General features: G+C 66.6%; 35 protein-coding genes and 2 pseudogenes. 19 read left to right on the top strand and 18 right to left on the bottom strand.

The genetic code is table 11. The annotated features are described in order from the left end of the window. On the bottom strand, nucleotides 1–441 hold a 441-nt coding region (locus tag ACE026_RS07300; RefSeq protein WP_486038548.1), incomplete at its 3' end, for a DUF1249 domain-containing protein. Between the two features lie 144 nt (nucleotides 442–585). Continuing rightward, nucleotides 586–1,407 (bottom strand): posphoenolpyruvate synthetase regulatory kinase/phosphorylase PpsR, encoded by an 822-nt coding sequence (gene ppsR / locus ACE026_RS07295; protein ID WP_019184148.1) that lies wholly within the window; start codon nucleotides 1,405–1,407, stop codon nucleotides 586–588. Nucleotides 1,408–1,550: 143 nt separating this feature from the next. Here ppsR and ppsA point away from each other — a divergent pair, with 143 nt between their 5' ends. Beyond that, nucleotides 1,551–3,929, top strand: coding sequence for a phosphoenolpyruvate synthase (gene ppsA, locus ACE026_RS07290; RefSeq protein WP_486038547.1), 2,379 nt, complete (start codon nucleotides 1,551–1,553; stop codon nucleotides 3,927–3,929). A gap of 145 nt (nucleotides 3,930–4,074) precedes the next feature. On the opposite strand, the gene ACE026_RS07285 is transcribed toward ppsA, so the two are convergent. From ACE026_RS07285 to ACE026_RS07240, 10 genes and pseudogenes are all read right to left on the bottom strand, one after another. After that, entirely contained in the window at nucleotides 4,075–5,196 is a 1,122-nt protein-coding gene (locus tag ACE026_RS07285; RefSeq protein ID WP_486038546.1) for an alkene reductase, read from the bottom strand. Nucleotides 5,197–5,314: 118 nt separating this feature from the next. Further along, complete coding sequence (locus ACE026_RS07280) at nucleotides 5,315–6,175, bottom strand: EcsC family protein (RefSeq protein ID WP_345784559.1); 861 nt, start codon at nucleotides 6,173–6,175, stop codon at nucleotides 5,315–5,317. Between the two features lie 114 nt (nucleotides 6,176–6,289). Next, nucleotides 6,290–6,859, bottom strand: coding sequence for an oligoribonuclease (orn, locus tag ACE026_RS07275; RefSeq protein WP_346480819.1), 570 nt, complete (start codon nucleotides 6,857–6,859; stop codon nucleotides 6,290–6,292). 100 nt (nucleotides 6,860–6,959) lie between these two features. Then, on the bottom strand, nucleotides 6,960–7,484 hold the full coding sequence (gene tadA, locus ACE026_RS07270; protein ID WP_313211138.1) for a tRNA adenosine(34) deaminase TadA: 525 nt from the start codon (nucleotides 7,482–7,484) through the stop codon (nucleotides 6,960–6,962). Then, nucleotides 7,477–7,935, bottom strand: coding sequence for a manganese-binding transcriptional regulator MntR (mntR, locus tag ACE026_RS07265; protein WP_088435394.1), 459 nt, complete (start codon nucleotides 7,933–7,935; stop codon nucleotides 7,477–7,479). The genes tadA and mntR overlap by 8 nt, the downstream gene beginning before the upstream one ends. Before the next feature lie 211 nt (nucleotides 7,936–8,146). Beyond that, nucleotides 8,147–9,265 carry a hybrid sensor histidine kinase/response regulator gene (locus ACE026_RS07260; protein WP_486038545.1) on the bottom strand — a complete coding sequence of 373 codons (1,119 nt, stop codon included), beginning with the start codon at nucleotides 9,263–9,265 and terminating at the stop codon, nucleotides 8,147–8,149. Continuing rightward, complete coding sequence (locus ACE026_RS07255; protein WP_486038544.1) at nucleotides 9,262–9,846, bottom strand: chemotaxis protein CheB; 585 nt, start codon at nucleotides 9,844–9,846, stop codon at nucleotides 9,262–9,264. The genes ACE026_RS07260 and ACE026_RS07255 overlap by 4 nt, the downstream gene beginning before the upstream one ends. Next, on the bottom strand, nucleotides 9,846–10,694 hold the full coding sequence (locus ACE026_RS07250; RefSeq protein ID WP_183073658.1) for a CheR family methyltransferase: 849 nt from the start codon (nucleotides 10,692–10,694) through the stop codon (nucleotides 9,846–9,848). The genes ACE026_RS07255 and ACE026_RS07250 overlap by 1 nt, the downstream gene beginning before the upstream one ends. Continuing rightward, nucleotides 10,667–11,935, bottom strand: a pseudogene (locus ACE026_RS07245) (response regulator); the annotation flags it as partial. The gene ACE026_RS07250 and the pseudogene ACE026_RS07245, both read right to left, overlap by 28 nt. Nucleotides 11,936–12,015: 80 nt before the next feature. Next, nucleotides 12,016–13,777 (bottom strand): annotated as a pseudogene (locus ACE026_RS07240) (sensor histidine kinase); the annotation flags it as partial. Between the two features lie 154 nt (nucleotides 13,778–13,931). Between ACE026_RS07240 and ACE026_RS07235 the strand changes: the two are divergent. From ACE026_RS07235 to ACE026_RS07220, 4 genes are all read left to right on the top strand, one after another. After that, nucleotides 13,932–15,089, top strand: a complete 1,158-nt coding sequence (locus ACE026_RS07235) for a two-component system sensor histidine kinase NtrB (RefSeq protein WP_486038543.1) — start codon at nucleotides 13,932–13,934, stop codon at nucleotides 15,087–15,089. Beyond that, on the top strand, nucleotides 15,082–15,450 hold the full coding sequence (locus tag ACE026_RS07230; RefSeq protein WP_121037386.1) for a response regulator: 369 nt from the start codon (nucleotides 15,082–15,084) through the stop codon (nucleotides 15,448–15,450). Before ACE026_RS07235 ends, ACE026_RS07230 begins: the two co-directional genes overlap by 8 nt. 140 nt (nucleotides 15,451–15,590) lie before the next feature. Beyond that, complete coding sequence (locus tag ACE026_RS07225) at nucleotides 15,591–17,345, top strand: putative bifunctional diguanylate cyclase/phosphodiesterase (RefSeq protein WP_486038542.1); 1,755 nt, start codon at nucleotides 15,591–15,593, stop codon at nucleotides 17,343–17,345. A gap of 64 nt (nucleotides 17,346–17,409) precedes the next feature. Beyond that, nucleotides 17,410–17,649, top strand: coding sequence for a DUF1653 domain-containing protein (locus ACE026_RS07220; RefSeq protein ID WP_486038541.1), 240 nt, complete (start codon nucleotides 17,410–17,412; stop codon nucleotides 17,647–17,649). Here the strand turns inward: ACE026_RS07220 and ACE026_RS07215 are convergent. Next, complete coding sequence (locus tag ACE026_RS07215) at nucleotides 17,646–18,173, bottom strand: hypothetical protein (RefSeq protein WP_486038540.1); 528 nt, start codon at nucleotides 18,171–18,173, stop codon at nucleotides 17,646–17,648. The two genes, ACE026_RS07220 and ACE026_RS07215, sit on opposite strands and share 4 nt — an antisense overlap. 95 nt (nucleotides 18,174–18,268) lie before the next feature. After that, nucleotides 18,269–19,264, bottom strand: coding sequence for a GAF domain-containing protein (locus ACE026_RS07210; protein ID WP_486038539.1), 996 nt, complete (start codon nucleotides 19,262–19,264; stop codon nucleotides 18,269–18,271). A gap of 143 nt (nucleotides 19,265–19,407) precedes the next feature. On the opposite strand from ACE026_RS07210, the gene ACE026_RS07205 reads away from it, so the two are divergent. The 3 genes from ACE026_RS07205 to ACE026_RS07195 all read left to right on the top strand — a co-directional run bounded on the left by ACE026_RS07205 (nucleotide 19,408) and on the right by ACE026_RS07195 (nucleotide 23,934). After that, nucleotides 19,408–19,719, top strand: a complete 312-nt coding sequence (locus tag ACE026_RS07205) for a hypothetical protein (protein ID WP_486038538.1) — start codon at nucleotides 19,408–19,410, stop codon at nucleotides 19,717–19,719. A 110-nt stretch (nucleotides 19,720–19,829) separates the two neighbouring features. Then, nucleotides 19,830–21,044 carry an MFS transporter gene (locus ACE026_RS07200; protein WP_486038537.1) on the top strand — a complete coding sequence of 405 codons (1,215 nt, stop codon included), beginning with the start codon at nucleotides 19,830–19,832 and terminating at the stop codon, nucleotides 21,042–21,044. Between the two features lie 145 nt (nucleotides 21,045–21,189). Then, nucleotides 21,190–23,934 carry a UvrD-helicase domain-containing protein gene (locus ACE026_RS07195; protein ID WP_486038536.1) on the top strand — a complete coding sequence of 915 codons (2,745 nt, stop codon included), beginning with the start codon at nucleotides 21,190–21,192 and terminating at the stop codon, nucleotides 23,932–23,934. A gap of 18 nt (nucleotides 23,935–23,952) precedes the next feature. Here the strand turns inward: ACE026_RS07195 and ACE026_RS07190 are convergent, their stop codons facing one another. The 3 genes from ACE026_RS07190 to ACE026_RS07180 all read right to left on the bottom strand — a co-directional run bounded on the left by ACE026_RS07190 (nucleotide 23,953) and on the right by ACE026_RS07180 (nucleotide 26,721). Beyond that, entirely contained in the window at nucleotides 23,953–24,669 is a 717-nt protein-coding gene (locus tag ACE026_RS07190) for a CHAD domain-containing protein (protein ID WP_486038535.1), read from the bottom strand. 274 nt (nucleotides 24,670–24,943) lie between these two features. After that, complete coding sequence (locus tag ACE026_RS07185) at nucleotides 24,944–25,996, bottom strand: hypothetical protein (protein WP_486038534.1); 1,053 nt, start codon at nucleotides 25,994–25,996, stop codon at nucleotides 24,944–24,946. Between the two features lie 116 nt (nucleotides 25,997–26,112). Further along, complete coding sequence (locus tag ACE026_RS07180) at nucleotides 26,113–26,721, bottom strand: hypothetical protein (RefSeq protein ID WP_486038533.1); 609 nt, start codon at nucleotides 26,719–26,721, stop codon at nucleotides 26,113–26,115. 373 nt (nucleotides 26,722–27,094) lie between these two features. Between ACE026_RS07180 and ACE026_RS07175 the strand changes: the two genes are divergently transcribed. From ACE026_RS07175 to ACE026_RS07130, 10 genes are all read left to right on the top strand, one after another. Further along, entirely contained in the window at nucleotides 27,095–28,444 is a 1,350-nt protein-coding gene (locus ACE026_RS07175) for a peroxiredoxin family protein (protein WP_486038532.1), read from the top strand. Nucleotides 28,445–28,558: 114 nt separating this feature from the next. Beyond that, the gene (locus ACE026_RS07170) at nucleotides 28,559–29,140 is read left to right on the top strand and encodes a YceI family protein (protein WP_486038531.1); all 582 of its coding nucleotides are present in this window, start codon (nucleotides 28,559–28,561) and stop codon (nucleotides 29,138–29,140) included. Beyond that, nucleotides 29,137–29,586, top strand: coding sequence for a protein-disulfide reductase DsbD domain-containing protein (locus ACE026_RS07165; protein ID WP_486038530.1), 450 nt, complete (start codon nucleotides 29,137–29,139; stop codon nucleotides 29,584–29,586). The genes ACE026_RS07170 and ACE026_RS07165 overlap by 4 nt, the downstream gene beginning before the upstream one ends. Nucleotides 29,587–29,599: 13 nt before the next feature. Next, complete coding sequence (locus tag ACE026_RS07160; protein WP_486038529.1) at nucleotides 29,600–30,601, top strand: cytochrome-c peroxidase; 1,002 nt, start codon at nucleotides 29,600–29,602, stop codon at nucleotides 30,599–30,601. After that, nucleotides 30,598–31,134 carry a TlpA family protein disulfide reductase gene (locus ACE026_RS07155; protein ID WP_486038528.1) on the top strand — a complete coding sequence of 179 codons (537 nt, stop codon included), beginning with the start codon at nucleotides 30,598–30,600 and terminating at the stop codon, nucleotides 31,132–31,134. The genes ACE026_RS07160 and ACE026_RS07155 overlap by 4 nt, the downstream gene beginning before the upstream one ends. 141 nt (nucleotides 31,135–31,275) lie before the next feature. Further along, a complete protein-coding gene (locus ACE026_RS07150; protein ID WP_486038527.1) occupies nucleotides 31,276–33,840 on the top strand; it encodes a TonB-dependent receptor plug domain-containing protein in 2,565 nt (854 codons plus the stop codon). A 176-nt stretch (nucleotides 33,841–34,016) separates the two neighbouring features. After that, nucleotides 34,017–36,254, top strand: a complete 2,238-nt coding sequence (locus ACE026_RS07145; RefSeq protein ID WP_486038526.1) for an ATP-binding protein — start codon at nucleotides 34,017–34,019, stop codon at nucleotides 36,252–36,254. Beyond that, complete coding sequence (locus tag ACE026_RS07140; protein WP_313212661.1) at nucleotides 36,251–36,724, top strand: response regulator; 474 nt, start codon at nucleotides 36,251–36,253, stop codon at nucleotides 36,722–36,724. The genes ACE026_RS07145 and ACE026_RS07140 overlap by 4 nt, the downstream gene beginning before the upstream one ends. Further along, a complete protein-coding gene (locus tag ACE026_RS07135; protein WP_486038525.1) occupies nucleotides 36,717–39,140 on the top strand; it encodes a hybrid sensor histidine kinase/response regulator in 2,424 nt (807 codons plus the stop codon). Before ACE026_RS07140 ends, ACE026_RS07135 begins: the two co-directional genes overlap by 8 nt. 144 nt (nucleotides 39,141–39,284) lie before the next feature. Then, nucleotides 39,285–39,665 (top strand): response regulator, encoded by a 381-nt coding sequence (locus ACE026_RS07130; RefSeq protein WP_486038524.1) that lies wholly within the window; start codon nucleotides 39,285–39,287, stop codon nucleotides 39,663–39,665. A gap of 15 nt (nucleotides 39,666–39,680) precedes the next feature. Here the strand turns inward: ACE026_RS07130 and ACE026_RS07125 are convergent, their stop codons facing one another. Continuing rightward, complete coding sequence (locus ACE026_RS07125) at nucleotides 39,681–42,560, bottom strand: hybrid sensor histidine kinase/response regulator (protein WP_486038523.1); 2,880 nt, start codon at nucleotides 42,558–42,560, stop codon at nucleotides 39,681–39,683. A gap of 282 nt (nucleotides 42,561–42,842) precedes the next feature. Here ACE026_RS07125 and ACE026_RS07120 point away from each other — a divergent pair, with 282 nt between their 5' ends. Then, nucleotides 42,843–43,802, top strand: coding sequence for a cation diffusion facilitator family transporter (locus ACE026_RS07120; RefSeq protein WP_486038522.1), 960 nt, complete (start codon nucleotides 42,843–42,845; stop codon nucleotides 43,800–43,802). Nucleotides 43,803–43,951: the final 149 nt, after the last annotated feature.

Here is a 43,951-nt window from a genome sequence, read left to right as displayed (position 1 = left end):
CGCCGTGGCCCCCCCCTCGGCCAGGTATTCCAGCCATTTGCCGAGGAAGGTGTTCATCCGCATGCGGTGGCTGATCAGTTGGGCCGGCGGCGGGTACATGCCCATCACGTCCTGCCAGCGGCGACCGACGTAGCAATGCGTGGTCTCGGCCTGGCGGGCGTCACGGTACAGGCGCACATAGGCCGAAGGATCCGGCTGCCCGGTGACCGGGTCGGCGAAGTCGTAGGTCAGGCGCAGCTCCACCGTATAGCGGTGGCACTCGATGACGTCCAGGCGCACATCCAGCCCATCGCCGATCGAGGAGAGGTAGCTGCCGGGGACGAGCTCGGCGGGGGCGAACAGGCGCACCAGGTGCTGGTAGTTCTCGGCGTACAGGCCCATCAGCCAGCTCAAGCGGCTGAGCCGGGGAATGCGTTCGATACGGGGCGATGCCTGGGCCATGGGTCGATCCTACACGTTGATCTCCCAACGTGGGGGCGGCAGCCGCCCGGCCAAAGGGGCGGCCCGCCACCGGTTCACGGACGCAGGGTAGTCCCGGCCCCGGACGAAGGAAGAGCCCCCTTGTTGTTCAAGGGGCGTGCCGGATCAATACATCTCGCGCTGCAGCCCCAGCGTGCCCAACACCTTGCTCGAGATCTCCTCGATCGAGGTGTGGGTGGTGCTCAACGTCGGGATCCGTTCCATCCGGAACATGGTCTCGGCCGCGGCGACCTCGCGGCGGCAGGTCTCCAGATTCGCGTAGCGCGAGTTCGGGCGGCGCTCCTGGCGGATCTGCTGCAGGCGGTCCGGGTCGATGGTCAGCCCAAACAGCTTCTTGCGGTACGGACGCAGCCGCGGCGGCAGGCGGTCCTGCTCCAGATCCTCATCCGTCAGCGGGTAATTGGCCGCGCGGACCCCGTAATGCAGGGCCAGGTAGATGCAGGTCGGGGTCTTCCCGGCCCGGGACACGGCCACCAGGATCACGTCGGCATCGTCGTAATTGATGGCGATGCCGTCGTCGTGGGTCAGCGCGAAGTTCATCGCGTTGATGCGCCGGTGGTAGGTCTCGAAGTCGACCATGCCGTGGGCCTGGCCGACCCGGGAATGCCGGTTGACCGCCAGTTCGCGCTCCAGCGGCTCGATGAAGGGGGCGAACACATCCAGCATCAACCCGCCGCTTTCGGCCAGGATGATGCTCAGCCCGCTGTCCACGCAGGAACTGACCACGATCGGCCGAACCTGGTAGCGCTCCCCCGCTGCACGGATCCTTTCACAGGCTTCCCGCGCTTTTTCCGGATCATCGATGAACGACATTCGGTCGGTGATGAAGCTGAACCCGGAGAACTGGGTCAGGAGGCTATGCCCAATGGTTTCAGCGGTGATACCGGTTCCATCGGACACGTAGAACACCGGACGGATCGTCGACATACGGCTTTTACCCCCTCCGAAGCTTAAAAAGGCTGTCGATACAAGCTTGTGCCGACAGCGGTCTGCCCGGCATCATATCGGCTTCTTCCTACGGACGTGGCCATCCAGCCCGCCTCGGGCGATGGCCAAACGGAGCATCGCGCTTGAACGAGAATATCCTGTGGTTGCACGAACTGCGCCTGGCCGATCTGGCCCGCGTAGGCGGCAAGAATTCGTCGCTTGGCGAAATGATCGGCAATCTTGCCGGTCTGGGGGTGTCTGTCCCCGGCGGTTACGCAACCACCTCTGAAGCCTTCAAGGACTTCATCGCCCACAACGATCTGTCCAAGCGCATCTTCGACAAGCTGGCCACGCTGGACGTGGAAGATGTCGGTGCCCTGACCGTGGCCGGCAAGGAAATCCGCGGCTGGGTGATCGATGCCCCGCTCCACCCGGCGCTGGACCAGGACATCCGCACCGCCTACGCCAAACTCTGCAGCGAAAACGGCGGCGGCGATGTCGCAGTCGCAGTGCGCTCTTCGGCCACCGCCGAAGATCTGCCCGATGCGTCCTTCGCCGGTCAGCAGGAGACCTTCCTCAACGTGACCGGCGCCGACGATGTCGTGCTCAAGGTCAAGGAAGTGTTCGCCTCGCTCTACAACGACCGCGCGATCGCCTACCGCGTCCACCACGGCTTCAAGCACGAGGACGTGTTCCTGTCCGCCGGCGTGCAGCTGATGGTGCGCTCGGGCGTGGGTTCTTCCGGCGTGCTGTTCACCCTGGACACCGAGTCCGGCTTCCGCGACGTGGTGTTCGTCACCTCCTCGTTCGGCCTGGGCGAAATGGTCGTGCAGGGTGCGGTCAACCCGGATGAGTTCTACGTCTACAAGCCCACCCTGAGCGCCGGCAAGCCGGCGATCCTGCGCCGCTCGCTCGGCAGCAAGGCGATCCGCATGGTGTATTCGGATGTCCCCGGTGAGCGCGTGCGCATCGAAGACACCCCGGCCGAGCTGCGCAACACCTTCTCCATCAGCGACGAGGACGTGCAGGAACTGTCCAAGCAGGCGCTGGTGATCGAAAAGCATTACGGCCGCCCGATGGATATCGAGTGGGCCAAGGACGGTGTCAGCGGCAAGCTGTTCATCGTGCAGGCGCGTCCGGAGACCGTGAAGTCGCGTGGCCATGCCACCCAGATCGAACGTTTCGCACTGAACCAGAAGGACGGCAAGGTGCTGGCCGAAGGCCGCGCCGTCGGTGCCAAGATCGGTGCCGGTACCGCCCGCGTGGTGCGCACCCTGGACGACATGGCCCGCGTGCAGCCCGGCGACGTGCTGATCGCCGACATGACCGACCCCGATTGGGAGCCGGTGATGAAGCGCGCCTCGGCCATCGTGACCAACCGTGGCGGCCGCACCTGCCACGCGGCGATCATCGCCCGTGAGCTGGGCGTGCCGGCCGTGGTCGGCTCGGGCAACGCCACCCAGCTGATCCAGGATGGCCAGGAAGTGACCGTCAGCTGCGCCGAGGGTGACACCGGCTTCATCTACGACGGCATCCTGGAGTTCGAGCGCACCACCACGGACCTGGGCAACATGCCGCCGGCGCCGCTGAAGATCATGATGAACGTGGCCAACCCGGAACGTGCCTTCGATTTCGGCCAGCTGCCGAACGCCGGCATCGGCCTGGCCCGTCTGGAAATGATCATCGCCAGCCACATCGGCATCCACCCGAACGCGCTGCTGGAGTACGACCGCCAGGACGCGGCGACCAAGAAGAAGATCGACGAGAAGATCGCCGGTTACGCTGATCCGGTCAGCTTCTACGTCGGTCGTCTGGCCGAAGGCATCGCCACGCTGACCGCCTCGGTCGCCCCGAACCCGGTGATCGTGCGCCTGTCGGACTTCAAGTCCAACGAGTACGCCAACCTGATCGGCGGCACCAACTACGAACCGCACGAAGAGAACCCGATGATCGGCTTCCGCGGCGCCAGCCGTTACGTCGATCCGAGCTTCTCGGCCGCCTTCGCCCTGGAATGCCAGGCGGTGCTGCGCGTGCGCAACGAGATGGGCCTGGACAACCTGTGGGTCATGATCCCGTTCGTGCGCACCCTGGAAGAAGGCCGCAAGGTCGTCGAGGTGCTGGAACAGAACGGCCTCAAGCAGGGCGAGAACGGCCTGAAGATCATCATGATGTGCGAAGTGCCGTCCAACGCACTGCTCGCCGATGAGTTCCTGGAGATCTTCGACGGCTTCTCGATCGGCTCCAACGACCTGACCCAGCTGACCCTGGGCCTGGACCGTGATTCCTCGATCGTCGCGCACCTGTTCGACGAGCGGAACCCGGCGGTGAAGAAGCTGCTGTCGATGGCGATCAAGTCTGCGCGCGCCAAGGGCAAGTACGTCGGCATCTGCGGCCAGGGCCCGTCCGACCACCCGGATCTGGCCGAATGGCTGATGCAGGAAGGGATCGAATCGGTGTCGCTGAACCCGGATACCGTGGTGGATACCTGGCTGCGTCTGGCCAAGCTCAAAGCCAAGGGTTGATCCTTTCGGCAATGAGATGAACAACAAAACCCCGCCCAGGCGGGGTTTTGTTGTTGAGGGTAGCGCCACGCCATGCGTGGCTGCCTTTCGTCGGGGGTCCAGATGCCGGAAGGTCCGCGTTGCCACGCATGGCGTGGCACTACCGTCAGGCTTCGGCGGGCTCGGCCAGCTCGGCCACCGGGTAGTCGGTAAACCCTTCCGCCCCGCCCCCGAAAAACGTCGCTTTGTCCGCCGGGTTCAACGGCAGGCCCTGCTGCAGGCGCTCGGGCAGGTCCGGGTTGGCGATGAACGGACGGCCGAAGGCGATCAGGTCGGCCCAGCCCTTCGCCAGCGCTTCTTCAGCGCGCTCCACCGTGTACTTGCCCGCGTAGATCAGCGTGCCACGGTAGATCATGCGCAGCGCTTCCTTGAAGGCGACCGGCATCACCGGGGCATCTTCCCAGTCGGCTTCGGCGATATGCAGGTAGCCCACGCCGATCTGATCGAGCAGATGCGCGGCGGCCAGGTAGGTCGCCTGCGGCGTGTCGTCCACCGCGCCCTGCAGCGTGGTCAGCGGCGCCAGACGCACGCCGACGCGCTCGGCACCGATCTCCTCGGCCACCGCTTCGGCTACCTCGCGCAGGAAGCGCAGGCGGTTCTGCAGCGCGCCACCGTAGGCATCGGTGCGCTGGTTGGCCTGGGAGTCGATGAACTGGTTGATCAGATAGCCATTCGCACCGTGCAGCTCGATGCCATCGAACCCTGCCGCGATGGCGTTGCGCGCGGCCGCCGCGTAGTCGCGCACGATCCCGGCGATCTCGTCGACGGCCAGTGCCCGCGGCATCGAGTGCTGCACCATCTCGCCGACGCCGCTCAGCGGGCCACGGCCCTCGGGATCGACGAACACCTTGACGCCCTCGGCCAGCAGCGCCGAGGAGGACACCGGGGCGGCGCCACCCGGCTGCAGGGCCACATGCGAGACGCGGCCGACGTGCCAGAGCTGGGCGACGATGCGGCCGCCGGCAGCGTGCACGGCATCGGTGACGCCGCGCCAGCCGGCAATCTGGGCCGCGTCGTGGATGCCCGGCGTCCAGGCGTAGCCCTGGCCCTGCTGGCTGATCTGGGTGCCTTCGCTGACGATCAGGCCGGCCGAGGCCCGCTGGGCGTAGTACTCGGCCATCAACGGTGTCGCGACATTGCCCTCGCCGGCCCGCGAGCGGGTCATCGGGGGCATCACGATACGGTTGGGCAGCGTCAGGGTGCCGCGGGTATAGGGGGAGAACAGCATGGGAAATCCTTGATCGGGAGCGCCGCCGCAGCGGGGATGCCGACAAGGATGGGGACAGTGCTGCCCGCTCAACAGACCTGCGGCGGCAAAACAGTTGTGCCGCCGATGCAACGATCGATCAGGTACGCTCGGCCGCCAGCATCGAGTAGGCTGCCCGCACGGTCTCGTACCCGTAGGTCCGCTCCAGCCGGCGCACGATGAAATGGCCGCGTGCCACGTCCTGGTAGTAGTCGGTGAACATCGTGTTGAGCGTCGCGCCGGCCACCGCCCCCACGATCGGCACCGCCTGCGCGGCGAACTTCTCGGTGACCACCACGCCGAAACGCGCGGCGACCTTCTCCACGAGCTTGGCCAGCCACTTGCCGGCTTCCTTCGGGGTCAGCCCGATCATCACCGGGCTGCCGCCGACCGCGCGGCCGGCCAACTCGGCCGACAGGTGACGCATCACCTCGGCAGTGAAGCCACGCGTGATGTAGTAGCCGGTTTCGCTGGCATCGTCCTTGCCGGAGTTGCCCCCCAAGGCAAAGACTTCCAGGCAGGCATGCCGGGTGCTCATCTCACGCAGGTCGAAGCCTTCGCTGCGGGCCACGTCGGCCACCGAGCGCATCATGATCGTGGTGGACACCGGCAGCTCGATGAACAGCGTGGTGAAACCGAAGGCGCCGCCGACCGCACCGGAGGTGGCCGCGGCCAGCTTGTGCCAGCGGGTGGACGCCGCTTTGCCCGGCGTGTTGTCCATCGTCCACAACGCCGCCTGGGCGGATTTGAACAGCGCCGCTTCGACCGCGCCGTGGATGCGGCGGGACACCGAATCGGGCAGGCGTTTGACCGCGAACTCCAGCGGCGAACCGATCAGGTTGGCCATCTTGGCGGTCAGCGTGGGCGATTCCAGCAGGTCCACCGCACGCTGCAGGTCGCGCCAGTCCTGCGAAGTAGGCAGGATCGAGGACTCCAACGGCGGCGGTTGTGGCGAGGTCATGGCGTTCATGGCCGCGATCATAGCGCCGCCGATGTATACCGCTCGTTGCCTCGCCTGCCGGTGGCTGAACGCCTGCGCACAGGCCGCGTTGCCGGGCGACGCCCGGCGTTCGGGTCAGGCCGGCAGGCCCGACAGCGCGCCCATGAACTGACGGTAATGGCGCAGCTCTTCGATGGAATCATGCACGTCGCTCAGCGCGGTATGGCTGGCGGTCTTGCCCACGCCGGCGGCCACGCCCGGGGCCCAGCGCCTGGCCAGTTCCTTGATCGTGGAAACGTCCAGGTTCCGGTAATGGAAGTACTTTTCCAGACGCGGCATTTCACGGTGCAGGAAGCGGCGGTCCTGGCAGATCGAGTTGCCGCACATCGGCGAGGCGCCCGCCTTGATCCATTGCTGCAGGAAGGCGATCGTCTGTGCTTCGGCCTGCCCCAGCGTGATGGTGCTCTCGACCACGCGCTGCCACAGGCCGGAACGACGATGCTGGTTGCGGTTCCACTCGTCCATCGCTTCCAGCCGCTCGACCGGATGATGGATCGCGAATTCCGGGCCTTCGGCCAGCACCTTCAACTGCGCATCGGTCACCACGGTGGCGATCTCGATGATCGCATCGTTGTCGGTGTCCAGACCGGTCATTTCCAGATCGATCCAGATCAGTCGCTCGCCTTCTGCGCCGTTGTCCGCCATGTGTTCGCCTTGTGCTGGGCCGCCGCTTGCGCCGCGACCGGGAATGGATAAGGCGCCCATGATACCGCCAACCCGTCATGACCCTGTCGCTGCGGGGGCCTTATTCCAGCAGCAGTGGCGGCTTGCCGCGCTTGGCGCGGAAGTAGTTGGTCAGCCGGGTGCTGGCGTCCTTGGCGAGCACGCCACCGTGGATCTCCACGCGGTGGTTGTGGCGCGCGTCGCCGATCAGGTCGAACACGCTGCCGCAGGCACCGGTCTTGGGGTCTGTGGCCGCATACACCAGCCGCGCCACGCGTGCGTGCACGATGGCCATGGCACACATCGCACACGGCTCCAGCGTCACGTACAGCGTGCTGCCGATCAGCCGGTGGTTGGTGATCGCCCTGCCCGCCTGCCGCATCGCCACGATCTCGGCATGCGCGCTGGGGTCATGGTCGGCGATGTTGAGGTTCCAGCCTTCGCCGAGCACGGTGCCATCGGCACCGACCAGCACCGCGCCGACCGGAATCTCATTGAATTCACGCTCGGCACGCTCCGCCAGGCCCAGCGCGTGGCGCATCCAATGCTCATCCTGGTCGTGCACCGGCACGCCCAGTGGTGGTGGCGGGGCGAGGCGCTCAACCATGGCCGTTGGCCTTGCGCACGAAGGCCTCGAATGCGGCCAGGGTGGCCTCGCTGACGTGGTGCTCGATCCCTTCGGCGTCGCGGCGCGCCGAATCGGCGTCCACGCCCAGCGCCAGCAGGAACTGCTCCACCGTCTGGTGGCGGGCGCGCATCTCCACCGCCAGCTGCTCGCCGGCCGGGGTCAGGAACACGCCGCGATACGGCCGCTGGATCGCCCAGCCCTCCTTGACCAGCCGCTTGAGCGCCTTGGCCACCGTGGGCTGCGCAACCCCGAGCCGGGTGGCGATATCCACCTGGCGGGCTTCGCGGCCATCGGCGATCAGGTCCGCGATCAGCTCCACGTAATCCTCGACCAGCTCGGACCGGCGCGCTTCACGCACCTGCACGAAGCCCTCGACATGCACCTGGGCATCGATCAGGGGCGAGGTGGCTTTACGGGTCGAGGACGGCATGGTGGCTCCAGCAATAGGCCGGTGGCGAAGGGCTGCGGCGCCCGGACAGTTTACCTCACGGGGGTTTGCGACTGATCCGGGCGGGCCTCACGTGGCCGGGGTGCGCCGGCCAGCAGCAGGCACTGCTGGTGAGCAAGGTCCAACACATCTCCAAGGCCGCTCACGGCCTTCCGGAAGGCGCCGGCGCAATGCCGGGACGGTTCTCTCGGCGTCAGCGGGGTCGACGCTGAAGCGCAGTCTCAAACAGCACGGTGCCTTCGCGATTCTGCGCCACCAGCGTGCCGCCATGCGCACGCGCGAACTCGCTGGCGATGAACAGGCCCAGCCCCAGCCCGCGGCTATCGTGGAAACTGGCCTTGAACGGCTCGAACAACCGCGGCAGCAACGCCTCGGGAATCTGCCCGGCATTGCGCACCTGCAACCGCAGCGGCGCGCTGCGCTCGCCCTCCAGGCGCACCACCACCGGCGCATCGCCACCGTGCAGCACGGCGTTGCCGATCAGGTTGGACAGCAGCTGCGCCAGGCGATCCGGATCGCCCTGCAGGTGGGCATCGCCCTGGACCTGCAGCTCGATCGTCGCCTGCGGATGCGCACGCCCGGTCTCGGCCACGACCGATGCAGCCACCTCCGCCAGATCGCATTCGGTGCTGTGCAGGCGCAGGCCACCGGTGCGGATCTTGGAGAAATCCAGCAGCTGATCCACCATTCGCGCCATCCGCTGCGCACTGTTCTCAAGGTGGCCAAGCGTGCGCTGCACCGCGCCATCGTCGGGCAGGTCCAGCGACAGCTTATCGGCGCACAGCAGGATCGAGGCCAGCGGCGTGCGCAGATCGTGCGTCAACACAGCCATCATCGTCTCGTTGAGCTTGAGCGCATGCTCCAGCGCCTCGTTGCGCGTCTTCAGCAGCTGCTTCTGCTGGTAAAGCTCGATGAACACATTGACCTTGCTCATGATCACCTGCGGCTCGATCGGCTTGTGCAGGAAATCCACGGCGCCGGATTCGTAGCCTTTGAAGGCACGCACGGGGTCGTTTGGTGAGGCGGTCAGGAAGATGATGGGGACATCGCGGCTGCGCTGCGAGCCACGCATCAGCTCGGCCAACGAGAACCCGTCGATTTCCGGCATGTGCACATCCAGCAGCGCGAGCGCGACTTCGTGCTCCAGCAGCAGCTCGAGTGCTTCGGCACCGGACAGCGCGCACAGTATCTCCAGGCCGGGGCGACGCAGCAGCGCCTCCATCGCGACCAGGTTCTGCGGGATGTCATCGACAATCAGCAGCTTCACGCAATCGGTGGTGGCAGTCGACCCGGCGGGTTCGATCAGGTTCATCGGGTAAGACCTTTCATACGCGTGCAGATGGAGGTGAGCGGCAGCACCGCATCGGCGCCGGCGTGTGCCAGGGCCGATGCGGGCATCATCGAGGAATAGGCCTCCTCAGGGCATTGGATCCAGGCGTCGCCGCCGGCCTGGCGGACAGCGGCGACGCCATCGCTGCCATCGGCGCTGGCGCCGGTCAGCAGGATCGCCAGCACGCCATCGCCGAACACATCGGCGGCGCTTTCAAACAGCGGATCGATGGCCGGACGCGAGAACAGCACCGGTGGGTCCACCGACAGCGCCAGCGTGGCACGGTCCTCGACCAGCAGATGGTAGTCCGGCGGCGCGAAGGTGACCGTACCCGGCTGCAGGGGCTGTTTGTCCTCGGCCTCGCGCACCGGCAGCGGGCAGCCGGCGTCGAGCAGGCCGGCAATGCGGCTCGGTCGATCACGTGGCAGATGCAGTACCACCAGCACGGGCAGCGCCAGCGTCGTCGGCAGCGATGACAGCAGCGCCTGCAGCGCGCTGACCCCACCGGCCGACGCGCCGATGACCACCAGATCGAACCGGCTGCGTTGCGACGTGCCGCTCATCAGGCCAGCTTCCGATACAGGCGCTGATCGCGCGCGCAGGCTTCGAACAGGTCGGCATGCGCGCCGAACTGCAGCGATTCCTTGCTGCCCAGCCCGAGGAAGCCGCGATGGACCAGCGCCTCGTGGAACAGGCCGATGGCACGGTCCTGCAGGGGCCGCTGGAAATAGATCAGCACGTTGCGGCAGGACACCAGGTGGACTTCGGAGAACACGGTATCGGTGGCCAGACTGTGGTCGGCGAACACGATGTTGCGCTTCAGGCGGCGATCGAACACCACGCTGCCGTAGCCGCTGCTGTAGTAATCCGAGAGCGAGCCGGTGCCACCGGCCGCCAGGTAGTTGCGGCTGAACTGCGCCAGCCGGTCCAGCGCGAACGCACCGGATTCGGCGGCCTGCAGCGCTTCGGGATTGATGTCGGTGGCGTAGATGATCGCCCGGTCGAGCAGGCCTTCCTCGTGCAGCAGGATCGCCAGCGACCACACTTCTTCGCCGGTACTGCAGCCGGCAATCCACAGCTTGATCGAGGGATAGGTGCGCAGCACCGGCACGGCATGCTCACGCAGCACCCGGAAATACGGCGGGTCGCGGAACATCTCCGAGACCTGCACGGTGAAGTACTGCATCGCCTGGGCGAAGGTCTCCGGCTCGTGCAGCAACCGGTGCTGCAGCGCCCCCATGGTCGGGCAGTCGAAGCGCGCCATGGCATGCCGCATGCGCCGCCGTAGCGATGCCAGCGCATAGTCACGGAAGTCGTAGTGGTAGCGCTGGTAGACCGCCTCCAGCAACAGCTTCAACTCCAGGTCGAACAGCTCCGTTTCATTCATCGGCGCGAGCACCACACCCGGCACAGCGAGACCAGCTTGTCCACGTCGATTGGCTTGGCGATGTAGTCATTGGCACCGGCCTGCAGGCAGTGCTCGCGGTCGTCCGGCATCGCCTTGGCGGTCAGCGCGATGATCGGCAGGTCGCGCCAGCGGTTGTCCGCCCGGATTTCGCGCATGGCGGTCAGCCCGTCCATCTCCGGCATCATGATGTCCATCAGCACCAGGTCGATCTCCGGGCGCAGCTTCTCCAGCGCCTCGCGACCATTGCGCGCGATTTCCAGGGTGACCCCCAGCGGCTCGAGCACGCTGGACAGCGCGAAGATGTTGCGCACATCGTCTTCGGCCAGCAGCACGATGCGGCCATCCAGCACCGCATCGCGGCGGCGGGCCTCGCGCAGCAGGCGCTGCTGGTCGGTCGGCAGGGAGGCCTCGACACTGTGCAGGAACAGGGTCACCTCATCGAGCAGGCGCTCGGGCGAACGCGCGCCCTTGATGATGATGCTCTTGGAATAGCGGCGCAGGCGCTGCTCTTCATCGCGGGTCAGTGCGCGGCCGGTATAGACGATCACCGGCGGGAACGCGACGGCATCATTGCCGGCCATGCGCTCGAGCAGGTCATAACCGGTGCCGTCGGGCAGCGCCAGGTCGGTGACCATGCAATCGAAGGTGGAGCCGGCCAGTTCGGCCATCGCCTCGGTGATGGTGCCGACCGCGGTGATCTCGAGTTGGTCGCGGCCCAGCAGCAACTGCAGATTGGAGCGCAGCTCGCTGTCGTCCTCGACGATCAGCAGGCGGCGCATGTCACGCTGGCTGGTGGCCTCCAACTGCTGGATCGCGCCGAGCAGGCGCTCGCGCGTGGCCGGCTTGATCACATAGCCGATCGCGCCCAGCTCCATCGCCACCTGCGAACGCTCCAGCCCGGACACCACGTGCACCGGGATGTGACGCGTGGCCGGGTCGCGCTTGAGGCGCTCCAGCACGCTCAGCCCGGAGACATCGGGCAGGCCGATATCGAGCAGGATGCCATTGGGGCGCAACTCGGCAGCCAGACTCAGCGCTTCCTCAGCGGTGCCGGCCACCACGCAATCAAAGTCCAGTTCGTGCGCCATCGAGACCAGCGCGCTGGCGAACGCCGTATCGTCCTCGACCACCAGGATCATCCGGCCCGCGCGGCTGCGGCGGCCCCGGTCATCCATCACCTTCGCCGCAGGCGCGGGTGCAGGGGTGGATTCGGCGTGGGCACGGCCCAGCGAAGCAGCGGCAGGCACGACCGGTGCTGCCACGGCGGCGGGACGTACGTCGTGCACGACGTTGTGAGCGGTGCCAGTACCACCACCGGCCAGCAGCGGCAGCTCCAGCGTGAAGCAACTGCCCCGCCCCGGCTCGCTGGAGACCGTGATGCTGCCGCCCATGCGCGCCGCCAGATCGCGTGAGATCGACAGCCCCAGCCCGGTACCCCCATAACGGCGGCGGGTGCTGCCATCGGCCTGGCGGAAGGCTTCGAAGATGACCGCGGTCTGTTCTTCGGGAATGCCGATGCCGGTATCGGACACGGCGAACTGGATCCGTCCTGCCCCGGCACTGCGCACCTTCAACGACACGCTGCCGTGTTCGGTGAACTTGACCGCATTGGCCAGCAGATTCTTCAGGATCTGCTGCAGGCGCTGGCTGTCGGCCAGCAGTTGGGCCGGCGCGTCCGGTGCGGCGCTGATCTCCAGGCTCAGGCCCTTCTGCACGGCCATCGGCTCGAAGGTTTCCTTCAGGCGCTGCAATACGCTGGACACCGCGAGATTCTCTTCGACCAGCTCGACATGGCCAGCCTCGATCCGCGACAGGTCCAGAATGTCGTTGATCAGCGCCAGCAGGTCGTTGTTGGAGGAATGGATCGCCTGGGCGTACTTGACCTGCTCGGCGGTCAGCGTGGCGTCCTTGTTGTCGGCCAGCAGCTTGGCCAGGATCAGCGAGCTGTTGAGCGGCGTGCGCAGCTCGTGGGACATGTTGGCCAGGAATTCGGATTTGTAGCGCGAACTGGCCTCCAGTTCGGCGCTGTTCTGGACCAGTTGCGCCTGGGCCAGCAGCAGGGCCTGCTGGCGCGACTCCAGCTCGTGGGTGCGCTCTTCGAGCTGCACATTGGTCTGTTCCAGCTCGGCCTGCTGCTGCTCCAGGTTGGCCTGGGAATGCAGCAGGCTGCGGCTCTGCTCTTCCAGTTCCTCGTTGGCCACGCGCAGCTCTTCCTGCTGCGTCTGCAGCTCTTCGCTCTGGCGCTGGGTCTCCTCCAGCAGTTCCACCAGCTGCGCATTGAGCAGCGCCGCGCGCAGCGCGATGCCGATCGGCTCGGCGCACTGCAGCAGCAGCGCCATCTCCAGGCCACGCGCAGGCGAGACGCCCGCCCGGCCCAGCTCGATCACGCCGATCACCACGCCGTCGGCGGTGATCGGGCCCAGCAGGCGCTGGTGCACCGTGGTGCGGCCCAGCGGGGTATCGATATCCAGCGGGCTGTCACTGTCCTCCAGCCGGCGCGCGCGGCCCTCGCGGATGATCTCGCCCCATTGGCCGGCATGCGCCGGCAGGGTCTCCGGCAGCTGCGAAGGCAGCGCGGCGCCACCGACCAGCACCAGCCGCTCGCCCTGCAGGCGATACATGGCGCCGACATCGGCATTGAGCTGCGCGCACAGCGCGCGCATGGCCGAATCGGCCAGTTCACGCGGGGTGGGATCGCCCTGCAGGCTGGTGCCCACCACGTTTTCGCCCGCCTGCAGCCAAAGCGCATCGGCCGCTTCCCGGCGCGCACCGATGGCCTTCATCACGGTCAGCGCCATCATCAGGAAAGCAACGCCGCCGATGCTGCGGTTGACGAAGGAGAACGCCGAGTTGCTGCTGGACGGGGCCACGTTGTAGCCCACCGCAAGCAGAATGCAGGACCCGATCGCCACCAGCAGAGGCACTTCCATCCGGCGCTGGAACAGCGTGATGCCGACCGCCATGAAGTAGGTCAACCAGACCGCGTAGCCCAGCGGCACCACCATCTCCGTGCCCAGCGTGGCGGCCATCAAGGCGACCGACGCAAGCCAGATCCAACGGTCACGGGAGGTGGGCGCAGAATTCATGCCGTGTTCCAGCTTAAAAGGGGCCTGATGGTACCCGAAGCGGTAAACGGGTGTTAAGCGCCAGAAGTCAGCGTGTTCGACGCACGTTCTTGACACTTTCTTCACATGGCCGCCCCTACGGTTCGGTCCCTTATCGGGGGAGTCGATAACCGTCGTGGTCCAGGCCGTATCCAGCGTTGCACCGCTCGCCGACGAAAGCCGGCAGCTGAAGCTGTTGATCGACAACGTGAGCGATCACGCGATCTATCTGCTCGATACGCAGGGCAGTATCTGCAGCTGGAACCGTGGCTGCGAACGGGTCAAGGGCTATGCCGCCGAGGCCGTCATCGGCAAGCACGTCAGCCTGTTCTACACCCCCGAAGACCAGCAGCTGGGCGTCCCGGAGCAGGCGCTGGCGTACGCGCGGGACCATGGCCGCTTCGTCGGTGAAGGCTGGCGGGTGCGCTGCAACGGCGAGCGGTTCCGCGCCGGCGAGGTGATCGAGCCTCTCCGCGAAGACGGCTGCCTGCTCGGTTTCGTCAAGGTCACCCAGGATGTCACCGAACGCTACCAGGCCCAGCGCCTGCTGCAGGATGCGCAGCGCGCGCACGTGCAACAGCGCCAACTGGACAATGTCGGCCGGCTGACCCGCGGCCTGGCCCATGAATTCAACAACCTGCTGACCACCATCGGCAACGCCCTGGACCTGATCGCCCTGCGCCCCGGCGCCGACGGGCGTACCCAGGAGCTGGTGGACCTGGCCCATGCCGCTGCCGACCGCGGCTCGCTGCTGACCCGCCAACTACTGGCGTTCTCCGCTGATCAGACGCTGGTGCGCGAGCCGGTCGTGGTGCAGGACTTCCTGCTCGATGCCCTGCCCGTACTGCGCCGCGCCTGCCCGACGGGCATCGAAGTGCGGCTGGATCTGACCTCGGATCTGCCCCCGATCGTCACCGATGGCGTACAGTTGCACAGCGCCGTGTTGAATCTGGTGCTCAATAGTGGCGAAGCGATGCCCCAGGGCGGCACGGTCACGATCACGGCCGAGGTCGAACAGCGGCTGGCGCCGGATCTGTCCCAGCCCATGCGCCGCCACTATGTCGCCATCGCGGTGACCGATCAGGGCAATGGCATGCCCCCGGACATCGCCGAGCGCGCCAGCGAGCCATTCTTCACCACCAAGGAAATCGGCAAAGGCAGCGGACTGGGGCTGAGCCAGGTGTTCGGCTTCGTTTCCCAGTGCGACGGCTTCGTCGACGTACAAACCGCCCCCGGACGCGGGACCACCGTCCGTCTGTTGTTACCTGTCATTGAGGAAGTCGAGCATGTCTGAGCCCCTACGCGTATTGATGGTCGAAGACCAGCAGGACCTGCGTGAACTGATCGGCCAGGCGCTGCAGGACTTCGGTATCGAAATCCACACCGCCGACGATGGCCCGGCCGCGCTGCGGCTGATGCAGGACCCGGGCGGGTTCGATGTGGTGTTCAGCGATATCAGCATGCCCAACGGCATGAGTGGTGTTGAGTTGAGCGAGCATGTGGCCGATGTACTGCCCAATGCGCGCATCATCCTGGCCTCCGGTTACGCCCGCTCGCAGCTGCCGCCGCTGCCCGAGCATGTGGAATTCCTGCCCAAACCGTATCGTCTTCGCCAACTGGTGACGTTGCTGCAGTCACCGGTCGCGCCCTGCTGAGCGAGCGCAATGCCGCCAGCGTGAACGCTTCATCCGCGCCGCTCGTGCTTCACATCGGTTCTGCATTCCACTGGGGATAGTAGTGGTGTAGTCGGAACAGGGCGCGGTAGATGCTGGACAGAAGTGATGATGTAGATCGGATGGCGCTGATCGAAGCGCTCAACGTGATGGACCCTGCGTTGGGTACTGCGCTGGACCCGATCACCGAACTGGCGGCGTTTACCTTCGGCGTTCCAATGGCGCTGGTGTCTATCTTCGATGCCGAGCACCAGCACATCATCTCGCGCGTCGGGCTGACGCTCACCCGCAACGAACGGCACGCATCAATCTGCGCATGGGCGTTGGGCGCCAGCGACGTGCTGCAGGTGACGGACCTGCGCCTGGATGCGCGTTTTGCCGACAATGCCCTGGTGACCGGCCCGCAGCAACTACGCTTCTACGCGGGCGCCCCGCTGATCACCAAGGCCGGCATCGCACTCGGCACGCTGTGCATCATGGGCCGTGAGCCCCGTCAGTTGTCGGCCGAAGAACAGCTGCAGCTGCAGACGCTGTCACGTGTGGTGGTCGCGCAGATGGAGCTGAAGATGTCGCTGGGCCGGCGCGAGCAGATCAGCGGCCTGCCCAACCAGCAGCAGTTCCAGGCCGACCTCAATGCCCTGTCCCGCCGTGGCCAGGCGCATGCATTCACCGCAGTGCTGCTGGATGTATTCGATCTGCAAAGTGCCAACGAGGCCGGCCAGGCGCTGGGCATGAAGCCGGTGGAAACCTTGCTGCGCCAAGCCGCGCTGCGGGTGCAGGATGTGCTGCGCGATATCGCACAGGTCTATCACGTGGGCGTGACCCGCTTCGCCTTCCTGCTGCCGGACCACGCGCACCCCCAGACCGAGGCACTGCTTGACCGCCTGCGCGTCCGCATGCGCCGGCCGCTGATGGCTGGCCGCATTCCGATGTCGCCGCAGTTCCATGCCGGTGTATGCGACTTCCGCCCCGTACCGGGCCAGACCGCGGATCTGGTCCGCAAATGCCTGGTCGCCATGCACCACGCCATCCAGACCGATGCCTGCCTGTGCTGGTACTCGCAGGAACGCGACGATGCCCTGCGCCGGCGTTACCGCCTGGCCTCCGACGCCGGGCGCGGACTGGCCCAGCACCAGTTCAGCCTGGTGTACCAACCACGCTTCGATCTGCTCGGCGGGCTGCCGGTATCGGCCGAGGCGCTGCTGCGCTGGACCCACCCGATGCTGGGCCCGATCAGCCCCGGCGAATTCATCCCGGTGCTCGAGCGCACCGCGCTGATGCCCGCGATCAGCCGTTGGGTCATCGATCACGCCTTGGCCCAGGCCGCGCAATGGCAGGATCGCGTGCCCGGCTTCAGCCTCTCCATCAATCTTTCGCCACGCGACTTCGATGATCAGTGTGTATGGAGCGTCCTGTCCGAGCGCCTGCACGCGTACGGTCTCGCCCCCGACCTGATCGAAATCGAAATCACCGAAGGCCAATGGCTCAACCATCATCCCGCGGCGTTGCCGCAGCTGCGCGACATGGCGGCTGCCGGCGTGCGCATCGCGATTGACGACTTCGGCAGCGGCTACAGCAATTTCGGTTACCTCAGCGAGGTGCCGATCAGCCACATCAAGATCGACCAGACGCTGGTCACCGGGCTGGCGCGCTCGCGCACCGCGCGGCTCAAGGTGGAAGCCATCATCAAGCTCGCGCGGCAGCTCGGGTATCGCACGGTAGCCGAAGGCGTGGAGAACGAAGCCGAGCTCTCGCTGTTGCGGCTGTGGGGCTGCGACGAAGCACAGGGCTATCACCTCGCGCGGCCCATGCACCCTGACGCGGTGCTGCAGCTGGTCAGTGCCTGCCGCGCCGGCCCCTTGCCGGACGCCGGCTGAGACCCCGCGACGCGGTCGGCAGCCCGGGTGATAATGGCCAGCCCGCCTGCCTCGCTCCCAGACCATGACCGATCTCACCCCGCTGCCCACCCTGCCGCTCGGCCATTACCGCCATTTCAAAGGCGGCAACTACGAGGTGATCGGTGTCGTCCGCCATAGCGAAACGCTGGCGCCGATGGTGCTGTACCGGCCGCTGGATTCGGCGGTCGGCCTGTGGGTGCGCCCGTACGAGATGTTCGTGGCACAGGTGGAGGTGGAGGGGCAGTGGCGGGCGCGTTTTTCGCGGGTTGAAGCCGGCCTTTAGGGCGATTCGCACGCCCAGGTGTTCCAGCCCTTGTCCTCAACCTGTTTAAGGGTGATCAGGCCGACGGCCCCATCGAGTTGTCGACGCAGGCAGAAGCGCGCCCAGTGGAACATCGTGGGATCTGATCCCCTCGTGCGTTCGAACCTCATCACAACCTCGTACGCCACCCCGACACGCAACGGCGGCAATGGTTTATGCGCGGCGCTGCCTTGCGCGTCCCCGTAGCGCACGCAGCCATCGGGATCCAGCGAACGTGGCTCATGCCAGGGATAATCATCCAGCCAGAGGGGAACGGTGGCCGAACGTTCCAAATCGTAGACCCAGATGGTTTGCAGATTCAGTACCCGCTTCAGGCAACGAAGCTCTCCAGCAGGCAGGCCGAAACAGGCGGCTCCCTCTACCCAACGCACGTCCACGGCGCCGGCCCGGGAAAGCGCACGCGCAGGGCTGATCGACAGAAGGATCGCCGCGGCCAGCAAGACAGTCGCCAAACGCGGCGCGGCGCAGAAGGAGGGAAGCGGCATTGTCTGCACTACGGAACATGGAGCCGCCCAGTTTAGTCAGACGTTTCCGCAGGCGGTCCCCGCCGTCATGTAGCGTCGGATACAGCGCGTTTGATTCAGCCCGCCACGACGCCTCGCCCATCCACCAGTTCACGCAACCGCGCCGTCACCGCGCGGAACTGCGCCGGCAGCGTCGCCGCATCCAGTGCATCGATCTGGCGCGACAGCAGCGACAGCGCCTCGGCCATGCTGACGACCGCCTGCCCTGCCTCAACCTGGGCCTCTTGGACATCCAGGTGCGCACCGATCACACCGGCCAGCACCTCGAAGCCTTTCACCGTAGCGCCATCGAGCTTGGAGGGATTCGGATCCAGCGCGCACAGGGTGCCGTGGAAACCGCCATCGCGGCGGAACATCGGCACCGAAATGTAACTTTCAAACCCGTACAGCGCCGGCGTGGGATGGCTCGAGAACACCGGGTGGGTGCTCGCCTGATCGAACTGCACCAGATGGCGATGTTCACGGATCTCATCGCAGATGGTGGTTTCCAGCACGAGGTCATCGCCGGGTCGCAAGCCAAAATCAAGACGATCATGCACGGCGCAGGCGGTCCAGCGGTCTGCAGTGACGCGCGCCACCGCGACGAAGCGCATGCCGGTCATCGCACTGGCCAGTTCCAGCATGCCCGGCACCGCCGGCATGGCCATCAGCGCCGCGATATCGTCCAGGCGTGGATCCGTCGAGGTCGTCGGTTCCGCCAGCGGCGCCGAGCCCGGACCGCCGTCCTCCAGCGGGTTCTCCATGGCCGCCAATCGTCGGTCCAGCACCTTGGCGTTGACCTCGTTGAACAGGCCGCGCACGGCGACCGACAACGCGCGCGCGTCCTTGACGATGCCAACGAAATGAATGCCCTGCCCGACCAGCCGGATCTGCTCGACACCATGGTCCACGCGCAGCGAGGGCCACGCCTGGCGGTGCAGGATGCGCATCCAGTCACTGGGCGGCGTGTCGTCCAGCAGCGCGGTCACGATCACCCGCGACGGGGCAGATCCGGCCGGGAGACCGGGCAGATCAAAGCCGATGAGCGCCGGAAAGCCCGTACTGGTAGACATCACAACCCCTATGCGGCCTGGCGCAGCCATCGACAGGTGGTGGCTTTGAAGTGAAATTGTCGCATGAATGAGCGAGACTGGCCGTGAGCGGACGCTGCTCCGCACGCGGGTACGCGCCTACAGCGGCAGCGGTTATCATCCACATGCCGCTCGTCGTGATCGAATCGCGAGTCGTTCCGCCAACGAGCGCAGGATGCACCCTTTGCCAAGGACAAGGAACGGACTTCATGGGCTCAACGGGCCAGGGTTTTTCAGTAGTGGTCGGGATCCTCTGGGCGCTGCTCGGACTGCTGTGGATTTTCGTCCCCTTTGCCATCTTCGGGATCAAGGGTCTGCTCAAGCAGATCGTTGCCGAACAACGGCGGACCAACGAGATTCTCAGCCGCGTCCACGGCGATCGCCTGCCGCCGGCGTCCCCCGAACCCCAGCCGTTCAGGTTCGGGCCGTATCCGTGAAGGGGCGCCGAAGCTGCAGGCTGCGAATCCAGCGTTCCATGCGCCCCACTGATTAATGGTGCGCCGCAGCAGTACAATGCCGCGCTTCCCCGATCGACGCCGCCGCCTGCATGAGCTCCTCCTCCGTCCCTCTGGCCGCCCGGCTCTCGCCGCGCGAGCGCACTCTGATCCTGCTGGCCTTGTCGCTGGGCGGCTTCGCCATCGGCACCAGCGAGTTCGCCAGCATGGGGCTGATGCTTGAAATCAGCCGCGGTCTGTCCATCAGCGAAACACAGGTCGGCCACCTGATCAGTGCCTACGCCGTCGGCGTGGTGGTCGGCGCCCCGGTGCTGGCCTTCGCCGGTGCCGGCTTCGCTCGCCGCAACCTGCTGCTGGCGCTGATGGGGTTCTATGCCATCGGCAACCTGGCCAGCGCGCTGGCGCCGAACTACGGCACGATGTTGCTGGCCCGCTTCGTCGCCGGTCTGCCGCATGGCGCGTATTTCGGCGTGGCAATGCTGGTGGCCGCCGCGATCAGTCCCCCGGCCCAGCGCGGCGCGGCGGTATCAAAGGTGCTGCTCGGCCTGTCCGTTGCCATCCTGGTCGGCAACCCACTGACCACCTGGCTCGGCCAGCAGCTCAGCTGGCGCACTGCTTTCGCGGTAGTCAGCGTCTTGGCGATTGCCACCGTGGCCATGATCGCGCGCTTCCTGCTGCCCGATCCGGATGAAGTCCGCACCTCGCCAATGCGCGAACTGCGCGCCTTCAACCGCACCCAGGTGTGGCTGGCGCTGGCGATCGGTTCGGTCGGTTTTGCCGGCATGTTCTGCGTGTTCACCTACCTCGCCCCGACCCTGGTGCAGGTCACCGGCCTGGCCGAATCGTGGATGCCGCTGGCCGTGGGCATCTTCGGCATCGGCGCGATCATCGGCAACGTGGCTGGTGGCTGGCTGGTGGACCGCTTCCAGTTCCGTGCCGCCGCCGTGGTGCTGGTGTGGTCGATCCTGGTGCTGCTCGCCTTCCCGCTGGCCGCACAGTCGGTGTGGAGCGTGTTCCCGATGATCATCGCCGTCGGCACCATGGGCGCCCTGGCGGCCGTACTGCAGACCCGCCTGATGGATGTGGCGGGCGAAGCGCAGACGCTGGCGGCCGCCTCCAACCACGCGGCGTTCAACACCGCCAACGCACTGGGCCCGTGGTTCGGCGGCATGGCGATCGGCGCCGGCTTCAGCCCGGCGGTGACCGGTTACGTCGGCGCCGCCACCGCGCTGGGCGGCCTGCTGCTATGGGGCGTGGCGATGCTGGTGGACCGCCGCTCACGCGGCGTACCGGTGCTGCAGCAGTAAGCGCACCGCCAGCCCCGTCGGCCAATTCGAATCCCTGCCCAGGCAGGGATTTTTTTTATTTCCCCTATCATGGGCATCCGATCAAACCGCGCCACCCGTGCTGTTCCGGCCACGGCCGCAACGATGGCCGCACCTGGATACACCGATGACGTACGAATGGGCCCCGAGCGACTGGGGTCAACGCCTCACGCGATCACCGCACTGGCACCTGCGCCTGGAAGACGACCAGCTGGTCCTGACCGTTGACGGTCGCCCCTTCCCCGCGCCGCTGGAGGCACTGCAGGTGCACCCGCGCCTGCCCTGGGCACGGCTTACCCTGCACCGCGACGGGCATGCCCCGCTGACGCTTGGCGGCTTGAACACGGCTGCGGCTCGACAGTTGGCCTCCACCTTGGCCGAGCTGCGCGGTGAACAGCGCCAGCGCGACCATGTCGCTCTGTTCCAGCAGGCCCACGCCGCGATCCAGCGCTGGCTTGGCCAGGTGCAGACCGCCACCGAACGGGCCGACGAGGAAGCGCTGTGGCTGACCCACGAGCAGCAGCAGGCACTGCTGCAGGCGCGCCCCACCCTGCCGCTCGAGGAAGATGCGCTGTGGGCGGTGTTCGACAATGCCGAACTGCGCAGCCAACTCGAGGGTGATCCCGCTGCGATCGAAGCAACCTTGATGCTGTGGCTGGCCGACTGGCCAGCGATGTGGGCACGCCGCAATGAGGCCCATCAGGCGCGCGAGCGGATGGCCAGCCGTGCGTTGCTGGATCACGTGGAAAGCCGCCCGCTCACCGATGAGCAGGCCCGTGCGGTGATCTGCTTCGACAACCGCGTCCAAGTGGTGGCCGCAGCAGGTTCGGGCAAGACCTCGACGATGGTGGCCAAGGCTGCGTACGCGATCGAACGCGGGCTCGTCGCGCCCGAGCGCATCGTCATGCTCGCCTTCAACAAGGAGGCCGCTACGGAACTGCAGGCACGCGCCGATCGCGCGTTCCATCGCCTCGGCCTGGGCGAGGCCCGGGTGGAGGCGCGTACTTTCCATGCGCTGGGCCGGCACATCATCGCCCAGGCCACGGGGCGGATGCCGCAGGTGCCAGAGTGGGCCGTGGATGCCACGCAGGGCTTCCACCGGCTGGCCGAGATCATCGACCAGCTCAAGGACCGCTCTCTCCATTTCCGTACGCAGTGGGACATGTTCCGGCTGGTGTTCGGTCGTGATCTGCCCGTCACCGGCGGGCCGCTGGATGCCGAGGAATGGGACAAGGATGGCCAGGGCTACGTGCGTACGCTGCAGGGCGAGCGCGTGCGCAGCATCGAAGAATGCGTGATCGCGGATTGGCTGTTCTACAACGGCGTGGACTACGCCTACGCCCGGCGCCACACCTTCGATGCCGGCACGGACGAGTACCGCCAGTACCGGCCGGATTTCTGCTATCCCGGCATCGGGCTGAACCACGACCACCTCGTTCCGGATGGACACGGCCCGTCGCCGGCGCCTCCGGATGGCCCTCAGCACTCCCACGGCAGCGAGCGGATCGAGACCACCTCGCACGAACTGCGCACGGGCGAACTGTTCCTGCGGCTGGGCGATGCACTGTCGCAGCGCGGTCTTGAGCTCGACCCGAATCCCGACCGCGAACTGCCCGAGGGCGGCGCGACACCGATGCCGGATACCGACCTGATCGGCCTGGTCCGGACCTTCATCAGCCACGCCAAGAGCAACGGCCTGCACGTGCAGGACATGGTCGAGCGGCTGCGGCGGCTGCCCGAGGATCACTTCAAGCACCGTTACCGCCTGTTCCTCGAGCTGATCATTCCGATCCTTGACGGCTGGGACGATGCGCTGGTCGCCGAAGGCGGGATCGACTTCGAGGACATGCTCAACCAGGCTGCCGAGCACCTGGAACAGGGTCGCTATGTCGCGCCGTTCGATCTGGTGATGGCCGACGAATTCCAGGATGCCTCGCGCGCCCGGGCGCGCCTGTGCCGCGCGCTGGTGCAGGCGCCGGGCAAACATCTGTTCGCAGTCGGCGATGACTGGCAGTCGATCAACCGGTTCGCCGGCGCGGACGTCTCGGTGATGACCGGCTTCCTGGATTGGTTCGGCCCGGGCCAGGTGCTCAAGCTTGAACAGACGTTCCGCTGCCCGCAGGCGCTGTGCGATGTCTCCAGTGCGTTCGTGTCACGCAATCCAACGCAGATACCCAAGCAGGTCCACTCGCTCACCCCTGCGTATGGCACGGTGCTGCAGGCCTTCCAGGTGGCCTCGCGCGACCGGCTGGCCGGCGCGGTCGAGCAGTACCTCGAACGGCTGTACCAGCAGCTGCTGACCGGCCAGGTACCGCCAGGCCGGGACGGCAAGGTCACCGTCTTCGTGCTGGGCCGCTACAACGCCGAGCGCGCGATGCTTCCGGCCGGCTGGAACGCGCGTTACGGGCAGCACATGCAGGTCAGCTTCCTCACCGCACACCGGTCCAAAGGCATGGAGGCGGACTACGTGATCCTGCCCGGCATGCTGGATCGCCGCTTCCCCAATGCCCGCGCGGATGACCCGGTACTGGCGCTGGCGATGCTCGACGGCGATGCGTACCCGCTCGGTGAGGAACGCCGGTTGTTCTACGTCGCGCTGACGCGCGCGCGCCGTTCGGTGGCGATGTTCACCGTGCAGGGCCGACGTTCGGCGTTCCTGACCGAGCTGGTCAACGACGGCGCGGTACGCGTGACTTCGATGGCCGGCGACACGATCCACGAGCAGGCCTGCCCCGCCTGCAAGGTGGGGGTGATCGTGCCGCGCACGGGGCCGTATGGCGCGTTCCAGTCATGCTCGGCGTATCCACGCTGCGAGTACAAGCCGCCGAAGGCAGGGGCCCATGCCGGCTTGCGTACGGTCGCGGGGGCCTGAGCGATGCGCTTGCCACGCTCAGCCGAGCGCAGCGGCCAGTGCGGCGTCGATCTGCGCAAGCAACCCACGCCGTTCCGGCACGCCCGGCATCACCCGCACCAGGTTGCGGACCATCCGCAGATCCTGTTGCCTGCCAAGCTGATCACCCAGCGCATGCAGCGCGCGCGCCTGGCGGCCCGATCCTTTCCGTTTGATCGGGGCCCCAAGCGCACTGTCCAGCGCGGATAGCGCCTCCAACTGCATCCGCAGGCGACGCACTCTGCGCCGCCAGCGATGCAGGTCCTGCGGATCTCCCGTGCGGGCGGCGCGCTTCTCCGCCTTGGCGGTACGGCGTTCGCTGCGGGCCATCGCCTTGTTGATCTCCCTGTTCGTCAACGACGACCACGGTTGCGCCTGCAGCCGCCCCGCCACGCGAGCGAGCGAGGCACGCCGTCGCGCGAACGACGGGTCACCGGTCAGTGCGCGCGCGAGCATCCGGTCACGACGCTGCAGCAGGTGCCCACGGACAAAGGCCCATGACGGCACAGGCGCCTGTGCCGAGAGGCGATCACAGGTCTCCACGGCCACATGCGCATCGCGCAATGCTGACAGTCCGTCACCGAGTCGCCGCAATGTGTTGTCAGCCTGATCGAGGTCCAGCGCGGTCTCTGCAACGAGCGGAAGCAGTGCACGCAGCCGCCGTACCGCTTTGCGGGCGGCGTGTATCGAATCGTGGACATTGGACAGGCCGTTCAACGCATCATTGATCGCCAGGCATTCGCGTCGCACCAGTGCGCCGGCGGCAGAGCCGATGGATTTCGACGGCATCAGGGTGTCCCCGTGGGCATCGGTGCCGAGTGTAGCGGGCCGGGCTTCATCGGTTCTCCGATTGGCATCAGGCCGCCCGAAGGCGGCCTGATGGTTGAGCGGTCAGCGCAGCAGCGCGAACAACAGCAGCAGCGGAATCGGAATGCCGAGCATCCACAGCAGAATGTACTTCATGGTGTTTCCTCCCTTGAGGTGGTCAGGATCACAGGTCGCGGCGACGGCCGCCCCAGGTGGCACTCAGGCTGGCGATGAACGCACCGATGAGCAGCGTGATGAACAGCCACAACGCGGCGTAGGCGGTTGCCTTGCGGGCATCGTCAGCCGCCTGCTTGGCCTGCTCCTTGGCGTTGTCCAGCGCCGCACGCAGGCGGGTCTGCACATCGGTCACGCGGGCCTGCGCTTCGGCCTGGCTCATGCCGGTCTGCGCCGCCACCAGCTGCCCCAGATACTGGGTGTCGGCCGGGTCCATGGTGTCCGACTTCAGGCTGTTGAGGATGATGCGATTGACCTCGGTACGCACCTCACGGCTGTCCGGACGACGGTCGGCACCCGGCATCGGGCGCGGCGGCGGCGGTGCACCGTTGGCGACCGGTGCCGGGGCGAGTGCGGGCGCATCACCTGGACCGGCCGGACCGGCCGGCGGCGCGGGCTGCGCAGCGGTCGGGTTCGCACGGAAGAGTGAATCCACCCAGTACTGCACGTCACCCTGGTCGCTGCCCATCGCCGCCGAGCCTGCACCGGCGGCAGCGATACCGCCTGCCGTAGAGGCGGCGGCACCGGCAGTGGCGCCGGCAACCTTGGCACCGGCGCCGAGGATGCCGCCGATGGCCGAGGTCAGCAGTGCGGCAGTGAGCAGCGTGGCCACCGCCCAGGAGACGAACCCATGCGCGGTGTCGCGGAAGTAAGTCTCATCCCCGTGGATGTTGCTCCACTTCGTGCGCAGGCGGCCGGCCAGATAGCCACCCAGACCGGACGCGGCGATGGCCGTAAAGGTCAGCCACGCGATGCTGGACCAGCCAAACGTTTCAGCCGTCACGCCTTCAAACGACCACGGCGACACTGACGACAGGCCCAGGCCCACGCCGAGAATCACCAGAATCAGTGACAGCGCAGCGGCGGCAATGGCACCGGCCAGAATCGCGCCCCATGACACCGCGCTATCGCGCGGCAGGTCCACCACGGGCGGTGGGGTGACCACGGCGACGGTCGCCGCAGCCACGGGTTCGGGGTGGGCGTAATCGCCTCGGGTATTCATAGCGTATGGCACTCCTTTTCATGCGCTGCGGATGCAGCTCGCATCGGCAGGCTGCGCTTGAGCTCGTGAAATACGCGAGACGCTGAAAACAAGACCGTGTGGACGCGTTGCCCGGCTCAGACCCGTCGGCCGAGCAGCATGAACATCCCGAACAGCCCACCGAGCGCGCCAACGATCGCCAGCTCGATGGACGGCTCACGCAAGCGCAGCGCCATGACAATGCACACCGCTCCCAGCGCCATGATCACCGCACCAATGGCAGCGGCACGCGCGGAGCCGTAGAAGTGCGTGCGGGGGATCGGCTTACTCAGTGCCGGCTGTTTCCGCTGCCAGGCATCCAATGCCTGCTGGAACTCGCGCAGCAAGCGCTCCCGGCTCTGCAGATCGGCAGCGCTGACCATCAGCGTCGCCCGGCCGGGACGCACCAGCTTCAGATAATCATCGGTGCCCCAGCTGGAGAGCGCATCGAATGGCACCGCGTCGCGGCGCGAGAACATCAGGCCGTCGGGCATGATCATGACCTCGTTGCGGGTAGGGAATCCCTGGAAGGCCAGCAACGGCGGAATCACCAGACACGCCATGGCGACCACGATCGCGACGCCTACCGGCCCACGATTGAGCACGATGAACATGAAACTGCCGGCAGCAAGTACGAATGCCAGCGGCACCGCCAACTGGTGCCAACGGGTGTAGACCGACACCTGGATACCTTCCCTGGGCTTCACGATGGCTTGCTCCTCTATCGGCACGCGGCGACGGTGCTGCTCGGCCCGCCTGCGGCAATGCGCCCGGCCAGTGGGCGCTTCAGGTTGTCATGGTCTTCGATGTAGCAGGCCGGGGGCAAATGGGCACCCGGCAGCACGGGCGCGTGCTGATATCAAAACGGTTATCAGCCTGCCATCGTCGCGCCGCTGAATATGCTGATGAATATGCGTTCCAAGCAGCGATGAACTTTTACGACATTCACGTGGCAATAATCCAGTCACGCCAGGGATGGCACGTGACCGGCCAGGGATGGCCTTTCAGCGGATGCAGTGGAACGGGGGCTGCATCGCCGGCGACTTGGCGCGACCAAGGGGACTATCTGGAAGCACTCTCATGACACTGGCATTATCCGGTCGCATCGTCGCGACCCTGTTGTTCGCTTCAAGCCTGGCTTTCGCCCTGCCTGCCGTCGCCGCCGCCAAAGCGCCGTTTCCTGCCGAAGGCGTCTGGCGCGGCGAATTCACCATCGATGGCGATCCCATCCCCTTCAATTTCGAAGTAAAGGGCAAGCGCGCGCAGGACGCGACCTTCACCCTGCTCAACGGCACGCGCACGGACAGATTCAAGGTCACCCCGCGCGAAGACGGCATCTTCTCGGTGCGGATGAACACCTACGATGCCGTCCTGGAAGGCAAGGTCTCCGAGGATGGCAAACACCTCGTTGGCCAGTACAAGGACCTGGTGCCCAGCCGCAACGGGGCGCGCAACCTTGCCTTCACCGCCGAACAGGGCGCGGCGTGGCGCTTCGTCAAGCCAGGCCAGGACGAAGCGCCGGCGGCGGATCTCAGCGGCAAGTGGGCTGTGCAGACCATCGACAAGGCGGCCCGCCAGGACAAGCGCAACCAGGTGGCCCTGCTCAAGCAGGAAGGAAACCGCCTCTCCGGCGTATTCATGACCGTCGTTGGCGACACCCGCGAGCTGGAAGGCACCGTACAGGGCAACCGCTTCTATCTGTCCGGCTTCAGCGGGCCGAGCCCGTTGCTGATCCGCGGCACGATCGATGAGGACGGCAACATTCAGGGCGCGTTCGGCAGCGGCATTTACAACGTGGTCAAGTTCGAGGCTGAGAAGAGCGACAAGGTGGAGCTGCCCGATCCGTACAAGCTCACCTTCCTCAAGGATGGCCAGGACCGCATTGATTTCAGTTTCCCTGATCTGCAGGGCAAGCAGGTCTCGCTGCAGGACGACAAGTACCGCGGCAAGGTGGTGATCGTTGAAGTGATCGGCACCTGGTGCCCCAACTGCACCGACCAGACCTACTTCCTGGCGCCGTGGTTCAAGCAGAACCAGCACCGTGGGGTGGAAGCGGTGGCCGTTGCCTTCGAGCAGGAAGACAACTTCGACTATTTCCAGAAGACCCTGACCACCTTCAAGGATTACTTCGACATCCGCTACGACATCGTGTTCGGCGGTATCGCCGACAAGAAAGTCGCTACCGAGAAACTGAAGGGGCTCAATTACATGGCCGCCTTCCCGACCACGATCATCATCGGCCGCGACGGCAAGGTCCGCGAGATCTATACCGGCTACACCGGTACGGTCACCGGTGAGTATCACCAGGACTACGTGACCCGTTTCAACAGCCTGCTTGATGGGCTGATCGCCGAACCGGATCCGTACGCGGCCAGCGCCGCTGCTCCCGCCGCCCCGGCGACAACCGCATCACTGGCGGTCGCCCCGTAACCCGCTGCAGCGGCCAGCGTGTCTGGCCGCTGCTCCCCCACCTGCGCTGCCTGCCCCGCCCGGCCTCTTCGTGATGCCGCGGGCGACTGCGCGCCACTGCCCAGAGAACCTCACATGCGTACTGCCCTCCTGTTGGCCCTGTTCACCGCGGCCGCCGTGCCCGCCGTGGCGACCGCCGCACCGGTGACCTATCAGCTCGACCCCACCCACACCGATGTGCTGTTCACCTGGAACCACAACGGCTTCTCCTTCCCCACCGGACGCGCGGCGATCAACAGCGGCACGCTCATCTACGATGCGGCCAAGCCCGCTGCCTCGCAGGTGCAGGTGGAGCTGCCGCTGGCCGAGCTGGCCACCCACGTTCCGAAACTGGACGAGATCGTCAAGGGCGACAAGCTGTTCGATGTCGCCAAGCACCCGCAGGCCAGCTTCCGCAGTACCTCGGTGGTGTCGCAAGGCACCGGCCGCCTGAAAATCACCGGTGATCTGACGCTGCATGGGGTGACTCGCCCGGTCGTGCTCGAGGCCACGCTCAACAAAGTGGGCGAACACCCGAGCCGCAAGGTGCCCACGATCGGCTTCAACGCCACGGCCGTCATCCGCCGCAGCGAGTTCGGCCTGACCGGATTCCTGCCCAACATCGCCGACGAGGTGCAGCTGCGCATCACCACCGAGGGCCAGGGGGCGAAGGAGTGAGTCCCAGCCTTGCCCCATGGGTCGCCGCGCTGCTGCTCATCCCGTTCGGCGCGGCCGCCACCGATACCCCGAAGGTCGCACTCGATCCGCGCGTGGAAGCGCGCCCCGACGGCACCCGTGAGCTGGTGATCGACGCCCGCATCGAACCCGGTTGGATTCTGTATGCCTCGGATTTCGAGCAACCGCAGATCGGCCCGCGGGCGGCGCGGGTGACCCTGGCCGGTGGCGAACAGGCGCGAGGACCACTGCACTCGGTCGCGCCGCGCGAAGGGCACGGCCGCAGTTTCGCCGGCGAGTATCGCTATACCTACTTCAGCGAACGCGGTCAGCTGCGCCTGCCGGTCGCCGCCGGCAACAGGCCGGTGAACGGTACCCTGCGTGCCCAGGTGTGCTTCGAAGAGAGTGGGCTGTGCGAGCTGGTCCAGCAGGAGATCGCCGCGCGTTGAGCGCGGCACCGCCATGCCCCGCCCTGTCCGCTCCCTTGCCCTGCTGGCCGCGCTGATCGGCGTTGCGGTACTGGCGCCGGTGTTCTCCGCCGATGCCCCGACCTACGACGGCGATCTCTCCGACAACCCACGCGCCCAGCTGGGCCGCCAGTTGTTCTTCGATCCCATCCTGTCGCGCGACCGCACCGTGTCGTGTGCCAGCTGCCACCAGCCTGCCCGCGCGTTCGCCGATGACCGTGCGCTCAGCCTGGGCGTGGAGGGCCGTGTGGGCACCCGCAACACCCCCAGCGTGATGAACAGTGCCGGGCGCACCCGCTTCTTCTGGGACGGCCGCAGCGAAACCCTGGAAGAGCAGGCCCTGGCGCCGATCGCCAACCCGCTGGAAATGGATCTGCCGGTGGATCAGGCAGTCGCCCGGCTGCTTGCAGACCCGGCCTGGGTGGCCCGCTTCCAGGCCACTTACAACGCGCCGCCCAGCCCTCGCACACTGGGGCGGGCGCTGGGCGCTTACCAGAAGACGCTCAACACCGTGGACAGCCCCTACGACCGCTATGCGCTCGGCCAGGAAGACGCGATCAGCGACGCTGCCAAGCGCGGCCGCCTGCTGTTCATCACCAAGGCCCAGTGCGTGAGCTGCCACGCCGGCGAGGATTTCACCTCGGACCGCTTCAAGAACATCGGCATCTACAACGGCCGCGAGTTCAATGACGAGGGCCGCGGCGGCATCACCGGCGATCCCACGCAGAAGGGCGAGTTCAAGGTACCCGGCCTGCGCAACGTCGCACTGACCGCGCCGTACATGCACAACGGCATGTTCAAGACCCTGCGCGAGGTGATCGTCTACTACGACGACCCCGGCAAGGTGATCCCCGATTCGATCGGCCGCGATGCACAGCTGCGCGATCCGCTGCACCTGACCGAAGCGGAGATCGACGATATCGAACAGTTCCTGCACACCCTGACCGATGACCGCTTCGCGTCGCGTGCGACGTCTTCGACGGCCTCCCCTCCATGACCTCTCCTGCTTCGCATCTGCCGGCGCTGCTGGCCACCGTACTGATGCTCGCGCTGCCCCTGGCATCGCGCGCAGCCCCGCCAACACCCCTCGCATCTGCCGGCCAGGCGGCAGCCGCCCTGCACTGGACCGATCTGGACGGCGCCCCGGCGGCGCTGGCGCAATGGCGCGGCCGCCCGGTGCTGCTCAACTACTGGGCCAGCTGGTGTGGGCCTTGCCTGAAGGAGCTGCCGGACCTGCAGCATTTCTCGCAGGCGCAGGCAGCGCTGCCGAACGGCGTGCAGGTGGTCGGCATCGCACTGGACGACATCGAGGCTGCCAACGCCCTGCGCGACCAGCTTCAGCTCACCTATCCGCAACTGGTGGAGAGCGACGGCCCACCCGGTACCGCCGCCACGTTCGGCAACCGCATCGGCACGCTGCCCTTCTCGGTGTTGATCGATGCGCATGGCACGGTCCTGCAGGTCCACAACGGACCGCTGCATCCGGCCGATCTCGAGCGCTGGGCCGCTGCCGCGAGGGGGGCGCCGTGATCCACGCCCGGCGCATCGCCGCCGCGGCCGAACGCTGTTGTCCGGGTGCGCTGCCTCACCGCGCCTGATCTGGCGCCACCGCCGTTGCCTGCCCGCCGCATGCCCCTGCGCATCGGCCTTTCTTCTCCCTGGGGATCTTCCATGCTGTCCACGCACCATCGCCTGCCGTTGGCCCTCGCCATCGTTTCCGCGCTCTCCCTGCCCCTTGCCGCCCGCGCAGCGCCGGAGACGAATGCCAGTGCCATCACCGCCACCAGCACCGCCACGCTCGATACGGTCACCGTGACCGGCACCCGCGCCCAAGGCCGCACCGTGCGCGAAAGCGCGGCACCGATCGATGTGCTGTCGGCCGAAGACATCCGCGCGGCCAACGCGACCAGCCTGCTGGATGTGCTCAACACCACCGTGCCCAGCTTCAACCTGCCGCTGGAAACCGGCGATCTGAACAGCATGGTGCGCGCCGGACAGCTGCGCGGCCTCAACTCCAGCCACGTGCTGGTGCTGGTGGATGGCAAACGCCGTCACGCCACCGCACTGCTGGGCGCCGGTGGTTTCGGCGGCGCCGCACCGGCCGATCTCGCCCTGATCCCCACCGGTGCGATCGAGCGCATCGAGGTGCTGCGCGATGGCGCCTCGGCGATCTATGGCTCGGACGCCATCGCCGGGGTGATCAATATCGTCACCAACAAGGCGGCGCGTGGCGGCAACGTCTCCTACCGCGATGGCACCTACTTTGCCGGCGATGGCCGCTCGCGCGTGGTGCAGGCCGATGCCGGCTTCGGCATCGGCGACGGCGGCTATCTGCACCTGGCCGCCCAGCTGGACGACCAGCACGCCACCAACTACACCAGCCCCGCCCGCGACACCTTCCTGTATTATTTCCCCAGGGACGCCGCCGGCAATGCGATCCGCCCGGGGGGCAACCAGGCCAGCAACCCGACCCTGCCCGCCGGTGCCACGCCCGATCCGCGCGAAGCTACCCGTGACAACAATGCCTGGCGCAACCGTGGCATCCGCGCGTTCCGCACCAAGACCGCCACCGCCAATGCCAGCCTGCCCCTGGCGGCGACGGTAGAGGCCTACGGGCTGCTGACGCTCGCCCAGCGCGATGCGTGGGCACCGCAGAACTTCCGCCAGCCGCTGCGCAACGAAGTAGTGCGGGCCATCGATCCGGACGGCTTTGCACCCACCGAGCACATCGACGAGAACGATGGCGCGCTGACGCTGGGCGTGCGCGGCCAGTTCGGCGAGTGGGATTGGGACCTCAGCAGCGGCTACGGGCGCGATGCGATGGACATCAACCTGCACAACAGCATCAACCCCACTTACGGGCTGGACAGCCAGACCGATTTCTATATCGGCGACCTGCGCTACAGCGCCTGGACCCACAATCTGGATGTGCGCCGCCAGTTGCAGACCGCGTGGCTGGCCGCGCCACTGGAGCTCAGCGCGGGTGCGGAGTACCGCGACGAGCGCTACCGGATCGGCGCCGGCGACGTGCAGTCCTACACTCATGGCGGGCAGCGGGTGCTGGATGGTCCGTATGCGGGCACGGTGTTGGGCATCGGCCTGGGTGGATCGCAGGCACTGCCGGGCTATCGCCCAGAGGACGCGGTGGACGTCAGTCGCAACAGCGGCGCAGTCTACGTCGGGGTCGCCGCCGATCTGGGCTCGCGCTGGCGCGTCGATCTGGCTGGCCGCCATGAGCGCTATTCGGATTTCGGCAGCGAGACTACCGGCCGGCTTTCGACCCGCTTTGCTTTGCACCCCCGGCTTGCCCTGCGCGGCACGATCAGCAACGGCTTCCAGGCCCCCTCTTTGGCCGCGCAGGCCTACCGCAACACCTCCAATGGCAATTTCTACACCGACCACATCCTGCAGGCCGGCTCGCCGCAGGCCATTGCCCTGGGCGCGCAGCCACTGCGCCCGGAAACCTCGCGCAGCCTCAGCCTGGGGATCGTGGCCGAGCCGTGGCAGGGCGCGTCGCTGACCGTGGATGCCTACCGCATCGATGTGGACGATCGCATTGCCCTGTCCACCACGTTCCGCGAAGGCCTGTATCCCGGCTCCGGTGCGCTGGTCACCTCGGTCGGGCTCGGTGCCCAGGACGGTGTGCGCTACTTCATCAATGCCGCCGACACCCGCACCGAAGGCGTGGAGGCGACACTGGAAGGCCGCTGGGATCTTGGCCGCGCCGGTGCCCTGCGCTGGACCCTGGCCAGCAGCCATACCCGCGCGAAGATCACCGGCCTGGCCCCCACGCCCGCGGTGCTGGCCGCCTTCAATGTGCCGGTCTTCAGCACCGGCTCGCAGAACGAACTGCTGTACAAGGCACCGAAGTCCCGCCAGGTGCTGGGCCTGGACTGGTCGCTCGGCCGTTACCGGGTCGGCCTGCGTCAGAGCCGTTATGGCGATATCCAGCGCTATGGCTCCCCCACCACGGTGGCCAGCAGCGGGCCGTATGCCGGCCAGGCCGAGATCGCGTATGACATCGGCGGCCTGTGGATCACCGATCTGCAGCTGGGCGCCACCCTGCCCGGTGGCTGGGACGTGGCGTTGAACGCCAACAACGTCTTCGACCGCAAGGTCACGAACGTCCCTGAGCCGCTGCTCGCCGCGAACGAATATTACCGCTACGCCAATGGCGGCCCGGTCGATGGCTCGGGCGGGCTGTGGTCGGCGACGGTGCGTTACCGTTGGGACTAGCGTTCCAGCAACGCAAGGAACCCCGTCGCATCCTCACAGATCAGGATGATCGCCTATGCAAAAATGAGGGAACTGTGGCACACCGCGTCGCAGTGGACGGTGTGAGCTCCTGACGACCAGGCGACGCCGTGCCATTCGCGCGGTGGTCACCACTGGCAACGAGCAGGAGTCAATGCATGTCCTCGAGGAATTCCGGCGCAAGCGCCTTGGATCTGTCCAGCTGCGCGCGTGAGCCGATCCGCACCCCTGGCGCGATCCAGCCCTACGGATTGATCCTGGTCCTCGATCACTTCACCTTGACCGTCAAGGCCCGCGCCGTCGCGCGACCGGACCTCATCGAGGTGCTGGGCGATCCGCTGGGCCAGCCCCTCGAGGCAGTGCTCGGCGGTACGCTGGCCCACTGCAGGCCGCTGCTGGTAGCGCTGGAGCAAGGTGCCTCGCACTTCCTCGGCGCGCATCCGGTCGGCACGGCCGGCCACCACCCTACGGTGGCGCACCGCATCGGGGATGACGTCATCATCGAGCTGGAAGCCCCGGTGCCGGGCGAGCCGGGCTCGCTGGAAGACCTCTATCCCTCGATCCGCCGCTTCATGGCCGCGATCGAGCGGGCGCCCACCACACAGGCCCTGTGTGAGATCGCCGCAGTGCATATCCGCGAGTTGACCGGCTTCGACCGCACGATGATTTACCAGTTCGATCCGGAGTGGAACGGCGCGGTCGTGGCCGAGGACCGCAACAGCGTGTTGCCCTCCTACCTGGATCTGCGCTTCCCGGAATCGGATATCCCCGCCCAGGCGCGTGAGCTGTACCGGCAGAACCGGATCCGGCTGATCGCTGACAGCCACTACACCCCGGTGCCGCTGGTGCGCGTGGCCGCGATCGCCGAGGCGCCGCCCACCGACCTCGGCCCGGCCATGCTGCGCAGCGTCTCCCCGGTGCACCTGCAGTACATGCGCAACATGGGCACCGGTGCATCGATGTCGGTCTCGGTGCTGTGCGAGGACGAACTGTGGGGCCTGATCTCCTGCCACAACCAGCTCGCGCGCCGGGTGCCGTACCACGTGCGCACGGCCTGCGAGTTCATTGGCCAGATCCTGTCGCTGCAGATCTCACTGAAGCAGCGCGCGGTGCTGGTCGAAGAACGCATTGCACGCCGCGCCATCCAGGTGCGGCTGCTCGGCCGGATGGCCGGCGATACCGACTTCATGGCCGCGCTCGGCCGCGATCAACGCAGCCTGCTCGCGCTGACCCAATCGGCCGGCGCGGCGATCGTGCACCGTGGCGAATGCATCCTGCACGGCGACTGCCCGAGCCAGCACCAGGTGATGCAGCTGGTCCAGTGGTTGACCGCCCAGCCTATCGATGGCGACATCTTCTGCACCGATACGCTCCCTCAGCAATGGAAGCACGCCGAAGCCTTCGCCGGCGTCGCCAGTGGCGTGCTGGCCATCTCCATCTCGCAGATCCACGACAGCTTCGTGATCTGGTTCCGGCCGGAGGTGGTCCGCACCGTCCGCTGGGGCGGTGACCCGCGCAAAGAAGAGAGCGATCAGCCACTGTCGCCACGCACCTCCTTCGAAGGCTGGAAGCAGACCGTGCGCGAGCAGTCGCTGCCCTGGAACGAGGTGGACCGTGATGCCGCGCTGGAACTGCGCACCGCGATCGTGGACATCGTGCTGCGCAAGGCCGAGGAGATGGCGGCGTTGAATGAACAGTTGCTCCGCAGCAACAAGGAGCTCGAAGCGTTCTCCTATTCGGTCAGCCATGACCTGCGCGCACCGTTCCGCCACATCGTGGGCTACTCCGAACTGCTGTGGTCTTCGGCCGGCGAGCGATTGAACGATTCAGAAAAGAGATTCCTCGAGACCATCGTGGAGTCGGCAAAATCGGCAGGGACGCTGGTGGATGATCTGCTCAGCTTCTCGCAGATGGGCCGCTCGACGATGGGCCAGATCGCGATGGACATGACCGCCCTGGTAGATGACGTGCGCCACAAGCTCGACATGGAGTACACCGGCCGTGCCATCGGCTGGGAGATCAGGACGCTGCCCAGGGTACTGGCCGACCCCGGCATGCTGCGGCTGGTCTGGCAGAACCTGCTGTCCAATGCGATCAAGTTCACCCGCGACACGCCCGAGCCACGCATCGAGGTGGGTCACCAGCGCAATGACACGGAAGACATCTTCTTCGTGAAAGACAATGGCTGCGGTTTCGACATGCGCTATGTGGACAAGCTGTTCGGCGTGTTCCAACGGCTGCATCACGTCGATGAGTACGAAGGCACCGGCATCGGCCTGGCCAACGTGCACCGCATCATCACCCGCCATGGCGGCCGCACCTGGGCCGAAGGCCAGGTAGGCGCCGGCGCCACCTTCTATTTCACCATCCCCTTTGTTACTGGAGACCACCTATGAGAGATCTGCGGCCGATCCTGCTCGTAGAAGACAACCCGAAAGACGCTGAGCTGACCATGGCGGCGCTTGCGCGCTGCCAACTGCTCAACGACGTGACCCATGTGCGCGACGGCGTGGAAGCGCTGGAGTATCTCCGCTGCCAGGGTCCCTATGAGGGCGCCATGCATGGCGGCCCGGTGGTGGTGCTGCTGGATTTGAAACTGCCCAAGCTCAATGGCCTGGAAGTCCTCAAGGAAATCCGCAGCGACCGCGCCCTGAGCAGCACCCCGGTGGTGATGCTGACCTCCTCGCGCGAGGAGCAGGACCTGATCCGCAGCTACGAGCTGGGCGTCAACGCCTTCGTGGTCAAGCCGGTGGACTTCAAGGAGTTCCTCGAGGCGATCCAGGGCTTGGGCATGTTCTGGGGCATCACCAACCAGCCGCCACCCCACGGCACATTGTTCGGCGGGAAGAGTAGAAACGATGGCTGAGGCCGCCACAACCAAGACCATCAGGATCCTGATGGTCGAAGACAGTGCACTGGATGCAGAGCTGATCACCGCGCAGCTGCGCCGCGCCGGAATCCCTTTCAAGGCCGAACGCACCTGGTCGCACCAGGGCATGCTCGATGCCCTGACCACCCTCTCCTTCGATGTGATCCTGGCCGACCACGTGCTGCCAGGCTTCGATGGCGACGCCGCCCTCGCCCTGGCCAGCGAGATCGCCCCCCAGATTCCCTTCATCTTCGTTTCCGGCACGCTCACCGAAGAGCTCGCCGTGCAGGCGCTCAAGCGCGGCGCGCGCGACTATGTGGTCAAGTCGCGCCTGCAGCGCCTGCCCGATGCCGTTGTCCGGGCCATCCATGAAGCCCAGGAGCGCCGCCGGTTGCTGCGTATCGAGGCTGAACTGCACGACAGCCACCAGCGGCTGAAGCTGATCACCGATTCGCTGCCCGCGCTGATCGCCTACTTCGGCCATGATCACCGCTACCGTTTCGCCAACAACGCCTATGTCGAGTGGCACGGCCGCACGCCCGACAGCCTGATCGGCCGGCACACCCGCGAGGTCGTCGGCGAGGACACGTTCAACAGCATCCAGCAGCATCTGGACCGGGTGCTGCTGGGGGAGAGAGTCAGCTTCGACATGCTCTCCCTGCGCAGCAACGGTGCCGCCCGCCATGCCCAGGTGGACTGCGTACCCGAGCTGGCACCGGATGGGTCGGTGCTGGGCTATTACGCCATGGCGCGCGATATCAGCGACCTCAAACAGGCGCAGTCGTTGTTGAAGGCCAGCAACGAGTCCCTGGAGCGTCAGGTGGATCAGCGGACCTCGGCATTGCACCGGAGCGAAAGCCGGCTGCAGGCGCTGTTCGAATCCAGCTTCCAGCACCAGAATCTGCTGACCCTGGATGGCCACATCATCGACACCAATTCGGCCTCACTGGCCGCCATCCTGGCCGACAAGCAGGACGTGCGCGGCAACCTGTACTGCGAATCGGCGTGGTTCGCCGACACGCCCGGCGTTCCCGGCGTGGTCTGCACCGCCATCCTGGAGGCTGCGGCGGGCACGGCGTCGCGCCACGAACTGGAACTGCGCCTGCCGACCGGCAAGCGCACGTTCGATTTCTCCTTCCGCCCCCTGTTCGATCATCAGGCACGGATCACCGCCGTCGTCTCCGAGGCCGTGGAAACCACCGCACGGCGGCAGGCTGAAGAAGCGCTGCGGCACAGCCAGAAAATCGAGGCGGTGGGCCAGCTGACCGGTGGCATCGCGCATGATTTCAACAACATCCTGACCGTCATCGCCGGCAACATCGAGTACGCCAAGATGCTGACCGACCGGCTCGGCGACACGGCAGGCAATTCCTCACGTGCGCTGGACAACGCGATGAAGGGCGTCATGCGTGCGGCCAACGTCACCCAGCGCCTGCTCGCCTTCTCGCGCCGGCAGCCGCTGAAGAACATGCCGGTGGATCTGAACGAAGAAATGCGCGGCATGCAGGACATGCTCAAACGTTCGCTGGGCGAGCTGGTGCAGATCGACATGGTGCACAGCCCGGATATCTGGTGCGTGGAGATCGATCCGAGCCAGCTGGAAGCCTCGATCCTCAACCTGGCGGTGAATGCACGCGATGCCATGCCCGAGGGCGGCCGCCTGACCATCGAGATGGACAACATCCACCTGGACAAGGATTACGCGGCGCAGCACCCGGATGTCCCGCCCGGCCAGTACGCCATGGTGCGCGTCCGCGACAGCGGCCAGGGCATGCCGCCGGAGGTCATGGCGCGGGTGTTCGAGCCGTTCTTCACCACCAAGGAGGTTGGCCGTGGCACCGGGTTGGGCCTGTCGATGGTGTATGGCTTCGCCAAGCAGTCCGGCGGGCACGTTCTGCTCGATTCCACCGAGGGCAGCGGCACCACGATCACCCTGCTGTTCCCGCGCTCGGCCTCCACCCTGCCGAGCGTGCGCCCTGCCGATGCACAGGCGCTGGACGCCTTCGAGGTCGAGGCGGAAACGACCGTACTGGTCGCCGAGGACAACGACGATGTGCGCGCCTACACCGTGGATACCCTGCGACAGCTGGGCTATCGCGTGCTCGAAGCGCATGACGGCCCCTCGGCGCTGCGGTTGCTGGATCGCACCGACGTCAGCGTGGACCTGCTGTTCTCCGACATCGTGATGCCGGGCATGTCCGGCTGGGCCCTGGCCAAGCAGGCACTGGCCCGCAAGCCCGGCCTGCGGGTGCTGTTCACCTCCGGCTATCCGCGCGATATCGACGCAAGCGGCACCGTTGGCCGCACCATCGCCCTGTTGGCCAAGCCCTTCACCCGCAGCGATCTGGCGCGCTCCATCCGCACGGCCCTGTTGGATGAAAGCCCCACCCAGAGCGGCAGCGCCTTGAACTGAGGCCATGCCAGGCGGTGCCGTGACGGGCACCCGCCGCCGGTCATGACATGGGGCTGGCACGCGATGCACGGCCGGCTAACACGCACGGGCGCTAAGGTGGAGATCCGCACAGGTGGCTGCACGCCACGAGGATCTCCGCCCGCAATGACTGCTGCACGAACCCACCCGCGATGCCGCGTGCTTCTCGTCGAAGACGATGCGCCCATCCGGGAGATGACCAAGGACATCCTCAACGACGATGGCTTCGATGTCCTCGACGTCGGCGATGCCGAGGCCGCGCTGGGTTGCCTCAGGCACGACGGCCCGTTCGATCTGCTGGTTTCCGATGTCGGCCTGCCCGGCATGGACGGCCGCGATCTGGCCACGATCGCCACGACCCTGCACCCGGCCATGCCGATCCTGCTGGTGACCGGCTACGCGGGCCCCGCCGGGGCCCGGCCCGACTTCCGCGGCGAGGACATCAAACTGCTGCGCAAGCCATTCACGCTCAAGCAACTGGTGACTTCGGTCAGGTCCCTGCTCTGACCGCCGCAGACCTGGTCACGACGGGTTCCTGATCGCCAACAGCGCGCGGGCGCGTCGCTCCAGTTCGGCGGTCGTAAAGGGCTTGGTCAGCACTTCCATGCCGTCCTCCAGCTGGCCCGCGCCCACCGCTGCCGACGCCGCGTAGCCGGTGATGAACAACACCGGCAACGCGGGACGCACCTGGCGGCCGGCGTCAGCGACCTGACGGCCATTGAGCCCACCGGTCAGACCCACATCGGTGATCAACAGGTCGATCGTCTCCTCGGAGCGCAGCAGGTCGATGGCCTGGCCTCCTTCCGGTGCCTGCAACACCCGGTAACCCGCGCCGCCAAGCACCTCGGTCAGCAGCGCGCGGATCGCTTCCTCGTCTTCCACCACCAGAATGGTGCCGACGCTGGGCGCTGAACGCGCCGGCAGGTCCTGTGAGGTTTCTTCGGCGGCGTCCGCAGGGGTCTCACCGATGAAGCGCGGCAGGTAGAGTTCCACCGTGGTGCCGTGGCCAACCTGGGAATCGATCCGCACCTGTCCGCCGGATTGGCGGGTGAAGCCATAGATCATCGACAACCCCAGGCCGGTCCCCTGCCCGATCAGCTTGGTGGTGAAGAACGGCTCGAACACTTTTTCGATCACCGCAGCCTCCATGCCGGTTCCCGCGTCCTTGACGGCCAGCCGGACGTAATCGCCCGGCGGCGTATCCAGCGCCGCGGCACCGTCTCCACGCAGGCTCACGTTGGCCGCGCTGATCAACAGCGGGCCACCCTCGGGCATCGCGTCGCGGGCATTGATGCACAGATTCAACAGCGCATTTTCCATCTGCGGCACATCCACCAGTACCGCCCAGGGATCGGACGCCAGCTGCGTGGAGATCGCGATCGACGGCCCCAGCGTGCGCGAAATGATATCCAGCATGCCGCGCACCATCGCATCGGCCACCACCGGCGTGGGCGCGAGCGTCTGCCGGCGGGAGAAGGCCAGCAAGCGCTGGGTGAGCGCCGTGGCACGCGATGCGCTGGACTGCGCCATCTCCAGGTAGCGGCCGATATCGTCATAGCGCCGCTGATCGATCCGCAGCTCCAGCAGCTCCAGCCCTACCGAGATGGCGGTCAGCAGGTTGTTGAAGTCATGCGCCAGGCCACCGGTCAACTGACCCACGGCCTCCATCTTCTGACTCTGCCGCAGCCGCTCCTCGGCCACCTGCAGCGCGGCGCTGCGGGTCTGCACGCGCTCTTCCAGGGTCAAGGTCAATTCGCGCAGCTGCTCTTCGGCCTGCCGCCGCTCGGTCACATCCGAGGCGGTGCCGAACCACTCGGTGATCTCACCGGCGCTGTCCAGCAAGGGCACCGCACGCATCTGCACCCAACGCACACTGCCATCGGCCAGCAGGCTGCGGTGCTCCAGTTCCAGCGGCAGCCGCTGCGCCATCGCACGCGCAATGGCCTGCTCGAGCAGGGCACGATCATCGGGGTGTACGTAGCGTTCTCTCCAGTCGGTGACCGCAGGCAGGCTCTCGTCCTGTGCCACCGGCCCGGTCGCCAGAATCTGACGCATCTCGCGCCAGTCCGCGGTGACCGCATACAGTGACTGCGAGGAGGCGCTCACCAGCGCGCCGAGGCGGCGCTCGCTATGGGCCAGTGCATCGCTGGCGCGGCGCTCCTGGGTGCGGTCGCCCAGTACCTTGACGAAGCCCAGCACGGCGCCATCTTCATCGCGCAGCACGGTCATCGCCCCGCTGGCCCAGAAGCGTTCGCCGGACCTGCGCGCCAGCCAGCGCTCACCACTGACCCCACCCGAGGCGATCGAGACGCCCTGGTTGTGCCGCAAGCGCTGGGCCTGGATATCGTCAGCGGTGTAGATCACCTCCACGTTCTGACCCAGCATCTCCGCCTCGGTCCAGCCAAAGATGTGCTCGGCCCCGGCATTCCACAGGGTCACCTTGCCCTGCAGATCCGAGGCGACGATTGCGTAATCGCTGGCGCTGTCGATGATCTGGCGATTGCGCGCCTCCACCTGCCGCATCGTGCGCTGCAGCTCGATGTGGGAGGTGACGTCCAGGCCCTGCACGAATACGCCTGCCGTGCTGCCATCCTCGCCAGCCACCGGCTGGAAGACGATATCCAGCATCCGCCTGGCCGAGGACGGATCGGACGGGAACGGCGCGTCGTACACCACCTCGCTGCCGATATACGGCGTGCCGGTGCGGTACACCTCGTCCAACAGCGGCATGAAACCCTGGTCGACGATTTCCGGCAGCGCCTCCCGGATCGACTTGCCGAGCACATGGCGATTGCCGACCAGCCGTTGGTAACCCGGATTGGCCAGCTCGACCCGATGCTCAGGCCCGCTGAGGAAGGCCATGAACATCGGCGACTTGTCGAACAGCGCGATGAGCCGCTCGTTCTCGTTGGCCAGGCGCTGCTGGGCCACGATGATGCTGGTCACCTCATTGGTCACGCAGAACGCGCCACCGACCCTGCCATCGTCGAGGAAGATCGGCGAAAACGAGAACGTCCACCAGGTCTCTTCAGGCACGCCCTGGCGACTCATCGACACCGGCAGGTTTTCGTAGCGGGAGGATTCACCGGCGAAGGCGTTCTCGATCGGCGCGCGTACGGCATCCCAGGCATCGGCCCACAGCTCCCTCAACGGCGCGCCCAGCGCGCCCTCCAGGCGGGGCCCCAGAATCGGGCTGTAGGCATCGTTGAAGAAGAACGTCAGGTCATCGCCCCAGACCACGTACATGCTTTCGGGCGAGGCCAGGATCAGATTGAGCGCATTGCGCAGCGCGCCCGGCCAGGTTTCGATCGGGCCTACCGGCGTCGCCTGCCAATCCAGTGCACGAACCTGCTCGGCCATCGGCCCGGTGCTGCCGGGAAAGCGCCCCGCCACTGCGCTCATGCGCACCGCTCCAGAACCACCGGGGCGCGCGTGCCGCGAAGCTGCGCGGCAGACCAGGGAAGGATGGACATCATCGGGGCACCGAACCTTGAACTGAAGGCATTGCAGGAGCTGGGGGAACGGCAGGCAGCGGGGCCAGCCGGAAGGCGGAAAGCAATGTAAGCCAAGCGGGGCAAATCCATGTCAAGGCCGGGAGCCAGTGCCAGCGCCTGGATCGATGTGCACGCGCCCGGGACGCGCCGTTGGCGATGATGCGCGCACCCTCCCCACCCCACGATTGCCATGGCCAAGCCAACGGGCTCCCGTCTCGTCATCTATGCCGCCCTTGCCGGCAACCTGGCCATCGCCATCGCCAAGTTTGTCGCCGCCGGCATCTCCGGCAGCTCGGCAATGCTCAGCGAGGGCGTGCACTCGCTGGTGGACACCATCAACGAGCTGCTGCTGTTGTACGGCCTGCGCCGTGCCGAGCAGAAGCCGGATACGCTCCATCCCTTCGGCTACGGGCGCGAGCTGTACTTCTGGAGCTTCATCGTGGCGCTGCTGGTGTTCGCCGCCGGTGCCGGTGTATCGGCCTATGAAGGCATCCAGCACATCCGCCACCCCGAGCCGGCCACCAATCACCTGATCAGTTACGTGGTGCTGGGCATCTCCTTTGTCTTCGAAGGCACCTCATGGTGGATCGCGCTGCGCGAATTCCGGGCCACCAAGGGGGCGATGGGCTACTTCGAGGCGTTCCGCCGCAGCAAGGATCCCTCCACCTTCACCGTGCTGCTGGAAGACAGCGCCGCGCTGCTCGGCCTGGGCTTTGCGCTGGTCGGCCTGCTTGCGGCGCAGTTGCTGGACATGCCGATCCTGGATGGCGTGGCGTCGCTGTGCATCGCCGGCGTGCTGGCCGTCACCGCCTTCCTGCTGGCCCGCGAAACCAAGGGCCTGCTGGTGGGTGAGCCCGCGCACCCCAGCGTGGCCAAACGCATCCTTGCCGTGGCCACCCACGATGCGGACCTGCGCCGCGCCAATGGCGTGACCACGATGCAGATGGGCCCGGACCAGGTGGTCGCGATGCTGAGCGCGGAGTTCGAGGACGACCGCACCACCCCCCAGATCGAGGCGTGCATCACGCGTATCGAAAAGGCGGTGAAAGCCGAGTACCCCGAGCTGGTCGCGCTGTTCGTGAAGCCACAGACGCCGGAGGTGTTCCAGGCGCGGCGGGCAGCGTTGGGGGAACCCCATTCCGACACGTGACGCCTGTGCAACGCGTGCAACATCGGCGGCGCTGCGCACGACGCCGTCACGGATGCCGTTGGATGCTCACCTGCCATGCGCCGTTTCGCACAAGCCATCGCTGAGATCGAGTCACTCCCCGCCGGCCTTCCTGCCGCGTTGGCGCGGAC

The organism is Stenotrophomonas sp. AGC87 (assembly GCF_057333975.1).
Note: the sequence above shows the minus strand (reverse complement) of the source record. Positions and strands in the feature narration are given on the sequence as shown.

Excerpts from the sequence above, each read along its gene's own strand:
- ppsR (WP_019184148.1), bottom strand. The coding sequence starts at position 1,407 with ATGTCGACGATCCGTCCGGTGTTCTACGTGTCCGATGGAACCGGTATC.
- ACE026_RS07285 (WP_486038546.1), bottom strand. The coding sequence starts at position 5,196 with ATGCTGTTCTCCCCCTATACCCGCGGCACCCTGACGCTGCCCAACCGT.
- ACE026_RS07280 (WP_345784559.1), bottom strand. The coding sequence starts at position 6,175 with ATGACCTCGCCACAACCGCCGCCGTTGGAGTCCTCGATCCTGCCTACT.
- orn (WP_346480819.1), bottom strand. The coding sequence starts at position 6,859 with ATGGCGGACAACGGCGCAGAAGGCGAGCGACTGATCTGGATCGATCTG.
- tadA (WP_313211138.1), bottom strand. The coding sequence starts at position 7,484 with ATGGTTGAGCGCCTCGCCCCGCCACCACCACTGGGCGTGCCGGTGCAC.
- mntR (WP_088435394.1), bottom strand. The coding sequence starts at position 7,935 with ATGCCGTCCTCGACCCGTAAAGCCACCTCGCCCCTGATCGATGCCCAG.
- ACE026_RS07260 (WP_486038545.1), bottom strand. The coding sequence starts at position 9,265 with ATGAACCTGATCGAACCCGCCGGGTCGACTGCCACCACCGATTGCGTG.
- ACE026_RS07255 (WP_486038544.1), bottom strand. The coding sequence starts at position 9,846 with ATGAGCGGCACGTCGCAACGCAGCCGGTTCGATCTGGTGGTCATCGGC.
- ACE026_RS07230 (WP_121037386.1), top strand. The coding sequence starts at position 15,082 with ATGTCTGAGCCCCTACGCGTATTGATGGTCGAAGACCAGCAGGACCTG.
- ACE026_RS07225 (WP_486038542.1), top strand. The coding sequence starts at position 15,591 with ATGGCGCTGATCGAAGCGCTCAACGTGATGGACCCTGCGTTGGGTACT.
- ACE026_RS07220 (WP_486038541.1), top strand. The coding sequence starts at position 17,410 with ATGACCGATCTCACCCCGCTGCCCACCCTGCCGCTCGGCCATTACCGC.
- ACE026_RS07215 (WP_486038540.1), bottom strand. The coding sequence starts at position 18,173 with ATGCCGCTTCCCTCCTTCTGCGCCGCGCCGCGTTTGGCGACTGTCTTG.
- ACE026_RS07210 (WP_486038539.1), bottom strand. The coding sequence starts at position 19,264 with ATGTCTACCAGTACGGGCTTTCCGGCGCTCATCGGCTTTGATCTGCCC.
- ACE026_RS07205 (WP_486038538.1), top strand. The coding sequence starts at position 19,408 with ATGCCGCTCGTCGTGATCGAATCGCGAGTCGTTCCGCCAACGAGCGCA.
- ACE026_RS07200 (WP_486038537.1), top strand. The coding sequence starts at position 19,830 with ATGAGCTCCTCCTCCGTCCCTCTGGCCGCCCGGCTCTCGCCGCGCGAG.
- ACE026_RS07195 (WP_486038536.1), top strand. The coding sequence starts at position 21,190 with ATGACGTACGAATGGGCCCCGAGCGACTGGGGTCAACGCCTCACGCGA.
- ACE026_RS07185 (WP_486038534.1), bottom strand. The coding sequence starts at position 25,996 with ATGAATACCCGAGGCGATTACGCCCACCCCGAACCCGTGGCTGCGGCG.
- ACE026_RS07175 (WP_486038532.1), top strand. The coding sequence starts at position 27,095 with ATGACACTGGCATTATCCGGTCGCATCGTCGCGACCCTGTTGTTCGCT.
- ACE026_RS07170 (WP_486038531.1), top strand. The coding sequence starts at position 28,559 with ATGCGTACTGCCCTCCTGTTGGCCCTGTTCACCGCGGCCGCCGTGCCC.
- ACE026_RS07160 (WP_486038529.1), top strand. The coding sequence starts at position 29,600 with ATGCCCCGCCCTGTCCGCTCCCTTGCCCTGCTGGCCGCGCTGATCGGC.
- ACE026_RS07155 (WP_486038528.1), top strand. The coding sequence starts at position 30,598 with ATGACCTCTCCTGCTTCGCATCTGCCGGCGCTGCTGGCCACCGTACTG.
- ACE026_RS07150 (WP_486038527.1), top strand. The coding sequence starts at position 31,276 with ATGCTGTCCACGCACCATCGCCTGCCGTTGGCCCTCGCCATCGTTTCC.
- ACE026_RS07145 (WP_486038526.1), top strand. The coding sequence starts at position 34,017 with ATGTCCTCGAGGAATTCCGGCGCAAGCGCCTTGGATCTGTCCAGCTGC.
- ACE026_RS07140 (WP_313212661.1), top strand. The coding sequence starts at position 36,251 with ATGAGAGATCTGCGGCCGATCCTGCTCGTAGAAGACAACCCGAAAGAC.
- ACE026_RS07135 (WP_486038525.1), top strand. The coding sequence starts at position 36,717 with ATGGCTGAGGCCGCCACAACCAAGACCATCAGGATCCTGATGGTCGAA.
- ACE026_RS07130 (WP_486038524.1), top strand. The coding sequence starts at position 39,285 with ATGACTGCTGCACGAACCCACCCGCGATGCCGCGTGCTTCTCGTCGAA.
- ACE026_RS07125 (WP_486038523.1), bottom strand. The coding sequence starts at position 42,560 with ATGAGCGCAGTGGCGGGGCGCTTTCCCGGCAGCACCGGGCCGATGGCC.
- ACE026_RS07120 (WP_486038522.1), top strand. The coding sequence starts at position 42,843 with ATGGCCAAGCCAACGGGCTCCCGTCTCGTCATCTATGCCGCCCTTGCC.